We start from the raw sequence: 57,671 nt of genomic DNA on the forward strand, positions 1-57,671 counted from the left end.
CCGTTCAAGGCGCGGCTGAAGGAGTGCGCCGTCTCGGTGGGCAGCCAGGTCGAGGCGGGTGCGCCGCTGCTGCGCCTGGAGCCGCTCGCGGACGAGGCCGACGACACCACGGCCGACCCGACCGGCGAGGCCGTCGAACTGGACCTGCCCACCGCCGCCGAGGACGTTCCGGCGTCCGCGCGCAGCAGGCGCGGCCAGGAGGACCTACGTGGCCTGCTGCTCGGCTTCGACGTCGACCCGCACGACGACCGTCGGGTGCTCGACGGCTACCTCACCGCCCGCCGGGCCGCCACCGAGGCCGGTGCGCGGCCGCTGGCCGCGGAACTCGATCTCATCGAGGTGTTCGCGGACCTCGCCGAGCTGAGCCGTAACCGGCCGACGGGCGAGGACGGCGGCGCCGCGCACGTGCACAGCGCCCGGGAGTACTTCCACACCTACCTGCAGAGCCTCGACGTCGAACGGGCCGGGCTGCCGGACGCCTTCCAGACCAAGCTCGCCAAGGCGCTCGGCCACTACGGTGTGACCGACCTGGAGCGCTCCCCCGCACTCGAAGCCGCCGTCTTCCGGATCTTCCTCGCCCAGCAGCGGGCGTCCACCGACGCCACGGTCGTCGCGACGCTGCTCCGCGCCTGGCTGGAGGAAACCCCGCCGAACGAGGCGCTTCGCGAGCCCGTCGGCCTCGCGCTGGAACGGCTGATCGCCGCCACGCAGGTCCGCTTCCCCGCGATCGCCGACCTCGCCCGCGGCGTGGTGTTCGCCTGGTTCGCCCAGCCGTTGCTGCGCCGCAACCGCGCCCGCGTCTACGCCGGGGTCCGGGGGCACCTACGGCACCTGGACGCCCACCCGGACGCGCCGGACCGCGCCGAGCGCATCGCCGAGATGGTACGCAGCACCGAACCACTGGTCCGGCTGCTCGGCCAGCGGCTCGTCCGCGACCACCTCGACAACGCGGTCATGCTGGAGGTACTGACCCGGCGTTACTACGGCAACCGGGCGCTCACCAGTGTGCGTACCCAGGAGGTCGCGGGCTGCACGTTCGTGGTGGCCGAGCGCGCCGATTCGAGCGTCGTCTCCGCCGCGGTGCGCTTCGACGCGCTGGGCGGCGCGCTGCGCGGCCTGGCCGAACTGGCCACCGACGAGGACTCCGTCGACGCCGACATCTACCTCGGCTGGGAGAACCAGCCGGAGGACTTCGACGCGATGGCGGCGGCGCTGGCCGAGGTCGTCGCCGCGCACCCGCTGCCGCCGCAGGTCCGTCGGGTGACGACCACCGTCGCGGGTCGCGGCGGAGCGGTCATGCACCACCACTTCACCTTCCGCCCGTCGGACGACGCGATGGCCGAGGACCGGTTGATCCGGGGCCTGCACCCGTACATCGCGCAGCGCATGCAGTTGGAGCGGCTGCACAAGTTCGACCTGACCCGGCTGCCGTCGTCCGACGAGGAGGTCTACCTCTTCCAGTGCGTGGCCCGGGACAACCGGGCGGACGAACGCCTCGTCGCGTTCGCGCAGGTCCGTGACCTGACCGAGCTTCGCGAGCAGGACGGCCGCCTGGTGGCGCTGCCGACGGCCGAGGACGCCATCGCCGCGTGCCTCGACTCGATCCGCCGCGCCCAGTCGCTGCGACCGTCGAAGACCCGCTTCAACACCAACCGGATCGTGGTCTACGTGTGGCCGCCGAGCGAGCTGACCCGCGAGGAGATGGAGATGATCGCCGGGCGCGTCCGCCCGACGACCGTCGGCGCCGGCCTGGAGGAGATCCTGTTCGTCGCGCGGCAGCGTGACCGCCGGACCGGCGAGCTGAGCAAGATCGCCGTACGGATCTCGTTCGACGCCGCGGGTGGCGCGGAGCTGGCCGTCGGTGAGCCGCCGGTCGAGCCGATCGAGCCGCTCGACGAGTACCGGCTGAAGGTGCTGCGGGCGAGCAGCCGTAACACCGTGTACCCGTACGAGTTGACCGGTCGACTCGGTGACTTCGTCGAGCACGACCTCGACGACGAGCACGTGTTGGTGCCGGTGCACCGGCCGAAGGGGCGCAACAGCGCCGCCATCGTCGCCGGGGTGGTCACCACTGCGACCGAGCGGCACCCGCAGGGCGTCACCCGGGTGGTCCTGCTCGGCGACCCGACCAAGGCGCTGGGCGCCCTGTCCGAGCCGGAGTGCCGGCGCGTGATCGCCGCACTGGACCTCGCGGAGCGGATGAACGTGCCCCTGGAGTGGTGGGCGCTGTCCGCCGGGGCGCGCATCTCGATGACCACCGGTACGGAGAACATGGACTGGGTGGCCGCCGCGCTGAAGCGGATCGTCGAGTTCACCCAGGCCGGCGGTGAGATCAACATCGTGGTCGCGGGCATCAACGTCGGCGCACAGCCGTACTGGAACGCCGAGGCGACGATGCTCATGCACACCAAGGGCATCCTGGTGATGACGCCCGACTCGGCGATGGTGCTCACCGGCAAGCAGTCGCTCGACTTCTCCGGCGGCGTGTCCGCGGAGGACAACTTCGGCATCGGCGGCTACGACCGGGTGATGGGGCCGAACGGACAGGCGCAGTACTGGGCGCCGAACCTGACGGCCGCGCGGGACGTGGTGATGTCGCACTACGACCACACGTACGTCGCGCCCGGTGAGGACGCGCCCCGGCGGGCGGTCACCACCGACCCGACCGACCGCGACATCTCCGACTTCCCCCACGACGTGGCGGGCAGTGCCTTCCGCACCGTCGGGGAGATCTTCTCCGTCGAGCACAACCCGGACCGCAAGAAGCCGTTCGACATCCGTACGGTGATGCGCGCCCTCTCCGACCAGGACCACCCGGTGCTGGAGCGGTGGGCGGGCATGGCCGACGCGGACACCGCCGTCGTGCAGGACATCCACCTCGGTGGCATCCCGGTGTGCCTGCTCGGCATCGAGTCCCGGTCGGTGCCTCGGCACGGCTTCCCGCCCACCGACGGCCCGGACACCTACACGGCGGGCACGCTGTTCCCCCGCTCGTCGAAGAAGGCGGCGCGGGCGATCAACGCGGCCAGCGGCAACCGACCCCTCGTGGTGCTGGCGAACCTGTCCGGCTTCGACGGCTCACCGGAGTCGATGCGCAAGCTGCAACTGGAGTACGGCGCCGAGATCGGCCGGGCGATCGTCAACTTCCAGGGGCCGATCGTCTTCTGTGTGATCTCGCGCTACCACGGCGGCGCGTTCGTGGTGTTCTCGAAGGCACTGAACCCGAACATGACAGTGCTCGCCCTGGAGGGTTCGTTCGCGTCGGTGCTCGGTGGCGCACCCGCCGCAGCGGTGGTCTTCGCCGCCGACGTCAACGCCCGCACGGCGGCCGACCCCCGGGTGCGGGACCTGGAGGCGCGCGCCGGCGCCGTGGCCGGCACCGAACGCGCCGCGCTGACCGCGGAACTCGACGAGCTGCGCTCGTCGGTGCGCGCGGAGAAGCTCGGCGAGGTGGCCACGGAGTTCGACCGGGTGCACAACATCCAGCGCGCCGTCGAGGTCGGCTCGGTGGACGCCGTCATCCGCGCCGCCGAACTGCGTCCGCGCATCATCGAGGCCATCGAGGCCCGTCTGGGATGACGCCACGGGTGGCGCCGACCGGGGGGCCGGCCTGATCAGGCCGGTCCCCGGTCGAGCACCGCGAATCCGGTGACGCGGGCGTCGTCGGCGGGGTCCTGGACGTGCAGCCCGTCGCGCGAGTCGAAGGTGACCGGACCGGACGCGCTCTCGATCCGGTAGGTGCGGCGGCCCTCGCTGTCCCGTTGGTCGGTCTCCACGAAGCGGAAGAGTTGCCCCTCCGCCTCAGGGGCGCAGCCGGCGAGGCGGAGGGTCGGCGGCCCCGGCGCCGCGCACGCCGATGCGCCGAGCGTGAGTGCGGTGACGGTCGTGACGAGGCCGGTACGCAGCACGAGTTCCTCCAGAGTGATCGGTGGGAATGCTCTACCTGGGACACACCGCTGCGGTCCCGCCGATCGCACCCGGGTCAGGTGCAATCGGCGGCCGGCCCCGGGTGTGTCTGTGGTGGAGGATCCGCGACCACAGGAGGTGCCGTGCGAGGCGACCAGCCGGACGACCGTGCCGCCTTCGACCGGTTCTTCCAGACCTGCTACGGCCGGATCAGCGCGCAGATCCACGCGTACCTCGGCGACCGGGCCGAGGCCGAGGACGTGAGCCAGGAGGCGTTCCTGCGGGCCTGGCAGAAGTGGCGCGACATCTCCTCGTACGACGATCCGCTGGCGTGGGTGCGCCGGGTGGCCTGGAACCTCGCCACCAACCGGCTGCGCCGGCTCACCGTCGCGGCCCGCGCGTTACGCCGCCAGCCCGTCGTGCCGCCCGTGCCGGCGGTCCAGCCGGACCACGTGGCGCTCGTCGCCGCCCTGCGTACGCTGCCGGAGCGGCAGCGCCGGGTGATCGTGCTGCACTACATCGCCGACCTGCCGACCGCCGAGATAGCCGCCAGCCTGGGCGTACCGCAGGGCACGGTGGTGTCGTGGCTGCACCGCGGCCGGGCGAAACTGGCGGAGCATCTGAGCGAAACGTCGAGCGGAGAGGCGGTCACGTCGTGACACCCCCGGAGCCGGATCCCGGTCGAGACGCCGTCACCGGTTTCATGCTGCGGTCGTACGCCGAGAGCGGCCACCTGTCGTTCGCCGCGCCCTCGGCCGACGTGATCGTGCGCCGGGCCCGGCGTCGTACCAGGACGAAGGTCGCGCTGTCCTTCGCCGCGGTGGTGGCGGTCGCCGCCGGGAGCATCGCGACCATCACCCGACTCGGTCCCGATCCGGACCGGGACCCACCGATCATCGGGCCCACCCCGACGCCGTCGGTGAGCGTCTCCCCCACGCCGGCACCACCGCCCACACCGGCGACGACGTCGCCCTCGACACCACCACCCGACCGGCGGACCCCGTCGCGGTCGACGTCACCGACCGGCACACCGAGCGTGACCGGCAGCGCCCCGGCGCCGCTGAGCGTGCGCGGCGTCGACTGGGCGAACGCCACGATCACCATGACGGCGTCGACGGGCGACGAGTGCCTGACCGGCCGGATCCGGTTCGTCGACGGCAGGGGCGGCGGATCGGGCGACGCGCCGCACATCAGGATCTCGTCCTCGTACGACGAGGGCGCCGCGACGTTCGGCGACCTGAACGGCGACGGCCGCGACGAGGCGGTCGTGTACGGGTCCTGTCTGGCCGGTGCTGGCGACGAGGACGCCTCCGGTCAGGTCCTGGTCGTCACCGGGCGCAGCGGCCAACTGGTCGGCAGTTGGGTCGGGACGGTGGCCGAGGTGGTCGACGACGTGGAGGTCACCGGCGGACGGCTGGTCATCTCCTCGACGAAGAAGTACGCCGAGCCCGAGGTGCCGGTGGACCGCACCTATCGCTGGACGGGCACCCGCTACGCCCAGAGTTGAGCCCTCGGGCAAGGCCGGCGGGATCGAAACGGGGCGACGGCTGGGGGTCGTACCCGCCACAATGGGCGCCGTGCAGAGATCAACACAGCACCTGCTCGACGACCTCGACGACCTGGCGTACCCGCAGCGGATGGCGACGCTCGCGCGTCGAGTCGGTGACCTCAACGCTGCCGGCGACCTGCCACTGGTGCTGACGGATCTGCGCGCCGGCACGACGTACCACCGGTTTCTGGCGGTCACCGCCAGCCAGATCGTCGGTGACCACGCCGGGGTGCGGCTGGCGCTTGGCGACCCGCACCGCGTGATCCGATCCGTCGCGGTGAAGGCCGGCCTGCGCGCCGGGTGGCTCGCCGGCGCCGACCTGCTCGCGCTGGTGCTCGACGCGCCGGCCGACCTGCGCAGCCTGGTCTACCGCTCGCTGCGGCACCTGCGCCGCTCGGCGATCGCCGACGGACTGGTCGACGGCGTGTGGGATCGCTTCGGTGCGGCGGAGACGGCTGCCCTGCTGCCGGCCTGCGGTCCGGACACGGTCCGCCGGTTACTGCCGGCCGTCGAGCACACGGTGCAGGGGTGGGCGCCACTGGCCCGCCGCCACGGCGACGTGCTGCTCGACCACGCCGAGGCGGTGTTGTCCGGTCTCGGCCCACGCGAGCGCACCCGCTGGTGGACGACGCATGCCACGGGGGTTCTGCTGGCTGGTCGGGATCGGCCGCGACACGCGTTGACGCTGCTGGAACGCTACGCTCCGACCGATTGTCTCCCCGGCGACCTGACCGCCTACGGCCCGCTCGCCGCCGCGTCGCCGGATCGGGTCCTGGCGATGCTGGTCGCCCCCTCCCGGGCGGGCTGGGTGCCCTTCCAATGGCTACCTCCGGCGCTGCGGCGCCGGTTGGGTCGCCTGCCGAACGCCGAGCTGGTCGAGCTGGGTCGGCTGGTGCGGGGCCACAACAACCTGTTGGAGCGGCTGTTGGCGGCCGTCGCACCGGCTCGGCGAGGAGCCCTCTACGACACCGTGCACGCGGACGTGGAGACGGCCGCCGAGATCCCGGACCCGCGGCTGATCGAGGTGCTGCCCCGCGCCTGGCGAGGGCGGGAGGCCCGCCGGGTGCTGGCACTGGACCGGATCCGCCACGACGCGGCGGCGGTACGGTCGTGGAGTTCCTTTCTGCCCTGGCCGGAGGCGCTCGCGGCGCTCGGCCCGGCGCTGGGCGCGGGCGACGCGCACGACCGCGCCGTCGCCTACGAGCTGCTGCTGGCCGCCGCGCGACGCAGCGGAGACCCGAAGGCGGTGGCCGAGGCGGTGGCCCGGTTGGGGCAGCTGCGCAACGAGCAGGACCCGGTCCGCGCCGCGGCCCTGACCACTCTGGCCGAGGTGTCCCGACTGCTGCGCGCCGACTCGGTCGAGGCGCTGACCCAGCTCACTGTCGACGCGACGACCACGCGCGACGCGTCGAGCCGCACCCTCGCCACACTCGGCAGCCTCGCCGTGGCGGTGCTGGGCCAGCACCACGACGACCCAGCCCTGCTGGGATGGGCACTGAGCACCCTCGACCGACTCTTCGGCGGCCACCGGCTCCCCCCGCTACCCCGTTTCGACGAGACGCTGCGCCACGGTCAGGAGGAGATGGTCTTCGCCCGGCTGCGGCCGTGGATCGAGGCGGGCATGGCCCGCGGGCTGTGCACCGAACTGTTCGCGGTGACCCAGGCTCTCGGACGGCGGGCCTGGCGGCTGCCCCAGCTCCAGGAGCTGCTGCGCCGGGCGGGCACGCCGGGCACTGTCACCGTCGTCGTCCGCGAAGCCGTCGAGCTGTGGCTGGCCGACCCGACGACCCGGACGCGGCGGGTCGAGCAGGTGCTGGCCCGCGACCTGTCCACCATCACGTTTCCCACGGTGTGGCGGGCGGTCAGCACACGGCGTACCGACCTGCTCGACCGGGTGCTGCTCGGCCCACCGCCCAGCGGGGCGTTCCTGACCGCCGGCGCCCGCTGGATTCCCGGCCCACCCGAGCACTCTGAGCGGTGGCTGCCCCGGCAGCAGCAGGCCTACGTACGCCTGCTGGAGCAGGTCGCCGCCGATGCCGGCACGCCGCGGCACGGCCGCGCCGCCGCCATCCGGGCCGCCGCGCCGATCCCCGGCGCCGGGCGCGACCTGGTGCTGCGGTACGCCGAATCCGCTGACGTCACCCTGGCCGAGGCGGCCCTGGGCGCGCTGCCGTGGACCGACCGACCGAACGAGGCGCTGCCGCTGCTGCTGGCGCACGCCGACGACGATCGGGCCCGGGTCGCCCTGTACGCGGCCGGTCGCGCGGCCCGGTTCGTCCGGCCGACCGACCTCCTGACGCCCCTGTCGCGGGTGGCCCTGGGCCGCGGCAAGGTGACCAGCCGCAAGGCGTCGCTGCGTCTGCTCGGCCGGTTCGGCCCGCAGGCGGCGATGCCGGTGCTGCTCGCGGCGTGGCAGCAACCCGACCAGCACCGCGACGTGCGGGTGGCGGTCGTCGCCGCAGCCCGGCAGCGGCTACCAGCTCCGGAGAGCTGGGTGATCCTCGAAGAGGCGGCCACCGGCGGCCACGAGGTGGCGCAGGGCGCCCTGATGACCGCGCCGGAGCAGGTCGCCGGACCGGACCGCCCCCGCTACAGCGCCCTCGTGGCGCTTGCCTGCGCGAGCCCGGACCACGACGTCGCCCGCTGCGCCTGGCCCCGGATGGCGAAGTGGATGCCCTGGGCGCCGGATCTCAGTGACCTGGTCACGGCGACGCTCACCGACCTCGGCGACCACTCCGCCTGGCCGGCGGCGCGCCCGATCGTCGACGCGACGCTCGATCACCCGGATCGGCCCGAGCGGGACGTGCTCTCCACCGCTCTGCGGGCCCTGATCGGCATCGACGAGGCCGACCCGGACGACGGTGGGCCCTTCGCGGACCGCCCGGCCCGGCGGCGCATCAGTGCCATTGTGGAGCAGGCAGGGTCCTGGGCGCGGTCCACCGAGCCGCACCGGGACCGCGCGCCGGCCCAGGCGGCGGCCCGCGAACTGGGACAGCACCCGGCGTACGTCGCCGAGGCGGGCACGCTGTTGACCGCGTCGCTGCGGCTCAGCGGCACCACACCGGAGCAGCTCACCGCCGACGTGGTCGAGATCGCCGATCTGGTCACCGGACGGCCGGCGCTCGCCGCCCGGCTGGCCGACCTCCTCAGTCAGCGGACGGCGCGGTGGTCCCCGGTGGCACCCGATCCGGACCTCGTGTTCGCCACGGCCCGCACCCTCGCCGCGCACGGCGAGGCCACCACCGGCTTGTTCGCGGTCGCCCTGGTGCACGAGGGCAGGGCGCGCGGCTGGGCGGAGCCCTGGCGGGACCTGCTCCGGGCCCTGCGGGAACACCCGGTCGCCGACGTCCGCGACGGTGCCTTCGACATCTGCATGGCGGCAACCTGACCGTGCCCGCCGTCCGGCGGTCAGCCAGCCGCTGCCCGCCGGACGCACGGTGCGCCGACCGCTCCTCGATCCGCCCTCAGCCGGTTCGCCGGGAGCGGGTCGGCCCCCCGTCGGCCTGCCAAGCCGCGACGAGGTCCTCGCGAGCCCGGGCGACGCGGGAGCGGATGGTGCCGACGGGGCACTGGCAGACCTCCGCGGCCTCGGCATAGGACAGGCCGAGCACGTGCGTGGCCACGAACGCCTCGCGGCGCTCCCGGCTCAGGCCGGAGATCACCTGCTGGAGGGTGACACCCTCGTCGGCGCCGGCCGTGATCGCACCGGCGGCCTCGGCCGCCGCCTGCCAGTCCGGCACCGAGGCCAACCGTGGCCGGGCGACCGCCGTCCGGACGTGATCCACGGCAACGCGTCGCGCGATCGTGAACACCCAGGTACGCGCCGAGGAGCGGCCGGCGAAGCCGGGCAGGTTGCGAAATGCGCGCAGGAACGTCTCCTGGGTCAGGTCGTCGGCCTCACCCGGCCCGGCCAGGTGTGCCAGGAACCGCCAGACCTGGTCCTGCAGTGCCCGGACGAAGGCCGTGGCGGCCTGTCGGTCACCGCGGCCCGCCTCCTGCGCCCAGCGGGTCACCTGATCGTCGTCAGCGCCGCCGTTGCGCACAGACCACCGTCCTGGGTGCCACGGGCGCTCCTCCATGCCGAAAGCCGTCATCGGATCGCGCCGCTGAGCCGCGCACTCTGGTGGTCGGCGGCCGGTCCGGGAAAGTTCCCGGCACTCCCCGTTCGGCTGACACCGCCGCCCCCGCGGCGGGCGCGGGCCACGGCCGGCTGACGCCCGCCCCCGTCGGCCGCTCAGCCTCGGACCGGCTGGTCCCGGGTCTGCTCGGTGCTCTCCCGCCCGCGCGGCACCAGGTCGGGCATGCTCCAGGAACGCCAGAGCCGGCTGTACCCGCCGCCGGCCTCGAGCAACTCGGCGTGCGTACCCTGTTCGGCGATGCGGCCCTGGTCCAGGACGACGATGCGGTCCGCGGTGGCCGCCTGGCTGAGTCGGTGGGCGACGATGAGCGTGGTCCGGCCCTCGGTGGCCGCGACGGCGGCGCGGTCGAGGTCGCGTGCGCCCGCGCTGCCCGCCTCCGCGGTGGCCTCGTCGAGGATCGCGACGGCGGGGTCGGCGAGAACGAGGCGGGCCAACGCGAGCTGCTGGGCCTGAGCCGAGGTGAGGCGCCGTCCGCCCTCCCCCACCGCGGTGGCGAGGCCCTCCGGCAGGGTACGCAGCCAGTCGGTGACACCGACCCGGTCGAGTGCCGCGGTCAACTCCGCGTCGGTGGCGTCCGGATCGGCCAGGCGCAGGTCGTCGGCGAGCGGTCCCGCGAAGACGTGCACCTCCTGGCTGATCAGCGCGATCTCGCGGCGGAGGCGGTGCTCACCGAGGTCTGCCAGCGGCACGCCGCGGAGGCGCACCGCACCGTCGGTCGGCGCGATGATGCCGGCGATGATGCCGGCGAGCGTGCTCTTGCCCGCCCCGCTCGCGCCGACGAGGGCGACGCGCTCACCGGGTGTCAGCCGCAGGGTGATGTCGCGCAGTACGACGGGTCCGTCGTCGTACCGGTGCTGCTCGATGACCACCTCCAGCGCGGCCGGCTCGGGTCCGGCGCGCTCGGGGCGCTCGGGAGACGTGGTGGCCGGCAGGGTGGTGACGCCGACGAGGCGGGCGAGGCTCGCCCCGGCCTGCAGGACGGAGTCCGACTCGAACAGCAGCAGCCCGATGGGGTTGAAGAGGCGGTGGAAGTAGAGCGCCGCGGTGGTGGCGGCACCCACGGTGGCGAGGTCGTCGCGGACCAGGAGGAACCCGGCGAGCAGCACGGCGGCGAGCCCCACGAACTCCGACCGGTTGATGCGCAGCCCGAACCGCGTGAACAGTCCGAAGATCTCCAGCGACAGGTCACGGGCCACGGCGGAGCGGCCCGCGATCCGTGCGACGTGGGCGTCCTCCATCCGGTAGGCGCGCACGGTCGCCGAGCCGCGCAGCGCCTCGGCCGTCGCCTGTGCGCGCTCGCCCGTCGCCACCCGCTCCTGGGCGTAGTACGGGATCGACCGCTTCAGGTACCAGCGCAGCGCCACCGCGTACGCCGGGGCGGCGGCCAGCCCGGCGATGCCGAGTCGCCAGTCGAGGGCGAAGAGCCCCAACGCGGTCAGCACGACGGACAGCAGCGCGCCGAGGAAGGCGGGACCGCTGGTGGCGATCACGTTCGTCACGACGGCCACGTCGTCGCCGGCACGTGCCACCAGGTCCCCGGTCCCGGCCCGCTCCAGGGTGGCCGACGGCAGATGCAGGGCACGGTCGAGCACCCGTTCCCGCAGCCGGGCCAGCACGGTCTCGCCGAGTCGGGCGGCGACCGCCGCTCCGACCGCGGTGAGGAGCCCCGCGAGCACCGCCGCGCCCGCGATCACACCCGCCCAGGCGACGATCCGGGGTGTGTCGGACCCGGCGATGACGTCGTCGACGAGGCGACCGAGCACCCAGGGGGCGACGAGCCCGGTCGCGGCGGCGGCGACCAGCAACGTGCCGGCGGTGACGCTGAGCCCCGGCAGGCGGGCCACCTCGGTACGGAGGGCGACCCAGGTCTGCCGAGCGGTGGCCGTCGGCAGCAGTTGCCGGGTTTCGATTGACGCGTCGGTCACCGCAGGACCTCCTCGCGGTAGCGGGTGTCGGTGGCGAGCAACCTCTCGTGCGGACCCTCGGCGACGATCCGCCCCCGGTCGAGCACGGCGACCCGATGAGTGGCGCGCAGCAACGCCGGACTGGTGGTGATCAGCACCGTGCCGCGGTCCGCCGCGCCGCGAGCCGCGGCCAGGCCCTCGGCGAGCAGCCCCTCGGTCACCGCGTCGACGGCCGTGGTGGGGTTGTGCAGCACCAGCACCGGCGGGTCGGCGACGAGTGCCCGGGCCAGCCCGATCCGTTGCCGCTGCCCGCCGGACAGGTTCGCTCCCCGTTCGGTGAGCAGGCGGTCGAGCCCGTGCGGGTGCGCGGCGAGCACGTCCTCGGCGGCGGCGGCACGCACCGCCGACCGCAGGAGCGTGTCGTCGACGTGTGTCCCGGCGCTGAGGTTGGCGCGCAGGGTCCCCTCGAACAGTGCCACGTCGTGCTGCTCGACCAGGACGGCGGCGCGTACGGCGTCGATGTGCAGCTCGTCGGCGGGCACGCCGTCGACGCACAGCGAGCCCTGGTAGTCCGCGCGGGACACACCGCCGGACAGGAGCGTGACAAGCGCCTCGGCGTCGCCCGGATCGTAGGCGAGCACGCCGAGAACCTCACCGGCGCGGACGCGCAGGCTGACGTCGTGCAGGCCGGCGTAGCGGACCCCGTCGAGGGTCAGCCGCGACGGGCTCGGGGCCGGCGGCCCGCCGCTACCCGGGCGGGTGGCCGGCGCGGCACCGAGAACCCGGGCGACCCGACCGGCGGAGGCCCGGGCCATGGCGAACAACTGCACGCAGTACCCGAGCGTCTGCACCGGCTCGGCGATGAACTGGGCCAGCCCGACGACGGCGACGAGTTCGCCGATGGTGAGCCGGCCCTGGAGCGCGAGCCAGCCCGCGACACCGGCGACCGCCGCGAGGAAGAGACCGTTGACCATGGTGGTGAGCCCGAGGTGCAGTCCCTTGGTGGTCGCGGCACGCAGGGTGACGTCGAGCGCGTGGCGGCTGGCGCCCGCGTACCGGCGTGCGGCATGGTCCTGGGCGCCGATGCCGCGCAGCACGCGCAGGCCGGTGACGAGGTCGACGGCGAGCGCGGTGGTGGCGGCGAGGGCTTCCTGCTGCGCGGTGCTGCGCCGGGTGAGCAGCGGCGCCATCCGTTGCAGGGCGACGACCAGCAGGGGTACGCCGATGAGCACCCCGAGCCCGAGTGGGATGTCGACGACGAGCAGCGCGACGGCCGCGACCACGATGGCGGTGAACGCCGCGGCGGTGAGCCCGGCGACCCGGACGACAAGTGCGCTCAGCTCGGCATCGGAGGCCGTGACGGAGAGCAGCTCTCCGTCCCGCATGCCGGAACCGTGTCCGCGCGGGTCGAGGGCGCTGCGGACGATGTCGACCCGCGTGGCGTGCGCCTCGTGTTCGACCGCGGCGTACGCCAGCCGAGCGCCGGTGCGGTAGGCGAAGGCGAGGACGGTGAACAGGGCGGCCAGCCCGGCGAGCGAGAGCAGCAGCGCGCCGCCGTCCCCGGTGGCGACCGCACGATCGATGACGACACCGATGGCGACCGGGACGAGGGCCTCGGCGGCCTGGTGTGTGCACAGCAGCGCGACGCCGAGAACGACCCGACCGCGCTGTCGACGGAGCGCGCGACGGAGCACCACACCACCGGTGATCTCGGTGGCTGTCATCGGCGGCTGTCCCGCTGTGGGGTCGGTGCGGTCATGGGCAACTCCGGGACGGCGGATTAGGGCAGGCTAACCTAACACGTCGCCAACGTGGGCTTACCGGACGGTCAGCGGACCACCCCGATACCGGTGAATGACCTGTCGTACGCGGTGAACGACCGGTTGTCGTACGGCGCGTAGATCCAGGTCCGCAGCGAGTTGGCGGCGGTGTCGACCTCGACCAGGCGGACCGGGTTGGTGCTGTTGGAGTGGAACGTCTGGAGGAACGAGTAGATCTTGTTCCCGTTGACTCCGGTGTCGACCCGGTTGCCGGCGATGCCGGTGTGACCGGAGAAGACGAACCGGATGTTGGCGTACCGCTTGACCAGGTTGTCGAACAGATACTGCGGGCTGGTCTCGCCGTAGCCGGCGCTCTGCTCGATATTGCCGTTGCCGTCGATGTAGTCGTGGGTGACGACGATGACGTTGTGCCGGGGATTGGCGGCGACGACACTCCTGGCCCAGTTCACGGCCGCGACCCGCGGCCACAGCTCCAGGGTCAGCACCATCCACTGCACGCCGCCGGCCTCGAAGGTCGAGTAGGAGTTGTCGACCTTGCCAGCCTCGAACTGCCCCCGGACCGCCCGGTACTGGCTGACGGTGAAGTACCTGTTGAACACGGTGGTGTCGCGCAGCAACTCCCGGGTGCGGGCGGGGTCGCGGGCGGAGCCGCCGACGCCGGTGGCCTGGGTGTCGTGGTTGCCGAGTGCCAGCGCGTACGGGATGGCGGCGTTCTCGATCGGCCGCATCGCGGTGCGGGCGATGACGTACTGGGCGTGGTCCGGGGTGTCCCAGTTGACCACGTCACCGGAGGAGGTCACGAAGCGGAGGTCCAGCGCGGACCGGTTCTGCACCAGCCAGTTCGTGCGGTTGAGGAAGCGGGTGTCGCCACCGTTGAGCACCTCCTGCTGGGTGTCCGGCAGGACGGCGAAGCTGAACGTCGTGTCGGTGGCGCCGGCGGTCTCCATCCGCGCGTAGGCGATGTGGACGTTGCGGTCGCAGGCGTCGTCCCGGAAGTCGTTGACGAACTGGATCTGCACGGTGTGCTGGCCGGCGCCGACCGCCGCGCCGACCGGGTACGTGCCGTAACTCGTCGCGCTGACGATTGTGGTCTGGCCGACGCTGACGCCGTCGACGCTCACCCGTACGGTCGGCCAGCCCTGGCAGTTGTCACCGATGGCCCCGATCAGCACCCGCCCGGAGCCGTTGACGCTCGTGGTGGCGTGATGGGAATTGCTCCACAGCGACGCGTGCGTCCCGGAGGCGGGCACCGGGGTGCCGGTCGCCGGTCGGATCGCACCGCCCACGACGCTGAACTGGGAGGGCTCGGCGGCGTGTGCCGTACCGCCGACGAATGGTCCCCCCGCCACGGCGACCGCCACCGTCGCGGCCACCGCCACGAAGCTTGACCTGAATCTTCTGATCCGCACCGCTGATCCTCTCCTGCCGACATTCGCCCAAAAACTGGACATTCGCAGCCTAGAGAGGATCGGGACGACACATGTGAATGTTTGGAAACCATCCTGAGTACAGGTGCTGCACTCTCCGAGACCGGTGCGGCCCTACCGACGTGCCGCCCTACCGCGACGTGCCGCCGCGACGGCCCGCGCCGGTGGTGGAGGTCCGGTGCGCGATGCGGGGAGCCCGGACCGCCGAGGAGGTGCCGGACCCCGGGCGGAAGTCGCGGGCCGCGCTGGCCACCATCTCGTCGGGGTCGCGGGCGAGCGCCTGCCGGATGTGCGGCGGAACGAGCTCGCTCGTCGCCATGGCCAGGCGGACCTGGACCGAGCGGTCGTCGAGCAGCAGCGCCAGGTCCGCCTCACCCAGCTCGACCGCACGCACCAGCGCGGCGCGGACGTCGACCACCGGGTCCGCGGCGAGCGCGCTGCGCTGCGCGGCGGTGGTCCGCGGGTTGCGGGCAACCCCCTTGCGTACGCGTGCGGTGCGATCGGCCATCAGGGCGGTGATCACGTCGGGGTCGTGGGTGTGCGTGGCGAGGCGTTCCCGTACCTCGGGTGACACGTCGTCGATCAGCCGGGCGGCCAACTCCGGCTCCAGCTCACGACTCTCCGCGAGGAGACCGCGAAGCTCCTTGTCCGACGCCTCGGACATGAAGCGGCGGATCGACTCGTCACAGGCGGGGTTGCCGGCGACCGCCCAGCGGATCCACCGGTCGGCGTCCTTGACGAGACGCATGAGGTTGGCGATCGAGGCCGAGGGGTTCCTCGCCACGGCCTCCCGTACCTGACGGTCATGGTCTCGGGTCAGCGGCCGCAGGGCCTGTGCGGGCGCGTCGGCCCGAGCGGCGACCGCCTTACGGACCACGGCCGACGGATCGGACGCCAGGTCGATAAGCGTCATCTGTGGCGTGTTGGGGTCCTGCGCGAGGGCGAGCCGTGCGTCAGCGCTGCCACCGATCGGACGGTGGTCGGTGACGTCGGACCCGCTGTGACGGTCGGGCTCGCCGACGTCCTGCTGTTTCCCCATGGCGCAATCATGTCACGCGCCCCCGGACCCCTCAGGAGCCGACCGCGCCCGGTCCGGCGGGGGCGGGCGCGGAGGTGACCCGAGCGGGTAGCCGCAGGCCGGACATGCCGCCATCCACCGGGAGCGACGACCCGGTCACCGACCCGGTCGTCGGCGACGCCAGGTAGACGACGGCGGCGGCCACCTCGTCGGCGGTCACCAGCCGCCCCGTTGGCTGGCGGGACGCGAGGTGCCGTTTCTCCGCCGTCGGATCGGCCGCGCCGGCGAGCAGGCGGGCCACCCAGGGCGTGTCCACGGTGCCGGGGGCGACACAGTTGACCCGGACCCCCTCGGTCACCAGGTCGGCGGCCATGGCGAGGGTGAGGGCGTGCACGGCGCCCTTCGACGCCGAGTACAGGGCACGTTGGGGCAGGCCGACGGTCGCCGCGATCGAGGAGATGTTGACGATCGCCGCGGCCGACGACCGGCGCAGGTACGGCAGCGCGACGGCGCTCATCCGAGCCACGCCGGCGACGTTGACGTCGAGCACCCGGCTCCACAACTCGTCGTCGTTGTCCTCCACCGTGCCCACGGCGGAGATGGCGGCGTTGTTGACCAGGATGTCGATGCCGCCGAAGGTGTCGGCGACCGAGGCGACGGCCGCGTCGAGGGAGGACCGGTCGGCCACGTCCGCGCGGACGCCGTGGACGCGAGGGTCCCCGGGGAGACCCGACAGGTCCAGATCCAGTACGCCCACCCGGGCGCCGGCGGCCAGGAACGCCCGCACGCAGGCGTGGCCGATCCCCGAGCCACCTCCGGTCACCACCGCCACCAGACCGTCACACCGCATGCCGCTCTCCCCTCCCGAGTAGTCCTCCGCGTCGACAGGCACCGCCATCAGGCAGCTCTCAGCGTGCTGCGCTGCCGGCCGAGGCCCTCGATCTCGACCTCCATCACGTCGCCGTCGGCCAGGTACGGGAACCGGCCGGAGAGCGCCACGCCCTGCGGGGTGCCGGTGTTGATGACGTCGCCCGGGTCCAGGACCGTGTACTGGGACAGGTGCCAGATCAGGTACGCCACGTCGAAGATCATGTCCTTCGTGCTGGAGTCCTGGCGGGGCTCGCCGTTGACCCAGGAACGCAGCCGCAACGCCTGTGGGTCGATCTCGTCGGCGGTGACCAACCACGGGCCGAGCGGTTGGAACGTCTCGCAGGACTTGCCCTTCGACCACTGACCACCCGAGACGGCGAGCTGGAAGTCCCGCTCGGAGACGTCGTTGGACAGCACGTACCCGGCGATGTGCCCGAGAGCGTCGGCCGGCGAGGCGAGGTAGCGGGCCTGCCGGCCGATCACCACCGCCAACTCCACCTCCCAGTCGGTCTTCGTCGAGCCACGCGGAATCAGGACGTCGTCGTGGGGGCCGACGACCGTGTTGGGCGCCTTGTAGAAGATGATCGGGTCGGTGGGTGGCTCGGCGCCCGACTCGGCGGCGTGCGCGGCGTAGTTCTGGCCGACGCAGAGGACCACACCGGGACGGGCGATCGGCGCGCCGACCCGCTGACCGGAGACGTCGATCTCGGGCAGGTCGGTGGCCGCACGGACGCGCCGGACGCCGTCGCCGCCGAGGAACTCCGCGTCGATGTCGGCGGTCAGCGACGACAGGTCGACGTGCCGCCCGTCGACGTACAGGACGGGGCGTTCCCGCCCGACGGGCCCGACGCGCATGAATCTCACGAACCATCCTCCGGTGCCTGGTGGCGGCAGAGCCGTTTCCGATAGGATCTTGCTCGCCAGTGTGTACTCGCTCACACCAACACAGTCAAGGCGGGTCGACACCGCCATGCGGATAGCCCTCTTCATCACCTGCGTCAACGACATCGCCTATCCCGCCACCGGCATCGCGGTCACCCGCATCCTGCGCCGGCTCGGCCACACCGTCGACTTCCCGACGGGCCAGACCTGTTGCGGGCAGATGCACGCCAACACGGGCTACCGGGCCGAGGCGATGCCGATGGTCCGCAACTACGTCGACGTCTTCGACGCGTACGACGCCGTCGTCGTGCCGTCCGGGTCGTGCACCGCGATGATCCGCGACCAGTACCCGCGGCTGCACCCGCCCGCCACGTCGGTGGCCGACCGCACCTACGAGCTGTCCGAGCTGCTCGTCGACGTCCTCGGCGTCACCGACGTCGGTGCCGAGTTCCCGGAAACGGTGACCTACCACCCCACCTGCCACGGCCTGCGGCTGCTCCGGCTGGGTGACCGGCCCCTGCGACTGCTGCGCGAGGTACGCGGGATCCGGCTGGTCGAGCTGGCCGACGCCGAGGAGTGTTGCGGTTTCGGCGGCACCTTCGCCCTGAAGAACCCGGACGTCTCCACCGCGATGCTCACCGACAAGTGCGCCCGGGTCGGCGAGACCGGGGCACGGGTGCTCGCCGCCGCCGACAACTCCTGCCTGGCGCACATCGGTGGCGGCCTCGACCGCCATCGCTCCGGCGTACGGGCCCTGCACTACGCCGAGATCCTCGCCGCGACGGGAGCCACCTCGTGACCAGGCCGGTCGCACCGGCCACCGGAGGCGGGCGGATCCGCACGCCGCTGCCCTTCCCCACCGCGGCGAAGCCGGCCGTCGCCGACACGCAACTGCGGGCCAACCTGCACCGGGCCACCCGCACCATTCGCGGCAAGCGCGCCCGGGTCGTCGACGAGGTGCCCGACTGGGAGGCTCTGCGCGACGCCGGCGCCGCGATCAAGGCGGACGTCCAACGGCGGTTGCCGGAGCTGCTGGAGCAGTTCGAGGCGTCCGCCACCGCCGCCGGCGCCACCGTGCACTGGGCCCGGGACGCGGCCGAGGCCTGCCGGATCGTGGTCGAGCTGACCCGGGCCACCGGGGCCGACGAGGTCGTGAAGGTCAAGTCGATGGCCACCCAGGAGATCGAGCTCAACGAGGCCCTGGAGGCGGCCGGGATCGCCGCGTACGAGACCGACCTGGCGGAGCTGATCGTGCAGCTCGGCGAGGACACCCCCTCGCACATCCTGGTGCCGGCGATCCACTACAACCGGACACAGATCCGGGAGATCTTCCAGCGTCGCATGCCCGACGCGCCGGCCGACCTCAGCGACGAGCCGGCCGCCCTGGCCGAGGTGGCCCGCGCCCACCTGCGACGACGGTTCCTCTCGGCCCGGGTCGCCGTGTCCGGCGCCAACTTCGCCATCGCCGACACCGGCACGCTCGTGGTCGTGGAGTCCGAGGGCAACGGGCGGATGTGCCTCACCCTCCCGGAGACGCTGATCAGCGTCGTGGGCGTCGAGAAGCTGCTGCCGACCTTCACCGACCTGGAGGTCTTCCTGCAACTGCTGCCGCGGTCCTCGACCGGTGAGCGGATGAACCCGTACACCTCGATGTGGACGGGCGTCGCCCCCGGCGACGGCCCGCAGGCCGTGCACGTCGTCCTTGTCGACAATGGCCGGTCCGCGGTGCTCGCCGACCCGGTCGGGCGGCCGGCGCTGTCCTGCATCCGCTGCTCCGCGTGCCTCAACGTCTGCCCGGTGTACGAGCGGGCCGGCGGGCACGCGTACGGCTCGGTGTACCCGGGACCGATCGGCGCGATCCTGTCGCCCCAGTTGACCGGGGTGGCCGACAACGCGTCCCTGCCGTACGCGTCGACGCTCTGCGGCGCCTGTTACGACGTGTGCCCCGTGAAGATCAATATTCCGGAGATCCTGGTGCACCTCCGCCAGCAGGCCCCGCACCCTTTCGCGGAACGGGCCACCATGCGCGTCCTGTCCTGGGTGATGCGCAGCCCTCGACGCTGGGCCGCCGCCCTGCGGCTGGTCCGCACGGGTGCGGGTCCACTCGGCGCGTACCGCGAACGACGCACCGGCGCTCGGACGCTGCGCTGGCTGCCCTGGCCCGCCTCGGCGTGGACCCGGTCGCGGGACCTGCCGCTGCCCGCGCCGCAGACCTTCCGGGAGTGGTGGGAGCAGCAGTGACCGCGCGCGACGAGATCCTGGCGCGGCTCCGGACGGCCCTGGCCGACAACCCGCCACCGGTGCGGGTGCCCCGCCGATACCGCCGGGCCGACGACCGCCCCGACCTGGTCGAGGTTTTCGTCGACCGGCTGGAGGACTACCGGGCGACGGTCCACCGGGGCCTCGGCGCCCTGGCCGGGCTGCTGGCCGAGGTGGACCGCCTCGCCGTGCCCACCGATGTGCCCGCCGACTGGTTGGCCGGCTTCGCCGGGCAGGTGCACCGCGACACTCCCCCGCTGGCACCGGCCGAACTCGACGCCATGGACGCGGTCCTGACCGGTTGCGCCGTGGCGGTCGCCGACACGGGCACCATCATCCTCGACGCCGGCCCGACGCAGGGGCGGCGAGCGCTCACCCTGGTGCCCGACCGGCACATCTGCGTCGTCCGCGCCGACCAGGTCGTCGGCCTGCTGCCGGAGGCGCTGACCCGGCTCGACCCACGCGCGCCCCAGACCTGGATCTCGGGTCCGTCCGCGACCAGCGACATCGAGCTGAACCGGGTGGAGGGGGTGCACGGCCCTCGCCGACTGGAGGTCGTGCTGGTCGGTGTCGACGACGACCGCCCGGAGCACTGAGCGTCCTGCCGCGACCGCGGCACAGCGTGATGCCGCTGGCGGCGAGGACGAACGATCCGATCACCGCGGGTTCGGTCGTTCGCTAGTCGACCGCGCCGTTGAACCGGCCCCGGTCGGACGGCACCAAGGCCGAGCGAGACGCCAGGCCGCGCCGACACGCCACCGCACCCGTACGACCTCTGACCGCTGATCGTCGGCATGACGCGCATCCTTGGTAATTGCCAAAGATGTGCAACTGTGCCACCGTGATGATCAACGGTTGCGGCGCTGCGCCCACCCGACAAACGACTCCTCCCCACACCACAGGAGCCCTCCGTGACCCGGATGCGTCCGACCTTCCGACGCCTCGTGGCGTCGACCGCGGCGACGGGGATGCTCGTCCTCGCCGGCTGCTCGGCCCCGGCCACCCCCGACAGTGCCACCGGCGGCGCGACGCTTGTCGTCGCCACCTCGGACGAGCCGGACGCGTTGAACCCGGTGCTCAACTACGGTGTCGACGGCGCCTCGCTGATCTTCGACGGTCTCGTCACGCGGGACAACGACAACCGCCTCGTCGCCGGCCTGGCCACGGCGTTGCCGGAGCTGTCACCTGACGGGCGCACCGTGACCGCGAAACTCCGCGACGGCGTGCAGTTCCACGACGGCACCGCGCTGACCGCCCAGGACGTCGTCTTCACGTACCAGGCCGTCCTGGATCCGACCGTCGACTCGACGCTCCGCTCCGACCTGGACATGGTGGAGTCGGTGACCGCGCCCGACGCCGCCACCGTCGTGTTCCGGCTGCGCTACCCGTACGCGCCGTTCCTGCAACGGCTCACGCTCGGCATCGTGCCGGCCAAGCTGCTCGCCGGGCAGGACATCAACACCGCCGGGTTCAATCGCAAACCGGTCGGGACCGGACCGTACCGGGTCGAGTCCTGGACGCCGGGCGACCGCCTGGTGCTGACGGCCAACGAGCGCTACTTCGGTGGCCGGCCGAGGAACGACCGGGTGGTGGTCGCGTTCGTCGCCGACGACAACGTCCGCGCCCAGCGGATGCGGGCCGGCGAGTTCGACGCCGCCGAGCTGCCGCCGAAGCTCGCCTCCGGATTCGACGCCGACGCCACGTACCGGGTGCAGCGGGTGCCGACCGCCGACTACCGCGGCGTGATGCTGCCGACCGGCAACCCGGTCCTCGCCGACCCGGCGGTCCGCCGGGCGCTCAACCTGGCCGTCGACCGGGCCGCGATGGTGTCCGGGCTCCTCGGTGGCGCCGGCGAGCCGGCGTTCGGGCCGATCCCCCCGACCTCCGAGTTCGCCGACCCGTCCATCATCGGCAAGCCGACCGCCGACCCGACGGCGGCCGGAACGCTGCTCGACGCCGCCGGCTGGACCCCCGGCCCCGGCGGGGTACGCGTCAAGGACGGCCGACCGGCCCGGTTCACCCTGATGTACCCGGCGAGCGACACGCTGCGCAAGGACCTGGCCCTCGCCGTCACCGCCGACGCGAAGAAGATCGGCATCGAGGTGACCCCGGCGGGGCTGACCTGGGACGCCATCGACCCGCGAATGAAGTCCGACGCCCTGCTGATGGGGTACGGCACGCCGTACGACCCGGACTTCGTCTCGTACAAGCTGTTCGGCTCACGATTCGCGGGGCAGGGCTACTTCAACCCCGGCTCGTACCGCTCCGAGGTGACCGACCGCGCCCTGCAGGAGGGCCGCGACCAGATCGACCCCGCCCTCCGCAAGGCCGCGTACGCGCAGTTCCAGAAGCAGTTGGCCGGCGACGTACCGTGGCTGTTCCTCGCCTACCTGCGGCACACCTACGTGCTGAAGTCCTCGGTACGGGGCGTGGCGCCGCGGGTCGAGGCGCACGAGCACGGGGTGGCGAACAGCCTCTGGTGGAACATCGACACCTGGACCCGGTCGTGACCCGCTCCGGGCGCCTGGCCGGGGCCGGCCCGGTGGTCCGGCGCCGACTCCTCGTTGCCGTGCCGGTGCTCGCCGCGACAAGCATCGGGATGTTCGCCCTCGGCGCCGCGTCGCCGGTCGACCCCGCCAAGCAGTACGCGGGCGCGGCGGCCTTCACCGCCAGCGAGGAGAACCTGGCACAGCTACGCGCCAACTGGGGCGTCGACGACCCCCTGCCGGTGCAGTACCTGCGCTGGATCAGCAATCTGGTCCAGGGCGACCTCGGCTGGTCGACAAGTCGACACGAGCCCGTCGCGTCGGTGCTCGCCGCCCGGGCCGGCTGGACGCTGCTCCTGATCGGCGTGACCCTCGCCCTCGTCCTGGTCGCGAGTCTGCTGCTGGGTGCGCTGGCCGCGTACCGCAGGGGTGGGGTGTTCGACCGTGGGTTGCGGACGGCGGCCTACGCGGTCGAGTCGATGCCGGTGTTCTGGCTTGGTCTGGCCGCGATCGCCGTGTTCGCGCTGGCCCTGGGATGGTTGCCGGCGGGCGGGCTCACCGACGTCACCGCGACCAGCACCTCCTGGTCCGATGTGGCGCACCACCTGATCCTGCCGGTCGGGGTGTTGGCCGTGTCCCAGGCGCCGTGGTTCGTGCTGTTCGTTCGCGACGCGGTCGCGGAGAGCCTGCGCGACGACCACGTGCTCGCCGCGCGGGCACGCGGGTTGCCCGGTCGGACGGTGCTGTTCGGGCACGCGCTGCGGACCGCGCTGCTGCCGTTCCTCACCCTGGTCGGCACCCACCTGCCCGAGCTGGTCGGCGGGGCGGTGCTCGTCGAGACGGTCTTCTCGCTGCCGGGCCTCGGCGCCGTCACGGTCGCCGCCGCGCTGGGCAGCGACTTCCCGCTGCTGGCGGCGATCACGCTGGTCACCACCGCGGTGGTGCTGGCCGCGAACCTCGCGACCGACCTGGCCTACGCCGCCGCCGACCCGAGGGTACGACTCGATGGCTGACCTCGCTGCCCGACCGTCGCCACTCCGGATCGCCCGGTCCCGGCTGCGGCTGCTGCCCGGCCAGGCCGGTGTCGTCACTGCCGGCCTCGTGCTCGTCGTCGCCGTCGTCGGCTCGCTGCTCGCCCCGTTCGTCTGGCCGCTGGACCAGAGCGCGGTCGCGCTGGACCAGACCCGGTTGGCGCCGTCCTGGGCGCACCTCGCCGGCACCGACGACCTCGGCCGGGACGTGGCGCACCGCGCCGTCTACGGGCTGCGGGTGTCGCTGCTCGTCGGCGCGGTCGCCGCGCTCGTCGCCACAGTCCTCGGCGGTGTGATCGGTGGGATCGCCGGGACGCTTGGCGGCCGGGTGGACCGCATCCTGATGCGGATCGTGGACACCATCGCCGCGATGCCGCACCTGCTGCTGGGCATCTTCATCGTCGCCATGCTGCGGCCCAGCCTCGGTGCCGTGATCGCCTCAGTCGGGCTCACCCACTGGCTGTCCACCGCCCGTATCGTCCGATCCGAGTTGCTGAGCCTTCGGACCCGACCGTTCATCGACGCCGCCATCGGCGGCGGAGCCGGCCGGCTCCGGGTCCTCAGGCGACATCTGCTGCCGCACGTCCTGCCCCGGCTGGCCCTGGCGACCACGCTGATGATCCCGCACGCGGTGTGGCACGAGACCGCCCTGTCGTTCCTCGGCCTCGGCCTGCCGCCGCACCTCGCCTCGCTGGGCAACATGATCAACGACGGTCAGGGATCGCTGCTGACCGGCGCCTGGTGGGCCAGCCTGGCGCCGGGCGTGGTCATCGTCGTCGTCACCCTCGCCATCGCGGTCCTCGCCGCCCGCTGGCGCGACCGCCTCGATCCCCGGGTCAGAGCGGAGCTGCACCTGTGACCACCACCGAATCCGTTCCCGCCGAGGCGTCGCCCCGCGCCGCCGCGAGTCAACCGCTGCTCACCGTGGACGGCCTCGGCGTCGAGTTCCGGCTCCGCGACGCACGCGTACGGGCCGTCAGCGATCTCAGCCTCACCGTCCGGTCCGGCGAACTGCTGGCCATCGTGGGCGAGTCCGGCTGCGGCAAGTCCGTCCTGGCCCACGCCCTGCTCGGCCTCCTGCCGGGCAACGCCACGACCACCGGTCACGCCGTGCTGGACCACCCCGGCGCCGACCCGGTCGACCTGGTCACCTGCGGCCAACGTCACCTGGCCCGGCGGGTACGCGGGCGCCTGGTCGGGTTGGTCCCGCAGAGCCCGGCCACCGCCCTCAACCCGGTCCGCACCGGACGGCGACTGCTCGCCGAGACGCTGTGGGCGCACGGCCGCGACCGCGCCGACGTCGACCACCTCGCGGTCGACGTCGGGCTCGACCCGGCGGACCTGGACCGCTACCCGCACGAGCTGTCCGGCGGCATGGCACAGCGGCTGGTCACCGCGCTCGCGCTGGCACCCGACCCGTCGCTGCTCATCGCCGACGAGCCCACCACCGGGCTGGACCGGCCGCTTGTCGACCACACCCTCGACCTGCTGCGCCGCCGCTGCGACAACGGCGCGGCCGTCGTGCTCATCACGCACGACCTGGCCGCCGCGCGCCGGGTCGCCGACACAGTCGCCGTGATGTACGCCAGCCGCATCGTGGAACACCGGGACACCGACGGACTCTTCACCACCCCAACCCACCCGTACGCCTCGGCGCTGCTCGACGCCCTACCGGACCGGGCCTTCCGTCCGGTGCCGGGCGACCCGCCGATGCTCACCGCGCTGCCGATGGGGTGCGCTTTCGCGCCGCGCTGCCCACGCCGCACCGACACCTGCACGGACCGACCACTTCCGACACCCGTCACCGGTGGCGGCACGGTTGCCTGCCACCACCCGATCCCTATCGGAGCCACCACGTGACCAGCGCGCAGCACCTGCTCGCCGACGAGGTGACCGTCTCCTACGGCCGCCAGGTCGTCCTCGACGGCATCACCCTGCGAATCGACCGGGGAGAGACGGTCGGACTGCGCGGGCCGTCCGGCTGCGGAAAGTCGACACTGGTCCGAATCCTGGCCCTGCTGCACCGCCCCGATCACGGCCGGGTCAGCATCGACGGCACCTCGGTCGACGCCGTCCGGTACGCCGTGCCAGTCGCCCTACGGACCCGCGTCGCCGCCCTCTTCCAGAGCCCACGCGCCGCCGCCGACCCTCGGCTGAGCCTCACCGACCTGATCGCCGAACCGCTGCGCGCCACCCGGACGCCCGAGACCGTGGTCCGGGAACGGGTGATCGAACTCGCCGATCTCGTCGGCCTCACCGCGGATCTGCGCGGTCGGCGTCCCCACGCGGTGTCCGACGGGCAACTGCAACGCGCCTGCCTCGCCCGGGCCCTCGTACACCGCCCCGACTACTTGCTCTGCGACGAGGCCACCGCGATGCTCGACGCCTCCACCCAGGCGCACGTCGCAGCCGTCATCCGCGACTATCAGCGGACGCAGCGCGCCGGCGTCCTGGTCATCACGCACGACCAGACCCTCCTGGACCGCTGGAGCGACCGGATCGTCGACCTCGCCGCTGCAGCGAGGGCATGCGCCTGACCCTCGATCCGGACCGGACCGGACCGGGCGGGGCAGGGCAGCTCGGGCGTCGGTTGTTGTGTCCCGGTCGCTCAGGCGCGTGGTGTCACCCGACGTGGGGCGGAACCCGCCGAGCGCGGGAGTCGGGACGGCCAGCGAGGATGGCGGCGAGGATCTCCGCGCCGTCGACGACCCTCGGGCCGGGGCGGTTGAAGTAGGCAGGCCCGTCGACCACCCACACCTGCCCCTGACGCACCGCGGGCAGGTCCGCCCAGCCGGGTTGCGCGGCCGCCACCGACAGTTCGTCGAAGGTCCGCTCGGGCGTGAACCCACACGGCCCGAACACCACCACCTCGGGAGCCAGGTCGGCGACCACCGACCACCGCTGCGGGGTGCTGTGCGCCCCCGGCCCGAGCAGCAGAGACCGCCCACCCGCGTAGGCGATCTGCTCCGGCACCCAGTGCCCGCCGGGCATCAACGGGTCGAGCCACTCGACGAACAGCACCGTCGGCGCGCCGGTCACCAATCCCGGCAACGCGGCGAGGCGACGCCCGGCGTCGGCGCGGATCTCCGCCGCCCTGACCTCGGTGTCGGTCAGCGCGGCCACGGCGTCGACCGTGTCCAGGATCCCGTCGATGGTCCGCGCCTCCAGGGACACCACCCTGGTGTCGAGATCGATCAGGCGAACCGCGTCGTTGACCCGCTCGTAGGAGACCGCGCACACATCGCACAGATCCTGGGTCAGGATGAGATCCGGTTTCAGGGCCTCCAGCATGGCGACGTCGAGCTGGTACAGCGATGATCCCCGGTGCGCGTCACCGGCGATCGCCGCCGAGATCTCCCGGCTCGTCAGGGCCTCCGGCAGGGAGGTCGTCGTCACCGCCGGGATATCGGCCAGGGTCCCCGGCGGCCAGTCACACTCGTGGGTACGCCCGACCAGATGCCCGGTCAGGCCAAGCATGGCCACGATGTCCGTGGCTGCCGGCAGCAGGGAGACGATGCGCACACCCGCCTGCCTACCAGGCACCCCACCTGCCGCGTCCACGACGGGCGGTCAGGCCGAATCGGAGTACGCGAGGTGACTGCCGCAGTGCCGGCAGCGGAAGAGATAGGCGGTGACCGGACCGTCCCTGCTCAGCGCTCGCAGATACCAATCCTTGTCCTCGGCCGACCAGCACCGGGCCTGATCCTGATCCGGGCCTATGCCTGACCGACGGCCTGAGCGATGGCGAGAGTGTGCTGGTACTCGCGCCAGTGCGCCAGTTTGCCGTCCCGGGTCCGCAACACCCCGATGAACGGCGCCGAGGCGGTTGTCCCCGTCCCCGTATGAGTGCCGACCAGTTCGTACTCGACCACGATCACCTCGGGGTCAGCGGTCTCGTGCACGACCACGTCGCGGCAGTCGTCGAACCGGACCGGAAACGCCGCCTGGCTCCCCTGTGTGTACTCGAGCACCCGCTGCTTCCCCTCGGTACGTGTAGGGCGCCCGGGCGCGGCGAACGGTGTCTCGATCACCACCTCGTCGGCGAGCAGGTCGGCCGCGAAGGTGGGCTGGTTCGCGAGCCACTGGGCGCGCATGCTGTCGAAGATCGCTCTTGGTGTCATGGTCGTCCTCCCTGATAATGAGTCAGCACTCGACTTGTGCCGAGAATAGTGAGTGGAGGCTCATTTTGGTAGAGGGTCCGCCGTTGCGCATCGACGCGCAGCGCAACCGCGCACGCATCCTGGACGCCGCGGAGGCGGTCTTCGCCGAGTTCGGCCCCCGTGCCTCCACCGAGGAGGTGGCCCGGCGGGCCGGCGTCGCCATCGGTACGGTCTTCCGCCACTTCCCCACCAAGGACGACCTGCTCGCCGCGATCATGAAGCGACTGCTGGCACAGCTCGTCGAAGACGCCGCCCAGCGAGACCTGTTCGCCTTCTTTGCCCACCTGGTGGCGCAGGCCGCGGCGAAGAAGACAGTCGTCGACCTGCTCGCCGGGTCCGGGGTGAACATCCGGCTGCCCGACGCGGTCGGTCACCTCGAGGAAGCGGTGGCCCGGCTACTGGAACAGGCCCAGGCCGCCGGCACCGTCGCCGCCCCGGTACGGCTACCCGAAGTGATGGCACTCCTCGCCAGCGTTAGCCAAGGGGCCCTGCACGGCGGGTGGGACGAGCCTCTGCAGGCCCGTACGCTTGCGGTCATCTTCGCCGGCCTGAAGGGCACCTGACCGTCAGGCTGGTTGATCAGCAGTCGGCCTGAGCGCGTGGTCGGGCCGGACCGGCGTACGCCTCGGTCGCCTCGTGTCAGCCCACGGGCATTCCGTCCAGGATGCGCTGCATCTCTTCGACCGGTAGGGCCGGGTTGGCCGCGGCGGCCTCGGCCAGTTCAGGATCATCGAGAAGCGCGACGAGCCGCGGTGCCGGGAGGCGTGGGCTGCTGGCCATCGCCCCTCGCACGGAGGCGCTCGGGTCGGTGCTCAATCGATCGACGACTTCCGGGTTGGCGTGCGGGTCGAGGGCGACGAGCCGTCGTAGCGTCGGGTCGGGGTCGTCGGAGAAGCGGGCCAACCCGTTGGTGGGAAACTGCGGAAGCTCGCTCAACCGGTCCCGGCCGCAGCAGTGGTACTCAAGGACGCAGCGCAGCAGCAGCGCTGGCGGCGCGGCCGGGTGGTGCTGGGCGAGCAGGACCCGTACGCCCAGGTCGGGATCGTCGGCGAGGATGGTGACGATCTCCGGCGGCAACTCGGCGTTACGGGCCGCGCGGCGGCGTAGCAGCGGGTTGACCGAGCGTGCCCAGCGCAGCGCATCGGTGAGTTTCGGCGCGGCGCCGTCGGGATAGGGGATTTCGCGGCAACGCACGTCCGCGGAGCCAAAGTGGCCGTCGTCCGGGACAGTGGTCACATCGATGTCGATGCTGGCCCGCTGCGGTTCGCTGAGGCCCGGATGGGTGGAGACCACGGTTCGGACCTCGACCGCCGGGTCGGTGGAGAGCCTGACAAGCTGGTGGCCGCTCAGGTCCACGCGGCCGGCCACTCCCTGCCGGACCGACGGGTCGGGGTGGCGCAGCAGCGTCTCGACCACGTCCGGTGGGACGCTCGGGTTCTCGGCCATCACCCGCAGCGCGGCCGCGTCGCCGCTGGCGAGCACCTGATCGACAAGCGCCGGGGACAGTGGACGCTGAAGCACGTACCAGAATGCGTGACAGTGCTGGTCCGGCAGATCCGCAGGCCCCATCACCTGGTGGCGGCGCGCGTCGGACGCCACGGCCGCCGCCCGCACCTCGGGCACCTCGTCCTCCAGCAGCGCCCGGCGCGACCGCTCGTCCAGCCAGATCGCGGAGCCGGCGGCGTACCGGCGCACACCCGGCCGAGGGTGCGCCGCGGCCAGCCGGAACAGACGCCGGTCGTACCCCATCGCGTCGAACAACTCGTCGATCAACTCCTCGCGGCTGAACGGCACGTCGGAGGGGGGATCGTCGAGTTCGGTCAACAACCGGACCAGCACGTCGTCCGGCAGCGGTGCCTGACCGGGTCGGCCGAACGCGCGATGCCTCACCCGCCACGCCGGGTCGGCCAGCAGGTGGGCACGCGCCAGGGGGTCGACCTGCGGGTGGCTGGCGAGCGCGCCGCGGATCGTGGGTGAGGGATGACGCAGCATCGCGTCCCGCACCGGCGGCGGCAGCTCGCGGCGGCGGCGCAGCCCCTCGCACGCCTGCTCCGGCCACAGCTCGACCAGCCGCAGCAGCACGTCGATCGGCGCTGCCGGGTTCCTCGCCAGGCCGACCAACAGCAACGAGGGAGACGAAAAGCGCGCCATCCACGCATCCCCGACCATCAACCGCACCCTACGCCCACGTCGCTCATCGCGGCATCCGCACAGGAGCAGAGCGAGTGCCGCCCGATCGTCACTCACCCGCGCTATGGCAGAGGTTCGGCGAGGAGCTTCGCGGTAGTTTGGCGACGTGACTCAGGTGGCGGTGAAGATCACTGAGCGGTCCGCTGTGGCGGCTCGGTCATAGAACGCCCGCACATCAACGAAGTTGCTCCAGGTGTACTCGAAATCGTCGTCGTCCTGGGCACCGTCGTAGTCGCTGCCATCGATCACATCGAAGCGGCTGCGTAGCCAGACTCGGTCGACAGTTCGCAGGGCCTCGGCCACATCCCGTACCTCGGCGGCGCTGACGTACACGACGTAATAGTCATCGTGGAGGTGCCGGCCACCGAGCACCGCGTGGGACATCGGATACGGGCCGCCGTCCGGGTCGAGCGTGCCATCGGTCAGGCAGCGATGGATGGCGTCCCAGGCCTTGTCGGTGTCAACCCTGAAGGCGTCGCCGTCCCAAGACTCCTCGATCTCCTCAAGGAACTCGCCCACCTTGTCGTCATCGGCCGCCAGCAGCGAGCGCTCCTGCTCGGACGTAATGGCGAAGTGCACCCCCAACATGCCGGCGATCGTACGGGAGGGGTGCGACGTTGACTCGGAGCCAGGAAGGCGCAACGCTGTGGAAGCGCTCCCATCGTCGAGCTCCTATGCGAAAGGAATGCTCGTGCGTCCCACCACCACCGTTCTACTCCCGGTCGTGCTCGCCACGGCCCTCGGCGGTCTGGCCCTGCCGGAGCCCGCCCTGGCCGCGACCGGCCCGGCACTCACCGTCGACACCACCGCCGCCCGCCACCAGATCAGCCCGTACGTCTACGGCATGAACTTCGCCGACGAGGCCCTCGCCCGCGACCTGCGGCTGCCGGTGCACCGCTACGGCGGCAACGCCACCACCCGCTACAACTTCCGTGCCGACACCACCAACCGCGCCGCGGACTGGTACTTCGAGAACATCCCCAACGACAACCCCAGTCCGGACGACCTCCCGGAGGGCTCGGAGACCGACCGGTTCGTGCAGCAGAACAAGGCCACCGGCGCGGCCACGGTCATGACCATGCCGATGCTCGGCTGGATCGCCAAGGACCGGTCGCGGGCGTGTGGCTTCAGCGTCGCCAAGTACGGCCCGCAGCAGTCCACCGACACCTGGGCACCGGACTGCGGCAACGGCATCAAGCCGGACGGGTCACCGATCACCGGCACCGATCCGGAGGACACCAGCGTCGCCGTTGGTGCGGAGTACGCCACCGACTTCGTCAACCACCTCAAGGAGCAGTTCGGCGCTGCCGCCGACGGCGGGGTCCAGTTCTACAATCTGGACAACGAGCCGGACCTGTGGCACTCCACCCACCGGGACGTCCGCCCGACCGGGCTGGGCTACGACGAGCTACGCGACCGCACCTACGAGTACGCCGCCGCGATCAAGGCTGCCGACCCCGGCGCGAAGACACTCGGTCCCGTCGGCTGGGGCCTGAACTCGATCCTCTTCTCGGGCCTCGACCAGGACACCTGCTCGCGTACCGGCTGCTGGTCGAACCCGCCGGACAAGGCCGCGCACGGCGGCCAGGACCTCGGCCCGTGGTACCTGGACCGAATGCGAGAGTACGAGCAGCAGCACGGCACACGCATCCTCGACTACTTCGACGTCCACCTCTACCCGCAGCAGGCCGGCGTGTTGGGCGAGGCGGCCGGCGACGCCAACACCCAGGCGCTGCGGCTGCGCTCGACCCGCCAGCTCTGGGACCCGACCTACGTGGACGAGAGCTGGATCAACAGTCCGGTCCGGTACATCCCCCGCCTGCGCGAGCTGGTCGACCAGCACTACCCGGGCACGAAGGTCGCGATGACCGAGTACAACTGGGGCGCCTTCGGGTCGCTCAACGGCGCGCTCGCCCAGGCTGACGTTCTCGGCATCTTCGGCCGCGAAGGGCTCGACCTGGCCACCCTCTGGACCGCACCCACGGCCGACCAGCCGGTGGCCAACGCCTTCCGCGTCTACCGCAACTACGACGGCAAGGGCGGCGCGTTCGGCGACACCTCCGTCCGGGCGACAAGCGCCGACCAGGGCAAGCTGGCCGTGTACGCCGCCGAGCGCAGCGCCGACAAGGCGCTCACCCTGGTCGTCGTCAACAAGACCGGCGACGACCTGACCAGCCCGGTCGCCCTCACCGGCGCCTCCGCCAGCACCGCCCAGGTCTACCGTTACAGCGGGGCGAACCTCGCCGGCGTCGTCCGGGAGGCCGACCTGCCGGTGACTTCCAGCGGCCTCACGGCCACGTTCCCGGCCAACTCGATCACCCACCTGGTGCTGCCGCGCGGCACCACGCCCGGCGACACCCAGGCGCCTACCGTCCCGGGTAAGCCGACCGCCGGCACGATCACCGGCGACAGCGTCGCGCTGTCCTGGACGCCGTCCACCGACGACACCGCCGTCACCGGCTACGACGTGCACCGGGTCGACACCACCGGCCCCGTGAAGGTGGGCAGCGCCACCGGCACCACGTACACCGTGACCGGGCTGACGCCGGACACCCCGTACACCTTCGTGGTGACCGCCCGCGACGCGGCGGGCAACGTCTCGGCGGCCTCGCCCGGCCTGACCGTGCGGACCGCGCCCACCGCCCCTACCGGCGGTTGCACGGTCGGCTACACGGCGAACAGTTGGCCGGGCGGCTTCACCGCGTCCGTGACGGTCAAGAACACCGGCACCACCGCGATCGACGGCTGGAAGCTCGGCTTCGACTTCCCCACCACCGGCCAGAAGGTCGATCAGGGCTGGTCGGCCACCTGGAAACAGAACGGCACGAGCGTCACCGCGGACAGCATGAGTTGGAACGGCAAGCTCGCCCCCGGCGCGTCCACAAGCATTGGCTTCAACGGCACGTGGAGCGGCACCAACCCGGCGCCGACCGCCTTCAGCCTCAACGGTCAACGCTGCGGGTGACCTGAGAGACCGCGATGCGGAGCACGCCAGCGGGGTCCGGGGCGCAGCGGCGCCTCGGACCCTCGCTCTCGAGCGGCGCTCCTCGCCAGTCCGGCGACAGCGGGGAGCGGGATGGCACCACAGTGGCGGAACTGGTGGAGCCGCCAGGCAGACCAGCGCGGCGCCCATGAAGATCAGCAGGAAGAGCGGGTGCTGGATCCGTGCGTTGATCAGGTTCATCGCGGCCGCGCCCTGTCCGGTGGGCATCCGCTGCAGCGAGCCCATGATTGCTTTACCAAAGGCGTAGAACACGCCGCCCAGCAGCGCCGCACCAGTCAGCTTGCGAGGGTGAGGATCTTGATGATGTTCATGCAGACCATGCCCCGTTGTCCGCGACAGTACGCGCCCAGTCACTGAAATCGCGGGGTGCCCGGCCGAGGACCTGATGAACGCCGTCGGAGGTGTACTCGGAGCGGTGTTCACGGATCACCGCGAACAGGTCGCGGAGGGATTCGGCGTCCTCCTGGGGTGCGCCGTACCCGACGAGCTCGGCGACGAACTGCTCCGGTTCGAGGTCGACATACCCGATGGGCCGTCCGATGGCGTCCGACAGCTCGGCCGCGACCTGGCTCAGGGTGAGGGTGCGCGGTCCGGAAAGTGAATACGCCTGGCCGACGTGCCTGGTGTCAAGCAGGGCGGCCGTCATCACCTCGGCGACGTCGTTCACGTCGATCCAGGGTTCGGCGCCGTCGCCCGCCGGTAGCCGGATCTGGCCGGCCCGGACGTAGTCGTAGAGGAAGTCCTCGCTGAAATTCTGCGCGAACCACGACGGCCGTACGATGCTCCAGTCGACGCCGCTGCCCTTCACGGTGTTCTCGAGGTCGAGGCTGCCCTGGTAGACCGCGAACTCACGGCCCGGACTGCCGACACCACGGCCGGAGAGCAGGACCACTTTGCGCAGGCCCTCGGCTGCGGCCTGCGTGATGAACTTGCCAGCTTGCGCGAGGCCCATCGGCCCGACCGGCGGCGCCAGGTACGCCGTGTCGATGCCGGCAACCGCGGCCGACCAGGTGTTGTCGTCGTACCAGTCGAAACACTGTTCGCTCGAACGCGAGGCCAGCCGGACCGGGATCTGCTGGGCAGTGAGCTGCTCTGCCACTCGGCGACCGGTCTTGCCCTGCCCGCCGAGGATGAGGATCGGTGTGTTTGTCATGGCTCAATTTCACCGCGAACCGATGAGACAAAACATGGTTGTTCCGCGCGACTTCATGTTTGTGCGTCTCACCCTTTAGGTAGAGTTTAGACATGGATGTGCTCGACGACCTGCTGGCCGGCACCCGCGCACGAGGCGGGGTCTTCAACCTGACCATCATGGACACGCCTTGGTCGCTCGAGATCCGTGAGGAGGCACCGCTGACCCTCGCGACCTTGGTGCGCGGATCCGCCTGGGTGGTGCGCGATGGCATCGAGCCGTCCCGGATGCAAGAGGGTGACGTCGCCATCTTCAACGGCCCCGCGCCGTACGTCGTGGGCGACCAGCTCGGCACCGCCCCACAGCTTCGGATCCATCCCGGCGGCATCTGCGAACCGTTGCCGGGCGCACCTATCGACTACAGCACCCGACTCGGCGTGCGGACCTATGGTGGTCACCCCGACGGCGAGGCGATGGTGGTCAGCGGCACCTATCAGCTGGAAGGTGATGTCAGCCGGCGACTGCTCGCGGCCCTGCCTTCGGTCCTCGTCGTTCCGGCGGCTGAGGTCGCCGGACATGTGATGTCGATGGTGCTCGGCGAGATCCAGCGCGACGAGCCGGGCCAGCAGAGCGTCCTCGACCGCTGGCTGGACCTGGCACTGATCACCACAATACGTGCGTGGTTCGCCCGGCCGGACTCCCACACCCCAGGGTGGTACCGGGCGCAGAGCGACCAGGTCGTCGGCCTCGCACTCAGGCTGATGCACGAGGATCCGGCGTACCCATGGAGCGTTGTCGAGTTGGCGAAGCGGACCGGCGTTTCCCGCGCGAGCCTGGCCCGGCGGTTCAGCCCACTGGTGGGCGAGGCGCCGATGGCGTACCTCACCGGCTGGCGGATCGCCTTGGCCGCAGACATGCTGCGCGAAACGACCGACACGGTCGAGGCGATCGCACGCCGGGTCGGCTACGCGAACGCCTTCGCCCTCTCGGTCGCCTTCAAACGAGTCCGTGGCACCAGCCCCAGCGCACACCGCCGCCGCAGTGCGGTACCGCCGTCGCACCGCTGGAGCCATCGGCAATCTCCCGCAGGCGGTGTCGTATGCGCCGATTAGCGTCGCGCGTGTTGACAGGCGACGGGAGGGCGAGTCATGACGGGGTGGGATGGCGTGCAGTTGCGGGACGGCGGCGACGAGGATGAGGTGCGGGCTCGTCTGGCGGCGGGAGCCGACCCCTGCATGCCACTCGGGCTTGACACGGCCCTGCACGTCGCTGCGGAACGCTGCTCGCCCGCAGTCGTGGCGGCGATGGCTGCGGCAGCGAGCGATGTCGACTGCCTGTCCGACGACCGGTCCCCGCTGTGGTTGGCGGTTCACTCGCGGCGGCACGACAACGCCCGGGTGCTGGCGGCCGCTGGTGCGGACCCGTGGCAGCCGATGATGGCCGGTTGGTCACCCGGCCGGCTGAGCCTCGCCAGCCGCGAACCCGACCTGTTCGGCGCCGCACCGGCCGGTGTCGAGCTGAGCCCGGCCGAGCGGGAAGCCGTCGAGTTGGCCGGTGAACTGGGCGACCGTTTGCAGGTCGACCACTACGACGGGACCGGGCTTCTCTGCGTCGCGGGGATCGACGCGATCGAGGCGATCCGCCGGCTCGACGGCACCCCGATGACCGAGGACGACCTACTCGCCCACTACGACGTCGACGTCGACGAGGATCCCGAACCAGGCGACGAGCACGACTGGTTCTGGCTCTCGGAGACGAGCGATCTGCTGCTCGTCGGCGTCACCGACGTGCCCGGCGGCTGCGTGATCACCCAGCCGTGGGGATACCAGCCTCGGACACCCCTGACCGGTCGGCTGCTGTCCATCGGCACCATCGCCTACGCCCTGTACGCGAACCCGAAAAGCGGCAACCAGGGCAGCATTTACCGCGATGGGGAGACGATCGGCTGGGACCTGCACCCCGGCGGTGCCCCCAGGAGCACAGACACCAGCCAGATGGTCCTGCTCAGCTACCTCTACCAGTCGCAGGCCCCCGCATACGCGTGCGCGTTCGTCGGCCTGCGTCCTGTCGACGCCCGATGCATCACCGGCCCCGCCGACCACTGGGTCCTGCTGCCCGAGCGGGACTATTGGGCCAGTAAGAAAGTCTGATGACGGGCGCTCGGAGCGGGCTAGATGCGAGGTCTGACGGCCTGTTGGCGCGCCTGTTGACTCGGTTCGGTTGGCAGCGTTGCCCGTACTGCTGACGTCAGACCAGCCGCTGGATCCGCACCTTCGGGTGCACGTTTCTCAGGTGTCCCTGCTTATGTTGGCGGACCTGTTCGTCCCAGACCTCTTGGTCGTAGTCCGGATCTGGCGGGATCCACTTGTGCGAGCCGTCGCTGTAGTGGAACTTCTCGTCACCGCGTCGCAGGATGCTCACCGAATCCAGCCGAGGAAGCGTCGGTGCAGCAGCCCCGCCGGCACCCAGGTCAGATCCTCGGAGGCCCGCAGCAGGTGGGCACCCAGGTAGAGAGCCAGGGAGATCCGAGCGTCGCCGAACTCGGCGCGTAGCTCGCGCTGCCGCGTGCGGCAGGGCCAGGGCGCATCGCAGCCGCCGCAACTCCAGATCGGCAGCACCGGGCCGTGCGTGGTCATGAGCAGCCGCCAAGCTGCATCCGCTGCTCCGCCTCGTTGCTCACTGCTCCTCCTCGGCGGGCCAGTGCCCCCGGTTGATCGGGATGCGGTGTCGGCTACGACAGGGCAGCTCCGCCCCACAGCGGCAGATCCAGCTCCATTTCCGCCACGACCACGCCGGGCGGTGTCGCCGTGCCAGGGTCATCGCGGCGGCGATCAGGTACTGGTCGTAGCAAACTCGTCGCCGTGGTGGTGTCCTGTCTCGCATCACTTACTCCCTCCACCAGGCAGCACTCCATGGCCGACCCCGAACCACGGGACCGGATCTGGAACGTTCGGTAACTACGACGCTACGATCACGACGACGGCGGCTGGACTCACCCGCAGTACGAGTGAGCAGGCCAGATGAGCTGCCGGAGGATTGGTTTCACGGCGAAACGTCGACCACGGGTCAACGTAGGGATGATGGATGACAGGTCGCGGACGATCAGCACCACATCGCGGCGAGGTGACCGGCTACCTGTTCAAGGTGATCCGGGAGTCCATCCCGCTCACGCAGGAGCAGCTCGCCGTCGACCTCAACGTCGACCGGGTAACGGTGCAGAGCTGGGAGTCCGGGCGTCGGCCATTCACCGCGGTACCGCTCGGGCAGGCGATCGCCGTCCGACGCCGGCTCGGGCGGCTTGGCGCGAACACCGTTCTGCTCGCAGCACTCGACGACGCCGCCGAGGCGGATCTCATCGTCGCCGCCGTCCTCAACGAACACGTCGACCGCTGCGACCTCGCCGAACATCCGCTGGGCTGGTCTGTGCTCACCCACCGTCTGGCCGACTTGATCCTCTGGGCCGTCCTCGGGCAGACACCGACCTTCGCCAAAGGTCTATCCATCGCCCATACCCGGCGGGGTCCAGTCGCGTCCGGGCCGACCCTGCCCGTCGACGAGCAGCGTGCGTTTTTCGCTCACCTACACGTGCTCGCCGATCGCGCCGCAGCCGGACGGCATCGGAACGTGCTGCTGCACCGGCAAGCCTGCTTCCTCGCCGGCATGGACCCCACCAAGGCGGCAGCAGGTTGGCTCACCCAGACCACCGCCCGAGCTCGCCGCATGACCACCTTCCGCACCTGGTCACCGCTGTGGCCCGACGCCCGCTCCGTCGTCACGTCCCTCGCCAACCAGGGGGACCCGGAACCGTTACGGGACTTCATCGCTCACGCACACCCCGACGATGCCTGCGAGCGAGCGGCCCTCAACTACTCGGCCTACTGGGTGGGCGAGATCCCGTACCGCCACCGCGACGACTCCTTCATGCCCGAAGCGCTCGCTGACTGGCATGGCTCAATCCTTCTTCGACACCTGGTCCATCGCCTGGATCCAGGGCATCCCTTCGTCGACCTCAACATCCACAACGTCTGGGCCTTGCTGGCCGCACGACGCGGTCTCGCTGTCGACAACCCCGCCGTGACTCGGGCGTTCCTCGACCGGAGTGTCCCGCTCTTGGACAGTGATCGAATCTCCGCACAGTCACGGCAGGAACTAACCTCTATCGTCTATCGCCTGCGGGCGGACGGACTCACCGGCACAGGGACGGGCAGATGACCGACGACCACGACGCCGCCGGAGCAGTCAGCTTCATCTTCGAGGCCGGCGTCCTCAAACGCGCCGCCCGTACCGGCTGGTGGTTCGCTGGCGTCAAGCACCCCGAATCCATTGCCGAGCACTCGTTCCGGACCTCGCTCATCGGAATGATGCTCGCCGCCATGGAGGGCGCGGACCCGGCGCGGGTGTCGATGCTGTGCGTTCTACACGACACTCAGGAAACCCGGATCACCGACATCCCGCACATCGCCAAGCGCTACCTCACCGCCGTACCCAACACCGCCGTCACCGCCGACCAGGTTGCGGCCTGCCCACCGGCCGTCGCCGACGTCATCACCGCTGCCGTCGCCGAGTACGAAGCCGGCGAGACGCCGGAAGCCGTCGTCGCCCGCGACGCCGACAAGCTGGAATGCCTCGTCCAAGCCGTCGAGTACCGCCATCAGGGCATCGACAACGTCCAGCGCTGGATCGACAGCTCACGAGCAGCACTCAAGACCGCCAGCGCCCACCGCCTCGCCGACGCCGCCCTCAGCGGACAACCCCTCGCCTGGCTCACTCCCCCGCCGCAGGAGTAGGCCTTCGGCGGGATCCCGCCGCCTCAGCTCAGCGCGCCTCGACTGGTTTGCGGTAACGGGGTTGCCAAGCCGTCACCCGGTATCCCGCCTTCTCGTACAACCGAACGCTGTTGTTCGGATTCTCCGCGATCGTGCTGAGGCGGGCCGTCGAGACTCCCGCCTCCGCCAAAATACGGAGCGTGCGCCCCATCACCGCAAGACCGACGCCTCGCCGGCGGCACGCGGTGCCTACGGCAACCCACGGCGTCAGCGCGGTGCCGTCGGTCTGCAACTCGTTCACCACAACCGCGGCGATGTCGTCCCCCGCCCAGACGACACACCAGATGTCGATGTCCTGGACGTCGCGGAGGTACTCCTCGTAGGTCCTGGGCCGGTGGCCGTTACGTGATCCCGCGAAGCACTCCTCGATCACCTGGTGGATCTGGGGATGGTGGGCAGCCTCGACCGGACGCTGGATGAGCCCTTCGGGCAGCCGAATGTCGCCGTCCGGTAAACCGCTGAGGTCGTGGGTCATGTCAACGACCGTGAACGCGATTCGGTAACCGTGAGCTGTCAGCAGTGCCAGCTTGCCCGGCTGGTGCTCGCCCACGTTCGCGCCGAAGACGCTCCAGCCGCCGCCCGGCCTGCTGCCGTCGAACTCGACGGCCTGTGCCTCCTGCCACCGCAGCATGGCGCTGCCGATGCCCCGTCTGCGCCACGCTGGGCTCACGCATCCACTCAGCAGGTAGACCCGGGTATCGGCCGCCTCGGACCACCAGTCCATCCAGGTGAAGCCCACGGTTCGCCCCGAGTCGGCCTGGGCGATCAGACAGAACGGGTGTACGCCGTTGGGGTCCTCGCTGGTATCGGGACCGGGCAGCCAGAGATCGCCGTCGGCCCGGTGCGCCTCGGCACGGACGGCCTGGACGCCGGCAATGTCACTGGCACCCACATAGAGCCGCATCGTGACGCCGGCCTCCGCCAATGAGCCGAACTGCTCCTCACAAAAATTGAGAGTGGGCGATTCTGACTTGCCGCCCTGGTGGGTCACAGGCCGGTTCGCCCGTCGATGCACTCGCGCAGGAGGTCGGCGTGGCCAGCGTGCCGCGCATACTCTTCGATCACGTGGACAAGCACGTCGCGCGTGGCGTGGCTGCCACCGTCGACCGACACCTCGCGGCCCAGGTCGGCCTCCTCGAGGGCGTCGAGCCATTCGTCCGCCTTGGCGATCTCGGCCTTCCAGGTTGCAAAGGCGTCCTTCACCACCGCTGGGTCGGGGACCGCGCCCCCGAAGTCCCAATCCGGGTGGTCCTCGTGCTGGTAAAGGCACGGTGTGTCGGTTCGCCCTTGCAGCACACGCTGGAACCATTGGTTCTCCATCTGCGCCAGATGGCGGACCAGGCCGAGCAAGCTCAGGCTGCTGGGCGGTACCGAGCGTCGGCCGAGCTGCTCGGCGTCCAGTCCGTCGCACTTCATCTCTATGGTCAGACGGTAGTTGCCGAGATACTCCCGGTAGGTTGCCTTCTCGCCGACGGGCTGACCGAAGATCCTGGGGTCATCCTGGGGGGCGGTCCACAGTTTGCTCACGGCGCTACCAAATCGCGGGCGGATCGCACCAGTCAAGTGAGTTGCGGGTGCACCAACTTCGACGGCGGCACATCGCTGGCGAAGCTCGACTCGTCGTCCCGAAGGAACCACCGGTCCTCGGCGAGCGGGGTGACCAGAAGGATCGAGCTGCCTCAAAGTCCACCGGAGTTCACGTACGTCCGAGCACAGTCGTCCTGGTCGTCACTCAGACGAACGTCGGATCTTGCGCATGAGCATGGCCCAGACTCCGTACCCGGAGCCGACATTTCCCGTGACTGCGCCGGCAGCAGAGCCCATGAAGAGGGCGTTGGCGCAGTCCGGGCAGACCTTGCGGCCGGTGATCGTCTCTTGAAACGGCTCTTTCACCCGTCGTCTGCAGTCCGGGCACTCACGGCTTGACAGGCCCATTGGCTCTCCCCGGTCGGTTATCCAGCAGGGTATCCGGCTGCCACTACCCAATCGGTCGTCACGAGCGCCCTGACGCCTGCGAGGCGCCAGGGTGCGGCAGCAGTGCGACGAGGCCGGGGTAGGTATGCGCGTGTGATCCGGGCAGGCCCCGGCGTGCCGGCAACGCCGCCCGAGGGGTCGCAGAGGGCTCCAGGGTCAAAGGGCGGCCCGCAGCGACGCGCCCTGCGGATCGGACGGGCGGTCCCCGCATCTCAACCGGCGACGTCCACGACCACCTTGCCGTTCGCGGTGCCGCTGGCGACCAGGCGATGGGCGTCCAGGACCGTGTCGAGCGTGAACGCGCGTGGGTCCAGTCGCGGGCGCAACGCGCCGGCATCGGCCAGCGCCGCGACCTCGCGCAGAATGTCGCCCTGGTGTTCGCGGCCCTGCCCGGTCAGCAGCGGCAGCAGGGTGAACACCCCGGAGTACGTCGCTCCCCGGAACGACAGCGGGGCGAGCGAGTGCGACCCCCAACCCAACGCGCTGACCACGTGGCCGTGATAGGTGCGCACCGCCGCGAACGACGCGTCGAGGGTCGCGCCGCCCACGTTGTCGGCGATGATGTCGAACCCGACACCGTCGGTGTACCTCTGCACGTACTCCTCGACGCTTGTCGAGGTGTAGTCGATGGGCACCGCACCCAGGCTCTCGATCAGACGCATGCTCGCCGGCCCGCCCGTGGCGTACGCCTCGGCGCCGCGCGCCTGAGCGAGTTGGACGCTCACGTACCCGACGCCACCGGCGCCTCCGTGCACCAGCACCTTCTGCCCGGCCCGCACTCCGGCCCGGTCGACAAGCCCCTCCCAGGAGGTGATCGCCGCCAGGGGTAAGGCGGCGGCCTCCCGCATCGAGAGGGTGTTCGGCTTGCGGGCCAGTAGTCGGGTGTCCACGGCGGCGTACTCGGCAAGCGAACCCTGGAGGTCGCCCACGCCCCCGCACAGCCCGTACACCTCGTCTCCCGGCGCGAAGTCGGTCACGTCCGCACCGACCGCCGCGACGACGCCGGCGAGGTCGAGGCCGAGCACCGCGGGGAGCCGGATACGCGCGTGCGCGGCCTTTCCCGCCTGGATCTTCGTGTCGAGCGGGTTGACCCCGCTGGCGACGATCCGCACCAGCACCTGCCCGCGCTCGGGGGTGGGTTGGTCGATCTCCTCGATCGTCAGCGGAACGTCGAACTCCCGCAGCACCGCAGCGCGCATCGCCATCCACACTCTCCGTGATCGGGGCCTCTCGTGGACGCTATCCGACCGGATCGACGGTGGGGCGGGTTCCTCGGACCGGCCACCGCCACAACGGGCGGACCGCGTCAGGCGTCGTCGGCGCCGTCGAGCAGCGCGCGCCGCAGCGCCAGCCGGTGCTCCCGGCGGATCTCCGCCTCCCGGTACCGTCGCCGGTCCCCGTCGGTCTCCGGCAGCAGCGGCGGCACGGTACGCGGCTGCCCGTCGTCGTCGATGGCGACCATGACCAGGTGGGCGGTGGCCACGTCGGTGGGCGGCACCGCCCGGTCCCACCGGTCGGCGGTCACCTTGACGGCGACCTCCATCGAGCTGCGGCCGGCCCAGGTGATCCGGGCGTCGACGTGTACGACGTCACCGACCCGTACCGCGCGGAGGAACGCCGTCTCGTCGATGGCGGCGGTCACCGCCGGCCCGTCGGAGTGCCGGGCGGCGACCACACCGGCGACGGAGTCGATGAGGTTGAGGATCCGGCCGCCGTGCACCGTACCCATCAGGTTGGTGTGGTGCTGGTCCATGATCTGCGACAGGGTCAGGTGCGACGCCGACGGCGCTCGGCCGGCGATCGTGGTGGTGTCGTGCACAGCGGTAGTCCGTCCCTCGGGAACCCACACCGCCGGGTCGCGGACACCTGCTGACGGGGACCTGGCCGTACGCCACACGCCCGGCCCGTCACCCGCTCAGCCCACCCGCGAGGCCGACGGCAGCGCACACGGTTGTGTACGCGGCGCCGGCAGGTCTTCGGACTCGCGGGCCTGACCGGTCGGGCCGGTCCCCTACTGGCCGTCGCTTCCCAGGCCGTTGTGCCCAGTGCTGATGACGGCGGTCGTTCCCACTCACCGCTGCGGGGCAGCCCCGGATTTCCACCGGGTTCCCTCTTGCGACGCCCAGCCGGTCACGACGGGGCGAACCAGCGCCGTCGGCAGCATAGCTGGCCAGGGAATGTGTCCACCCGGGGCGTCCCGCTGCGGCGGCCCGCGACCTCGCCGTCAACTTTTGTCGTCGGAGGAAGAAGATCGCCACCTCTTGAAAAAAGTCTCGCGAGGGTGAGGATATCCAGATGCGTCGTCTCCCCCAGACTTGCGGGCGGGTGGTCTCGGGCCTCCTCGCGTTCCTCCTCGCCTCGGCGGTCGCCCTGCTCGCGTCCGCCCAACCCGCCGCAGCTCACGGGACCCTCGCCGAGTCCACACCGGCGGGCGGCGCCACCGTGCGCGAGCCGTTCACGGAGGTGCGGCTCTTCTTCACCGAGAAGGCCGCCGCCAACGCGTTCTTCACGGTCACCGCCCCGGACGGCACCCGGGTCGACGACGGCTGGTCACAGGGGGAGCCGAAGCCGCTGGCTAAGCCGGTACGGGAGTACTTCCTGGTCAACGGGCAGTTCGAGCCACGGGAGTACACGACGGGGTTCCCGGCGGTGGTGACCGTCGCCCACCTGCCCGCCAAGGGCCAGTATTCGGTGAGCTACCTGTCGGTCGCCTCGGACGGCGACACCGTGCGGGGCACCCTGACCTTCCGCTACGACGGGCGGGTGGCGGCAGCGCCGAAGGGGTGGAGCCCGCCGTCGACCCAGCCGGACCCGGCGCTGGTGGCCGCCACCGAGCAGCACAACACGTCCGGGCAGGCCTCGGCGGTGCCGACCACCGCGGATGACGCGTCGACCCCGCCGGCCGCGGCGGCCCCGTCGACCGGGTCGACCGAGGACAGCGGTTCCGGAGCGCTGGCCTGGGCCGGCTGGGCGGTGGCGGTCGCGGCGGCCGGGGCGGTGGTCGCGTACATCGTCTGGCGTCGCCGATCGGCTTCCACCGGCAGACCCACCGGCCGGGGCCGTACCTCGCCGGCGACCTCCGGTCGACGCGGCGGTGGTGCCCGGTCCACGAACAAGGCCGGCACCGGCCGGACCGTCGGGGCCAAGGCCGTCGGCGGCAAGGCTGCCGGCGGCAAGGCCAGCGGGGGCAAGACCGCCGGGGGCAAGACCGCCGGGGACAAGGCTCTCGGTGGCATGGCCGGCGTCGTCGCGCCGGCCACGGGCGACAAGCGACGGCCCACCACCGTGCCGGCGGCACGCAAGGGCAACACGGTCGTCACGGCCCGCACGGGCGTCGCGGTGGATCCGACGCCGACCGATCAGACCGTCGCCGGTACGGACGGCGAGCCGACGGTCGAGCCCGGAGCACGGCCCGACCCGGACCTCGCCGCCGCGACGCCCGGGTCCCGGCTGAGCAACACCCACCTGGCCCTGCTCGTCGGCGGGCTGGTGATCGCTCTGCTGGCCGGCTTCGGGCTGGCCCGCATCGGGACCGGCGACGAGAACCCGGCGAGCCGCGACGCCCGACAGCCCGCGGGCGGTCCGCCCGCCGCGGGGCAGGTGGGCTCCGCGAACGACGGGCACCAACACCCGGCGGGCACCGGGCCGCACACGCATCGCGGTGACGGCGCGACGGGCGAGACGCTGGCGACCGGGACGACGGTCAGCGCCGGCGGGTACACCCTGCAACCACTGGAGCGGTCCCAACCGCCCGGGGTACGCACGGACTACCGGTTCCGCATCGTCGGGACCGATCGGCAACCGGCGACCCGCTTCGCGGTCGTCCACGACAAGCCGTTGCACCTGATCGTGGTCGGCCGCGACCTGTCCGGGTACCAGCACCTGCACCCGACGATGGCGGCCGACGGCACCTGGAGCGTCCCCCTGACACTGGCCCGGCCCGGCGGCTATCGCGTCTACGCCGACTTCTCCGTCACCGCGACCAACGACACGCAGATCCCGCTCGTGCTGGGCGTCGACCACACCGTGCCCGGCGCGCACACCCCGACCGCGTTGCCGCCGGTGCAGGCCCAGGCGACGGCCGGGCCGTACGCGGTGTCGATGACCGGAACCCCGACGGTGGGGGTGACGGCGCCGATGCACTTCAAGGTCAGCGCCGGCCCGACCGTGCCCGTGCAGCTGGAGCCGTACCTGGGCGCGTACGGGCACCTGGTCGTCGTCCGCGAGGGCGACCTCGGGTACGTGCACGTCCACCCCGAGCCGGAGTTGGTCGACGGGTCGGTCAAGTTCTGGCTGACCGCCCCGAGCTCGGGCCGGTACCGGGCGTTCTTCGACTTCCAGGTCGCCGGCAAGGTCCACACCGCCGAGTTCACGATCAACGTGCCCTGAGCCGGAACTTTCTCCCCGCTGCGGCCGACCATCCCGCCAGCAGCAATCATCGGAGGAAGAACACATGCGCAGCACCAACCCGCTCGGTCCACGCCGCTTGGCCACCGTCCTCGCCGCCGCCATCCTGGCGGTGGGCGCTGCTGGTTGCGGCTCGTCCGACTCTCCGTCGGCGGCGCAGCCCGCGCCGTCCGCGTCGGCCTCGGCCAACCCGGACGCCGGTGTGCTCGGCATTCGTGACCCGTGGGTCAAGGCGGCCGACAAGGGGATGACGGCGGCCTTCGGGACCCTGGTCAACGACGGCGACAGCGATGTCACGCTGAGCAGCGCCACGACCGAGGTGTCGCCGATGGAGCTGCACGAGATGGCCATGAAGGACGGCAAGATGGTCATGCGGCAGAAGCAGGGCGGCATCGTGATCAAGTCCAGGGGCACGCACGCGTTGGAGCCCGGCGGCGATCACCTGATGCTGATGAACCTCACCAAGCCGGTCCAGGCCGGTGACGAGTTGACCTTTACCCTGACCTTCGCCGACGGCCGGACCCAGCAGTTCCGCGCGGTGGCCAAGCCGTTCACCGGCGCGCAGGAGAGCTACGCCCCCGGGCACGGCGAGCCCATGCCCGGCATGAGCGCTACGCCGGGGATGAGCATGAGCCCGGCATCGTGACCGAGACGTCACCCGTCCGGCCGGTGAGCAGGCGTGGCCTGCTCACCGGCGGGGCTCTCGCCGTCGGCGGTGCCGTGGCCGGCGGGGCCGCGATCGCCGTGACCCGTGCTGGGCAGAACGGGCAAACTCCGGCGACCGCTGCCGACACGACGCTGGCGGCGACCGTCGGCGGCCTGGTCGAGCCGTTCCACGGTGCCCGGCAGGCCGGGGTCGCCACCGAACCGCAGGCGCACGCGGCATTCGTCGCGTTCACCCTGCGACCCGGCACCGACCGGGCCGCGCTGGGGCGGATGTTGCGGCTGCTCACCGACGACGCCGCCCGGCTCACCCGGGGCCAACCCGCGCTTGCCGACACCGAGGCCGAACTCGGGCTGCTGCCGGCACGGCTGACGGTGACGTTCGGCTTCGGACCCGGCCTGTACCGGGCCGCCGGTGTCGACGATCGGCGACCGGCCTCGGTCACCGACCTGCCCTCGTTCCGCGTCGATCGACTCCAGCCGGCCTGGTCCGGCGGCGACCTGCTGGTGCAGATCTGCGCGGATGACGCGGTCACCGTCGCCCACGCCCAACGAGTCCTGCTCAAGGACAGCCGGCCGTTCGCCGTCGTCCGCTGGGTCCAGCAGGGCTTCCGGCGCAGCCCCGGAGTCGAACCGGGCGGCCACACGCAGCGCAACCTGTTCGGCCATCTCGACGGCACGGCGAACCCCCGGCCCGGCACCCCGCTGGACACCGCGCTGTGGGTGACGGACGGCCCGGCGTGGCTTCGCGACAGCACCACCCTCGTGGTGCGGCGCATCAGCATGAACATGGAGACCTGGGACCTGCTCGGCCGCACCGACCGCGAACTCGCCATCGGACGGCGGCTCGACACCGGTGCGCCCCTCACCGGCACCGCCGAGCATGACGAGCCCGACTTCGCCGCCACCGGCCCCGACGGGCTCACCGTCATCCCCGACTTCTCCCACCTCACCCGGGCCCGGGTCACCGACGACCGGCTGAAGATCCTGCGCCGGCCCTACAACTACGACGGTGTGCCGACCGCCGAGGGCCACGCCGACAGCGGGTTGATCTTCACCTCGTACCAGGCCGACATCGCCCGGCAGTACCTGCCCATCCAACGCCGACTGGCCGACCGGGACCTGCTCAACGAATGGACCACCCCGATCGGCTCCGCTGTCTTCGCCATCCCACCCGGGTGTACGCCGGACGGCTGGATCGGCGAGCAGGTGCTCGGATGACCCCGCCAACCGGAGACGTCACCACCGTGCCGCCACCCCGCCCCACCGCCGTCCGGCTCGGCGCGGCGGCTCTAGCTGTCCTCGTGGCGCTGCTCATCCCGGCCACCCCGGCCCGGGCGCACAACTCGCTCAAGTCGTCGACGCCGGCTCGGGACGCGACCCTGTCGAGCGCGCCGACCGAGGTCGTCCTCGAATTCATGCAGCGGCTCGACCCCACGTTCACCACGATCGTGCTCACCGACGCCGCCAAGCGGAAGCTCACCATCGGCGAGCCGGTGGTCACCGGGGCGACGAGCACGGTCCAGATCACCGACGCACTGCCCAACGGCAGGTACACGGTCGCCTACCGGGTCGTCTCCGCCGACGGGCACCCCGTTCAGGGGTCGTACCCGTTCACCGTTGCCGACCCCGCGTCCAGCGCCGCGCCGGTCGCCGACGCCGGTACGTCGGCCGGCACCGCGTCCGCCGCCGCCGGGGCGAAGGACACCGCCGCCGGGGCGAAGGACACCGCCGGCGGCCCGGGTGCCGCGGTGCTCGTCGCGGGTGCCGCGCTCGCCGTCCTCGTCGTGGTGGCGGCCGGGCTGCTGTGGCGGCGGGCCGCCCGTCGCTGACCGACACCTGAGATCTTGGAAGGAAACCGCCCCTCAAGGGGCACTTTTCTTCCAAGATCTCGATCGATCGAGAGGCCAATCGACACTCCACATCGCCGGGAACCGGCGACGCCGGCGAGCCGACTACCAGACCGAGCCGACGCGACACACCACCGGGCGACCAGACCAGTACGGGAGACGCCTTCGGGTGCTTCCCGACTCTTCCGATCGGATCACCATGTCTCTTACCGAGTTGTCCGGCACGCCGACGCCAGAACCCTCCGCACCCGAGAAACCCGCCCGGCCGGCGCGGCGTCCGTCGCCGTTCGGCGCGCTGCTGCTGCGGTTGCACTTCTACGCCGGTATCCTCGTCGCCCCGTTCCTGGTGGTCGCCGCGTTGACCGGGCTCGCCTACACCACGACTCCGCAGCTCGACTCGATCCTCTACGGCGACCAGTTGACCGCCGCCCCGGTGGGTGACCGTCAGCTCCCGTTGGCCGAGCAGGTCGGTGCCGCGCGGAACGCGCACCCCACCGGCAGCATCACCGCCGTGCAGCCCGGCGACGGCGACCGGACCACAACTGTGGTGTTCTCCCTGCCGGAGCTCGGCGAGAAGCAGCACACCGTCTACATCAACCCGTACACCGGCGAGTCCCAGGGGCAGCTCACCACCTGGTTCGGCTCGACGCCGGCCGCGACGTGGCTGGACGACCTGCACCGCCACCTGCACCTGGGCACGGTGGGCGAGAACTACTCCGAGCTGGCCGCGAGCTGGCTGTGGGTGATGGCGCTCGGCGGGGTCATCCTCTGGTGGCGTCGACGCAGCGCCGCCCGAGCCAGCGTCCGGCACCTGCTCGTGCCGGACCTGTCCACGGGCAGGGGCGTTCGCCGCACCCGAAGTTGGCATGCCACCACGGGCGTCTGGCTCACCGTCGGGCTGCTCTTCCTGTCGGCCACCGGCCTGACCTGGTCCCGCTACGCCGGCGCGAACTTCGCCTCCGGCCTCGACGCGCTCAATGCCCGTACGCCGGAGATCTCCACCAGCCTCACCGCGGTCCCCGCCGAGCCGGGCGGCGGTCACCACCACGGTGACGCCGGGGAGGGCGGGACGGTCGAGTCGGCGGCCTTCGACCGGGTGCTGACAGTCGCCCGCGACGCGCGACTCTCCGGGCCGGTCGAGATCATCCCGGCGGCGGAGCCGGGCGTCGCCTGGACCGTCACGCAGATCGACAACACCTGGCCGGTCGCCAAGGACCGCATCGCCGTCGACCCGGCCACCAGCACGGTCACCGCGCGCAGCGACTTCGCCGACTGGCCCCTGCTGGCCCAACTGAGCGGGCTCGGCATCCAGGCCCACATGGGCCTGCTCTTCGGCCTGGTCAACCAGATCCTGCTGGCCGCGCTCGCCCTCGGGCTGCTCTGCGTCATCGTCTGGGGCTACCGCATGTGGTGGCAACGTCGACCCACCCGCACCGACCGACGCGCCCTAGCCGGCACGCCGCCGGCCCGTGGCGGCGTACGCGGACTGCCGCTGTGGGCACTGCTGATCGGCGTACCGGTGGTCGTGGCGGTCGGCTGGGCGCTACCCCTGTTCGGGCTCACCCTGCTCGCGTTCCTCGTCGTCGACGTCGTCGCCGGCGCGGTGTCCCGACGCCGACGACCTGCCCAGGCGCCCACCTCGCCGGCACCCGTCGGGAGCTGATCAGCGAGGGCCGGTCCCCGTGGTCAGAGCACCACCTGTTTGGTGGTCGGCAACGCGTCGACGATCGACTTCTGCACGTTTATCGTGTCCGCGATGATCTCGTGGGGTGTGTTGGCCATCCACTGCATCACCGAGATGTCCTCGAAGCGCGGGTGCCGGAACATCTCCAGGAACACCAGCGGTTCGTCACCGGTGTTCTCGATGTAGTGCCCGTAGGCGAACGGCACGTAGCCCACGTCGCCGGCCTGGAAGTCGAACGTCCGGGCGGCGGCCTGGGACGCGAAGACGCCCATCCGACCGGTGCCGGAGATGTAGTACTGCCACTCGTCGGTGGTGGGATGCCAGTGCAGCTCGCGCATCCCCCCGGGCTCGACCTCGACGAGAGCTGCGGCGGTGGTCACCGACGCGGCGAAGTTGGTCGAGTCGGTGACCCGCACCGTCCCGCCACGGAAGCGTTGCGGGGTCTGCGCGGTCATCCGGTGTTTGAAACTACGCGGGATGTCGCCGGTCGGGCTGACCACCCGGTCCTGTTGCAGGGGCGGCGGGACGTCGCCCTGGAAGATGTACTTCTCCCGCTCGGGCAGGTTCTCCATCTGTTCCGTCGTCCAGCCGAAGTTCTTGGCCAGGACGTGCCGGGGCGTGTGGGCGAAGAAGTCGCTGAGCAGGAAGGTGTTGTTCTCCGAGAAGGCCCCGTCGTTGAAGACGAGCAGGAATTGGGCGCCGTCGTCCAGCGCCTGGATGTTGTGCGGTACGCCCTGCGGAAAGAACCACAGGTCGCCCTCCTTCACGTCCTCGATGAAGTTGCGTCCCTCGTGGTCGACCGCGCTGATCCGGCAACTGCCGCTGAGCATGTAGGCCCATTCGGACTGCTGGTGCCAGTGGATCTCCCGGTACGCACCCGGCTCCAATCCGAACTGAACGCCAGCCAACTGGGTGGCGATCGGCAGGTCGCGGGTGGTGACCTCGCGGGTCCAGCCGCCCTTCTCCACCCGGGTGTGTGCCTGGGAGAACGAGAACTTGAGGTTGGGCACCAGCCGACTGTCGGTCGTCGGTGGCACCAGGAGATCGGGGTTCTGCCGCTCAAGCTCGACGTTGCGCCCCGCGAAGGGCGGAGCCCCCTGGTCGCCGCGGCGCGGCTGAGGATCGCTGTTCGGCATGATCGCTGTCTCCTTGGGTCGGTTGGGCCGGCTCGGGCGGGGACACGGATCTGCCACGCGGGCGTGGCCGGGACGGCATCCCCAACAGGGTGCGTATCGCGGGCCATCCGTACTGGACCGCGATCGCGGCGGGTACGACCATCGCGGTCGCCACCACCACCAGGCGGGTCCACGGCGGAGCGTGGCCGCCCGCCCCGGTGCTGGCGAACACGACGAGAGCCAGCAGGACGCCCCGGAGCCGGTTCACGCCGGGCAGGCTGGTCCGATCCGGGTGCTCTCCCCGGTCGTCGGCTGTCGAGGAGCAGGCGGGCCGACCCGTCGCGCTGCTCGGCAGCCAACGATCAAGGGGCGACGACGTCGTGTGGGCCATGCTTCGATGATCGGGGCCGAGTCGACGCCGTCGCATCACGTGATCGCGCCATTACGTTCCGTCATTTCCGGGACGTCGTGGGCCTTACGCCGCAATCCCGCCGCTTCGTCGATCTGGTCGCCCGCCTCTGCCGCCGTGGATAGGCTCGGTCGCAGGACGGCCTTTCGACGCGCCGGGTAACCACCGGGGAGAACGCCATTGTCCGAATCATCCTTCAACGCCACGGCGATCCCGGCTGACGCCGACGCCGACGCCGAGCAACGACAACGGTGGCTGTTCGCCGCGGCTGATCAGCTCCGGCTCGCCGGCCGCGGTGAGGCGGCCCTGCGCGTCCTGGCGGTCGAGATCGCCGCGAATGGCCGCGGTGCGCGACACCGCGCCCTGCTGCTGAGCCGCCTGGCACAGATCGCGGCGCTGGAACCACCGTCGGTCGCCCTCGCGGGCCTGCGGGAGTCGCTCAACCAGCGACTGGACGCCCCGAGCCGAGCCACGCTGCTCGCCGTCATCGCCACCATCGCCGCCCGCACCGGCCATCCGGACGCCGACGCCCTGCTGCGCGACGCGGGCACCGCGCACGCCACATCGGGTGACCGGTCATCCGCCCGCCACCTCGCCCTCGGCCGGGCCGCCCGCGCGCTGTCGCACGGAGATCTACCCGGCGCGCACGCCGTCCTGACGGCACTGGACCCCGACGCCAGGACGGCCCGACGGGACGCCACCTCGGTCCGTACCGAAGCGATCCTGGTGCAGCTCGGTCTGGGCCGGCACCAGGACGCCCGGACGGCGACCGGTCAGGCCTTCGACGACACGACCTCGACCGGTACGCCGCTGAGCGGCACCCTGACCGCCCTGGACTGCCTGCGCATGGTCGCGGTGGGCGAACTGCCCGAGGCCGCCGCCCTCGCGGCCGCCAGGCTCGGATCCGCCTCGGTGGACATCAGCCAGGAGACACGTGCCCTACTGGTCACGGTCATCGCGGAGGTGCACTACCGCCGGGGCGAGCACCACGCGGCGCGCGTCGCCCTGCGTGCCTGCCTCACTCGGAGACCGTGGCCGGACAGTACGGTGTGGACGCCCGCCCTCTGCGTCGCCGTCCGCGATCCCGCCCTCAGCGAGCCGGCGAACCTCCTCGGCAGCATCGTCGCCGACCTGCACCGGTCGGTGCGGTCGCTCCTGCCGGTGCCGCAGTTCGGCCCCCGTCTGGTCCGCGCGGCGGTGGCCGCTGGCGACACGCAGGCCGCCCGCCGGGTCACCGAACTTGTCGCACTGGTGGCCACCCGGACTCCGGTCCCGCTGTGGCAGGCACTGGCGGACCAGACCAGGGGGCTGCTAGATCGCGACCCCGGCGCACTGCGGTCCGCGGTCGACGGGCTGCGCACCACCACCGCGTGGCCGGCTCTGGCCGACGCGTTGCTCGATCTCGCCAACAGCCCCCGGCTGCGCCCGGCGCAGGCATGGGAGGCCGCGCACGAGGCGGCGGCCCTCTACGCGCGCATCGGCGCGCCGGGCGATCAGGCGACCGCCGACCGGCGGTGCGCCGAACTCGCGGCCACCCCGCGCCGCCGGTCGTCGATCGATGAGCCGCCGCGTACGGGCATCGAGGCGCTCACGCCCGCCGAGGAGCGGGTGGCCGAGATGCTCGCCGGCGGCGCCACCAAGAAGGAGGCGGCCGGGCATCTCTTCGTCTCCTTCCACACGGTGGACACCCAACTGCGGTCCATCTACCACAAGCTGGGTATCCACAACCGGATGCAGCTCGTGCGGGCCTGGGACCGGCACAAGTCGATAATCAGCTCATGATCGAACCAACCGACCTCACCCCCCTCGCCGAGGGCGTGGAGTGCGAATTCATGGACTCCTACGAGTCGCGGGCACCCGAGCCCGCGTACACCGATCTCGGGATCGCGACCACGCGCATCGGCGGCGGTGTCGCCCTCGCGATGCGCAACGACCCCTCCGGTGGGTACTGGAGCAAGGCGCTCGGCTTCGGCATCACCGAGCCGTTCACCGCGCGAACCCTGGATGGCGTCCTGGACTTCTACCGGGAGCAGGGCGTCGCTCAGGCCGTCCTCCAGCTCGTCCCGTCGGTGCTGCCCGCGGGCTTCGACGAGATCGCCGCGGCGCGCGGGCTCGAAGCGGGAAGCACCTGGATCAAGCTCGCCGCCCGGCCCGGTGACGTCGCTGCGGCCCCGACCCGCCTGCGCGTCGGCCCGGTGCCGACGGCCGAGGCGGAGCGCTGGGCGAACGTGCTGCTCGCCGGCTTCGGCATGCCGGCCGGCGGGCTCACCGACATGCTGGCGGCGACCGTGGGCGAACCGGGTTGGAGACCGTACGCGGCGTGGGACGACGCGGAGCTGGTGGCGGGCGGCAACCTGTTCCTGCACGACGGGGTCGCCTCGCTCAACGCCGCCGCGACGGCACCCGGTCACCGCGGCCTCGGCGCGCAGTCGGCGTTGATCGCCGCCCGCGCCCGAGCCGCCGCCGAGGCCGGATGCCGGTGGCTGTTCGCCGAGACCGGGAAACCCGCACCCGGTACGCAGAACCCGTCGCTGAACAACCTGCGCCGGGCCGGGCTGGTGCCGCTCTACGAGCGTCGCAACTGGGTCTGGCGGTCAACTCCCTGACGTGGCCGTCACGTCTCACTCGGGTGGCTTGGCCCCCGACTGCTCGCTCACCAGGTACGCCGCGTACCAGTCGGGCCAGTTGTCGTCATGCTCGCCCGTCCGTTTCTCGTGCTCACCGTGTGCGGCGGCCGCACGCCGGAGCGCGCTCGCCAGGTCGCTGGTGGAGCTGAACGACGTGCTGCCTCCCTCGATGCGCCCGGGAAGCCTGGTCGTGATCTCCTGGAGCAGCCAGGTGTTGCCGTCCGGGTCGCGCAGCGTTGCGCGCGAGAAGTAGCTGCGCCGCTGCGGGTCCGGCCCGTCGACCGGGCCGTCCGGGCTGACGTGGAAGACGTCGACGACCTCGACACCGGCCGCGACGAGGGCGTCGTGGGCCGCCTCGATGTCGGACACGATCAGGTACGCCATGGCCGAGCCGGGCGTCGCCGACGTGAGCCCGGGCCCGAACTGCACCGAGCAGTCGGAGCCGTGCGGCGTGAGCTGGACGATGCCGGGTGGCGTCTGGTCGAGGCGCCATCCCAGCCGCAGGTAGAACGCCTTCGCCCGGTCGATGTCCGACACCGGGATGACGATCACCTCCAGCTTCACGTCGACGCTCTCGATGCTCGCGTCACCCTGGGCGCTCTTCGGGCTCATCACCGCCCCCTCCCGCTCCGCCGATCATTGAAACCGCGTGCCGGATGCCGCCTTCCCGACATCGGCCGGACGACACCCTGGTGGCCCGGCGCACCCCGAGGAGCGCGGGTTCCGGTGTGCGCGCCGCCGACTCAGCCCTCGGCGTCGTGGCCGGTCGTCGGCAGGCTCGGCCCCCTACAACTCGGGGTGACCGAAGAGTCCCGGCAGGCCCCCGGTGTGCAGGAAGACGACCTTGTCGCCGTGCGGGAAACTGCCGGCCAGCAGCCCCGCCATCGCCCGGCCGGTGTACGTCGGATCCAGGAAGACGCCCTCCTCGCGCGCGGTCGTCTCCAGCGCCGCCCGGGCGCCGTCGGTCAACGTGCGATACCCGGCGCCCACCTGGGAGCCGTCGATCCGCAGCGAGTCCGGCTCGACCTCGCCGTCGAGCAGCCGGGCGACCGTCGTGCGAGGGTCCGGCAGGGCACCGACATCCACACCGATCACCCGCGCGGCACCCAACTCCCGCACCAGCCCGGCCATCGTGCCACCGGAACCGAGCGCCACCACGACGTCGGTCCCGTCGATGTCCGGCACCTGCGCCCGCAACTCCCGGCCGCCGTTCACATAACCCTGGACCGACGCGGGCGAGGTGCCGCCGAACGGGATCACCCAGGCCGATCGCCTCTCCGCCTCGGCCGACACCACCTCGGCGAGCGGGCCGTCCCCGCCCCAGACGACCTCCGCACCGGCGAGCCCGTCGAGGAGCAGGTTGCCACGCCGCTTCGCCGCGGGCGGGCCGGCGAGCACCAGCACACACGCGAGACCGAGCCGCGCGGCGGCGGCAGCGGTGAGCCGGGCGTGGTTGCTCTGCGGCGCACCCGAGGTGATCACCGTGGTGGCACCGGCGGCGATCGCCTGGGCGCAGGTGTACTCCAGCTTGCGGATCTTGTTGCCGCCTCCGCCGAGGCCGTTGAGGTCGTCGCGCTTGAACCAGAGCTCGGCCAGCCCCAGCCGCGCCGCGAGTCGGGGCGCGGGCTCCAACGGTGTCGGCCACGTGCCGAGGGAAACGGGAGTGATCACTCGTGCAGCTAAGCACGCCGCCGCTCGGCGGCGTCAGGAGCCGGCGATTGCCTCGTCCTCGGTGTTTCCTGCCGGTGGAATGGGAAAGTTCCGGTTGAAGACGTTGTCCGGATCGTAGGTGGCCTTGATGGCGCGCAGCCGGCCGAGCGCGGGCTCGGGCCACGCATCCGACAGGCGAGCCGGGTCGGTGTCGGTTTCGAAGCTGAGATACAGGCCGTTGAGGTGCGGGTACAGCTCGCTCCACAGCTTGTCGAGGTGGATTCTGCGGTCCGGCACGGTGGCGGCGAGCACGGAGAAGTTCTGCGTCCGGTGCGGGTAGGCGGTCGCGTCACCGGCGACGTCGTTGACCGCCGCGCCGACGGAGCGGACCTGCATGATCATTACGTCGCCGGAACCGATCATGGTCGCCAGGAGATCCGCCGCCTCCGGTGTGACGTGGTCCAGCAGACCGCCGCGGGTGTCGTTCAGCCCCTGACCCCGGTGCCGGTTGCGCGGAGGGTGCCAGGAACGTCCCAAAGCGGATCTCGTGCCCATAATCCGGCATCTCGTCACATTCCCCGTAGTCGTGTTGCCAGAATATGATCTGTTTTTCAGATCGTATTCCAGACAACACACTTCACCACGGGCTCATTCCCTACCCAAGATCGGCGACCGTGCCACGGTGGATGGACCGCCGTCAGGCCGTACGGTGGGGTGATGGCCCGCGGTGAGACGTAACGGAGGCCAGTGATGCGGTACCACCTGCTTGGGCCGGTCGAGGTTCGCTCCTCCGCCGGGGAGCTGTTGACGCTCGGCACGCCGATGCAGGTACGCCTGCTGGCCGTCCTGTTGTCGCAGGCGGGCAGGGCGTGGACCATCGACCAGCTCGTCGACGAGCTGTGGCAGGGACGGCCGCCGAAGACGGCAGCGGGCAACGTGAAGACCTACGTCTGGGCGCTACGCCGGGCGCTGCGGTCCCCCGGCGCGCCGGAGCCCACCATCCTCGCCGGGGCCACCGGTTATCGTCTCGTCCTCGATGGCCAGACGGTGGACAGTGTCGCCTTCGACGACCTGGCCCAGCGCGGCTATCACGCGTTGCGACAGGACCGCTGCGCGGATGCCCTGCGGGCGTTCGAGGCGGCGCTGGCGCTGTGGCGGGGCGAGCCGTTCGCGGGCCTGCCCGGCGCGGGGGTGTTGCTCTCCGTCCGGACCAGGCTCCGGGAGCAGCGGTCGAGTCTGCTGGAGGAGGTCGCGGACCTCCACCTCCGCGCCGGGCGGCACAACGAGCTGATCGAGCCGCTCCGGACCCAGATCGACGGGGATCCACTCCGTGAACGCCCCTGGGGACAGCTCATGGTGGCCCTGGCCCGGGCCGGACGGCGGGCGGACGCGCTGGCGACGTACCGGCAGGTGCGTCGGGTCCTGGCCGAGGAGGTGGGTGTCGAGCCCGGCGCCGACCTGCAACGGCTGCACACCAGCATCCTGCGGGCCGACCGGGAGGTGTCGACATCCGGGGCACGGCCGGCGGAGGGGCAGCCAGCACGGATCGTTCCGCGGCAGTTGCCCGCCGCACCGACGTTGTTCACCGGCCGGACCAGCGAGCTGGCCCGACTCACGACGCTGCTGCTCGACGACACCGACCCGGCCGGCACCGTCGTCGTCACCGGCACCGGCGGCGTCGGAAAGACCTGGCTGGCGTTGCGCTGGGCACACGACAGCCTGCACCACTATCCGGACGGGCAGCTCCACGTCGACCTGGGCGGTTTCGGCACGGCGACACGCGAGGCCGCACCGTCCGCCGTCGTCGTGCGATCGCTGCTGCCCGCCCTGGGCGTCAAGCCCCTGGAGATCCCCGCCGAACCGGCGGCCCAGTTCGCCCTGTACCGGAGCCTGACCGCGGACCGACGGCTGCTCGTGCTGCTCGACAACGCGCGCGACGCCGAACAGGTCCGGCCGCTGCTGCCCGGGTCCCGCCGATGTGGCGTGATCGTGACGAGTCGCCACACGCTGCCGGGCCTGGTCGCCGCCGAGGGCGCCCACACCGTCGCACTGGATCTGCCCACCGCCGCCGAAGCACGCCAGTTGCTCGTGCGCCGGCTCGGTGCGCGGGCCGCCGCCCAGCCGGCCGCGGTGGACGAGCTGGTCAGCCGTACCGCGCGGTTGCCCCTCGCGCTGTCCATCGTGGCGGCGCGGGCCGCCGCCCGACCCGCGTTCCCACTCCAGGCCATCGCGGACGATCTGGCCGTACCCAGGGGCGGGCTCGCGGCCCTGGCCACCGACGACGCCGCCACCGATCTGCGGACGGTGCTCTCCTGGTCGTACCGTCTGCTCAGTCCGGACGCGGCCCGACTGTTCCGGCAGATCAGCCTGCACCCGACGGCCGACCTCAGCGCGGCGGCGGCGGCCGGCCTCGCCGGGGCACCGCCACACCAGATCCGGCCGGCCCTCGACGAGTTGACCCGGGCGAACCTGCTGACCGAGCAGTCCCCCAGCCGCTTCCGCTGTCACGACCTGCTCCGGGCCTACGGAGAGGAACTGACGGACACCCAGGACTCCGCGCCCGCCCGGAGAGCCGCCCGCAAGCGCGTGTTCGACCACTATCTGCGGGCCGTCCGTGCCGCGGCGAGGCTCGTCGACGCCGGCCACCAGCCGACCGATCCGCTGCCCCCGCCCACCGACGCGGCACCGCCGACGTTCGCCGACCACCGGGCCGCACTGGCCTGGTTCA

General features: G+C 71.7%; 51 protein-coding genes and 1 riboswitch (2 of these 52 running past the window's edge). Of the genes, 26 read left to right on the forward strand and 25 right to left on the reverse strand.

Going from position 1 to position 57,671, the window contains the following annotated elements; translation table 11 throughout:
* Positions 1 to 3,579: the 3' portion of a carboxyl transferase domain-containing protein gene (locus AB0C25_RS03710; protein ID WP_357369252.1), read on the forward strand. Its footprint begins 1,884 nt before the window's first position; only the last 3,579 of its 5,463 coding nucleotides appear in the window; its start codon lies off the left edge, out of view; its stop codon occupies positions 3,577 to 3,579.
* Between the two features lie 35 nt (positions 3,580 to 3,614).
* Here the strand turns inward: AB0C25_RS03710 and AB0C25_RS03715 are convergent, their stop codons facing one another.
* Positions 3,615 to 3,908, reverse strand: a complete 294-nt coding sequence (locus AB0C25_RS03715; protein ID WP_357369254.1) for a hypothetical protein — start codon at positions 3,906 to 3,908, stop codon at positions 3,615 to 3,617.
* A gap of 141 nt (positions 3,909 to 4,049) precedes the next feature.
* Here AB0C25_RS03715 and AB0C25_RS03720 point away from each other — a divergent pair, with 141 nt between their 5' ends.
* The 3 genes from AB0C25_RS03720 (at position 4,050) to AB0C25_RS03730 (ending at position 8,843) form a co-directional block, all read left to right on the forward strand.
* The gene (locus tag AB0C25_RS03720) at positions 4,050 to 4,565 is read left to right on the forward strand and encodes a SigE family RNA polymerase sigma factor (protein WP_357369257.1); all 516 of its coding nucleotides are present in this window, start codon (positions 4,050 to 4,052) and stop codon (positions 4,563 to 4,565) included.
* Entirely contained in the window at positions 4,562 to 5,413 is an 852-nt protein-coding gene (locus AB0C25_RS03725; protein WP_357369259.1) for a VCBS repeat-containing protein, read from the forward strand. Before AB0C25_RS03720 ends, AB0C25_RS03725 begins: the two co-directional genes overlap by 4 nt.
* 70 nt (positions 5,414 to 5,483) lie before the next feature.
* On the forward strand, positions 5,484 to 8,843 hold the full coding sequence (locus AB0C25_RS03730) for a hypothetical protein (RefSeq protein ID WP_357369261.1): 3,360 nt from the start codon (positions 5,484 to 5,486) through the stop codon (positions 8,841 to 8,843).
* 76 nt (positions 8,844 to 8,919) lie between these two features.
* Here AB0C25_RS03730 and AB0C25_RS03735 read toward each other — a convergent pair whose 3' ends face one another.
* The 7 genes from AB0C25_RS03735 to AB0C25_RS03765 all read right to left on the reverse strand — a co-directional run bounded on the left by AB0C25_RS03735 (position 8,920) and on the right by AB0C25_RS03765 (position 17,458).
* Positions 8,920 to 9,498 carry a sigma-70 family RNA polymerase sigma factor gene (locus AB0C25_RS03735; RefSeq protein ID WP_357369263.1) on the reverse strand — a complete coding sequence of 193 codons (579 nt, stop codon included), beginning with the start codon at positions 9,496 to 9,498 and terminating at the stop codon, positions 8,920 to 8,922.
* Positions 9,499 to 9,689: 191 nt separating this feature from the next.
* Positions 9,690 to 11,519 carry an ABC transporter ATP-binding protein gene (locus tag AB0C25_RS03740; RefSeq protein WP_357369265.1) on the reverse strand — a complete coding sequence of 610 codons (1,830 nt, stop codon included), beginning with the start codon at positions 11,517 to 11,519 and terminating at the stop codon, positions 9,690 to 9,692.
* The gene (locus tag AB0C25_RS03745) at positions 11,516 to 13,222 is read right to left on the reverse strand and encodes an ABC transporter ATP-binding protein (RefSeq protein ID WP_357369267.1); all 1,707 of its coding nucleotides are present in this window, start codon (positions 13,220 to 13,222) and stop codon (positions 11,516 to 11,518) included. Before AB0C25_RS03745 ends, AB0C25_RS03740 begins: the two co-directional genes overlap by 4 nt.
* Positions 13,223 to 13,326: 104 nt before the next feature.
* A complete protein-coding gene (locus AB0C25_RS03750; protein ID WP_357369268.1) occupies positions 13,327 to 14,688 on the reverse strand; it encodes a carbohydrate-binding domain-containing protein in 1,362 nt (453 codons plus the stop codon).
* Positions 14,689 to 14,836: 148 nt separating this feature from the next.
* Positions 14,837 to 15,745 (reverse strand): hypothetical protein, encoded by a 909-nt coding sequence (locus tag AB0C25_RS03755; protein ID WP_357369270.1) that lies wholly within the window; start codon positions 15,743 to 15,745, stop codon positions 14,837 to 14,839.
* Positions 15,746 to 15,776: 31 nt separating this feature from the next.
* Positions 15,777 to 16,622, reverse strand: coding sequence for an SDR family oxidoreductase (locus AB0C25_RS03760; protein WP_357369272.1), 846 nt, complete (start codon positions 16,620 to 16,622; stop codon positions 15,777 to 15,779).
* On the reverse strand, positions 16,622 to 17,458 hold the full coding sequence (locus AB0C25_RS03765; protein WP_357369274.1) for a fumarylacetoacetate hydrolase family protein: 837 nt from the start codon (positions 17,456 to 17,458) through the stop codon (positions 16,622 to 16,624). The genes AB0C25_RS03760 and AB0C25_RS03765 overlap by 1 nt, the downstream gene beginning before the upstream one ends.
* Before the next feature lie 106 nt (positions 17,459 to 17,564).
* Here AB0C25_RS03765 and AB0C25_RS03770 point away from each other — a divergent pair, with 106 nt between their 5' ends.
* The 8 genes from AB0C25_RS03770 to AB0C25_RS03805 all read left to right on the forward strand — a co-directional run bounded on the left by AB0C25_RS03770 (position 17,565) and on the right by AB0C25_RS03805 (position 25,789).
* Positions 17,565 to 18,275, forward strand: coding sequence for a (Fe-S)-binding protein (locus tag AB0C25_RS03770; RefSeq protein WP_357369276.1), 711 nt, complete (start codon positions 17,565 to 17,567; stop codon positions 18,273 to 18,275).
* Positions 18,272 to 19,717 (forward strand): lactate utilization protein B, encoded by a 1,446-nt coding sequence (locus tag AB0C25_RS03775; protein WP_357369278.1) that lies wholly within the window; start codon positions 18,272 to 18,274, stop codon positions 19,715 to 19,717. The genes AB0C25_RS03770 and AB0C25_RS03775 overlap by 4 nt, the downstream gene beginning before the upstream one ends.
* The gene (locus tag AB0C25_RS03780) at positions 19,714 to 20,331 is read left to right on the forward strand and encodes an LUD domain-containing protein (protein WP_357369280.1); all 618 of its coding nucleotides are present in this window, start codon (positions 19,714 to 19,716) and stop codon (positions 20,329 to 20,331) included. The genes AB0C25_RS03775 and AB0C25_RS03780 overlap by 4 nt, the downstream gene beginning before the upstream one ends.
* A gap of 324 nt (positions 20,332 to 20,655) precedes the next feature.
* A complete protein-coding gene (locus AB0C25_RS03785; RefSeq protein WP_357370112.1) occupies positions 20,656 to 22,245 on the forward strand; it encodes an ABC transporter substrate-binding protein in 1,590 nt (529 codons plus the stop codon).
* A complete protein-coding gene (locus AB0C25_RS03790) occupies positions 22,242 to 23,234 on the forward strand; it encodes an ABC transporter permease (RefSeq protein WP_357369282.1) in 993 nt (330 codons plus the stop codon). Before AB0C25_RS03785 ends, AB0C25_RS03790 begins: the two co-directional genes overlap by 4 nt.
* Positions 23,227 to 24,111 (forward strand): ABC transporter permease, encoded by an 885-nt coding sequence (locus tag AB0C25_RS03795; protein ID WP_357369285.1) that lies wholly within the window; start codon positions 23,227 to 23,229, stop codon positions 24,109 to 24,111. Before AB0C25_RS03790 ends, AB0C25_RS03795 begins: the two co-directional genes overlap by 8 nt.
* Positions 24,108 to 25,112, forward strand: coding sequence for an ABC transporter ATP-binding protein (locus tag AB0C25_RS03800; RefSeq protein WP_357369286.1), 1,005 nt, complete (start codon positions 24,108 to 24,110; stop codon positions 25,110 to 25,112). The genes AB0C25_RS03795 and AB0C25_RS03800 overlap by 4 nt, the downstream gene beginning before the upstream one ends.
* The gene (locus AB0C25_RS03805) at positions 25,109 to 25,789 is read left to right on the forward strand and encodes an ATP-binding cassette domain-containing protein (RefSeq protein ID WP_357369288.1); all 681 of its coding nucleotides are present in this window, start codon (positions 25,109 to 25,111) and stop codon (positions 25,787 to 25,789) included. Before AB0C25_RS03800 ends, AB0C25_RS03805 begins: the two co-directional genes overlap by 4 nt.
* A gap of 85 nt (positions 25,790 to 25,874) precedes the next feature.
* Here the strand turns inward: AB0C25_RS03805 and AB0C25_RS03810 are convergent, their stop codons facing one another.
* From AB0C25_RS03810 to AB0C25_RS03820, 3 genes are read right to left on the reverse strand one after another with little or no spacing between them, the layout of a single operon-like run.
* The gene (locus AB0C25_RS03810; RefSeq protein ID WP_357369290.1) at positions 25,875 to 26,774 is read right to left on the reverse strand and encodes an ABC transporter substrate-binding protein; all 900 of its coding nucleotides are present in this window, start codon (positions 26,772 to 26,774) and stop codon (positions 25,875 to 25,877) included.
* A 48-nt stretch (positions 26,775 to 26,822) separates the two neighbouring features.
* The gene (locus tag AB0C25_RS03815) at positions 26,823 to 27,023 is read right to left on the reverse strand and encodes a CbrC family protein (RefSeq protein WP_357370114.1); all 201 of its coding nucleotides are present in this window, start codon (positions 27,021 to 27,023) and stop codon (positions 26,823 to 26,825) included.
* Complete coding sequence (locus AB0C25_RS03820) at positions 26,969 to 27,373, reverse strand: nuclear transport factor 2 family protein (RefSeq protein ID WP_357369292.1); 405 nt, start codon at positions 27,371 to 27,373, stop codon at positions 26,969 to 26,971. Before AB0C25_RS03820 ends, AB0C25_RS03815 begins: the two co-directional genes overlap by 55 nt.
* A gap of 83 nt (positions 27,374 to 27,456) precedes the next feature.
* On the opposite strand from AB0C25_RS03820, the gene AB0C25_RS03825 reads away from it, so the two are divergent.
* Complete coding sequence (locus tag AB0C25_RS03825) at positions 27,457 to 27,975, forward strand: helix-turn-helix domain-containing protein (RefSeq protein ID WP_357369294.1); 519 nt, start codon at positions 27,457 to 27,459, stop codon at positions 27,973 to 27,975.
* Between the two features lie 76 nt (positions 27,976 to 28,051).
* Here the strand turns inward: AB0C25_RS03825 and AB0C25_RS03830 are convergent, their stop codons facing one another.
* Together AB0C25_RS03830 and AB0C25_RS03835 are read right to left on the reverse strand one after the other, a co-directional pair.
* Positions 28,052 to 29,563: a hypothetical protein gene (locus tag AB0C25_RS03830; protein ID WP_357369296.1), complete on the reverse strand. Its 1,512-nt coding sequence runs from the start codon at positions 29,561 to 29,563 to the stop codon at positions 28,052 to 28,054.
* A 150-nt stretch (positions 29,564 to 29,713) separates the two neighbouring features.
* Positions 29,714 to 30,190, reverse strand: a complete 477-nt coding sequence (locus AB0C25_RS03835; protein ID WP_357369298.1) for a YfbM family protein — start codon at positions 30,188 to 30,190, stop codon at positions 29,714 to 29,716.
* Positions 30,191 to 30,287: 97 nt separating this feature from the next.
* Here AB0C25_RS03835 and AB0C25_RS03840 point away from each other — a divergent pair, with 97 nt between their 5' ends.
* Positions 30,288 to 32,567: a glycoside hydrolase family 44 protein gene (locus tag AB0C25_RS03840; protein ID WP_357369300.1), complete on the forward strand. Its 2,280-nt coding sequence runs from the start codon at positions 30,288 to 30,290 to the stop codon at positions 32,565 to 32,567.
* Between the two features lie 346 nt (positions 32,568 to 32,913).
* On the opposite strand, the gene AB0C25_RS03845 is transcribed toward AB0C25_RS03840, so the two are convergent.
* Complete coding sequence (locus AB0C25_RS03845; protein WP_357369302.1) at positions 32,914 to 33,759, reverse strand: NAD(P)H-binding protein; 846 nt, start codon at positions 33,757 to 33,759, stop codon at positions 32,914 to 32,916.
* Between the two features lie 92 nt (positions 33,760 to 33,851).
* Here AB0C25_RS03845 and AB0C25_RS03850 point away from each other — a divergent pair, with 92 nt between their 5' ends.
* Entirely contained in the window at positions 33,852 to 34,850 is a 999-nt protein-coding gene (locus tag AB0C25_RS03850) for an AraC family transcriptional regulator (protein WP_357369304.1), read from the forward strand.
* A 36-nt stretch (positions 34,851 to 34,886) separates the two neighbouring features.
* Positions 34,887 to 35,888, forward strand: coding sequence for a hypothetical protein (locus AB0C25_RS03855; protein WP_357369306.1), 1,002 nt, complete (start codon positions 34,887 to 34,889; stop codon positions 35,886 to 35,888).
* Between the two features lie 97 nt (positions 35,889 to 35,985).
* Here AB0C25_RS03855 and AB0C25_RS03860 read toward each other — a convergent pair whose 3' ends face one another.
* Genes AB0C25_RS03860 through AB0C25_RS03870 form a run of 3 tightly spaced genes read right to left on the reverse strand, consistent with a single transcriptional unit; the run spans position 35,986 to position 36,621 of the window.
* Complete coding sequence (locus tag AB0C25_RS03860) at positions 35,986 to 36,159, reverse strand: hypothetical protein (protein WP_357369308.1); 174 nt, start codon at positions 36,157 to 36,159, stop codon at positions 35,986 to 35,988.
* Positions 36,156 to 36,374, reverse strand: coding sequence for a hypothetical protein (locus tag AB0C25_RS03865; RefSeq protein WP_357369309.1), 219 nt, complete (start codon positions 36,372 to 36,374; stop codon positions 36,156 to 36,158). Before AB0C25_RS03865 ends, AB0C25_RS03860 begins: the two co-directional genes overlap by 4 nt.
* A 40-nt stretch (positions 36,375 to 36,414) precedes the next feature.
* Positions 36,415 to 36,621 (reverse strand): hypothetical protein, encoded by a 207-nt coding sequence (locus tag AB0C25_RS03870; RefSeq protein ID WP_357369311.1) that lies wholly within the window; start codon positions 36,619 to 36,621, stop codon positions 36,415 to 36,417.
* A gap of 201 nt (positions 36,622 to 36,822) precedes the next feature.
* On the opposite strand from AB0C25_RS03870, the gene AB0C25_RS03875 reads away from it, so the two are divergent.
* Positions 36,823 to 37,950 (forward strand): transcriptional regulator, encoded by a 1,128-nt coding sequence (locus tag AB0C25_RS03875; RefSeq protein ID WP_357369313.1) that lies wholly within the window; start codon positions 36,823 to 36,825, stop codon positions 37,948 to 37,950.
* The gene (locus AB0C25_RS03880) at positions 37,947 to 38,525 is read left to right on the forward strand and encodes an HD domain-containing protein (protein ID WP_357369315.1); all 579 of its coding nucleotides are present in this window, start codon (positions 37,947 to 37,949) and stop codon (positions 38,523 to 38,525) included. The genes AB0C25_RS03875 and AB0C25_RS03880 overlap by 4 nt, the downstream gene beginning before the upstream one ends.
* Before the next feature lie 28 nt (positions 38,526 to 38,553).
* Here AB0C25_RS03880 and AB0C25_RS03885 read toward each other — a convergent pair whose 3' ends face one another.
* The 4 genes from AB0C25_RS03885 to AB0C25_RS03900 form a co-directional block, all read right to left on the reverse strand.
* A complete protein-coding gene (locus AB0C25_RS03885; protein WP_357369317.1) occupies positions 38,554 to 39,555 on the reverse strand; it encodes a GNAT family N-acetyltransferase in 1,002 nt (333 codons plus the stop codon).
* Positions 39,552 to 40,091 (reverse strand): DinB family protein, encoded by a 540-nt coding sequence (locus AB0C25_RS03890; RefSeq protein WP_357369319.1) that lies wholly within the window; start codon positions 40,089 to 40,091, stop codon positions 39,552 to 39,554. Before AB0C25_RS03890 ends, AB0C25_RS03885 begins: the two co-directional genes overlap by 4 nt.
* Positions 40,092 to 40,750: 659 nt before the next feature.
* The gene (locus AB0C25_RS03895; protein WP_357369320.1) at positions 40,751 to 41,743 is read right to left on the reverse strand and encodes a zinc-dependent alcohol dehydrogenase family protein; all 993 of its coding nucleotides are present in this window, start codon (positions 41,741 to 41,743) and stop codon (positions 40,751 to 40,753) included.
* Positions 41,744 to 41,844: 101 nt separating this feature from the next.
* Complete coding sequence (locus tag AB0C25_RS03900; RefSeq protein WP_357369322.1) at positions 41,845 to 42,357, reverse strand: acyl-CoA thioesterase; 513 nt, start codon at positions 42,355 to 42,357, stop codon at positions 41,845 to 41,847.
* Positions 42,358 to 42,487: 130 nt separating this feature from the next.
* A riboswitch (cobalamin riboswitch) is annotated at positions 42,488 to 42,703 on the reverse strand.
* A 130-nt stretch (positions 42,704 to 42,833) separates the two neighbouring features.
* Between AB0C25_RS03900 and AB0C25_RS03905 the strand changes: the two genes are divergently transcribed.
* From AB0C25_RS03905 to AB0C25_RS03925, 5 genes are all read left to right on the forward strand, one after another.
* On the forward strand, positions 42,834 to 44,927 hold the full coding sequence (locus tag AB0C25_RS03905; protein WP_357369324.1) for a copper resistance protein CopC: 2,094 nt from the start codon (positions 42,834 to 42,836) through the stop codon (positions 44,925 to 44,927).
* Between the two features lie 64 nt (positions 44,928 to 44,991).
* A complete protein-coding gene (locus AB0C25_RS03910) occupies positions 44,992 to 45,591 on the forward strand; it encodes a copper chaperone PCu(A)C (RefSeq protein WP_357369326.1) in 600 nt (199 codons plus the stop codon).
* A complete protein-coding gene (locus AB0C25_RS03915; RefSeq protein WP_357369328.1) occupies positions 45,588 to 46,829 on the forward strand; it encodes a Dyp-type peroxidase in 1,242 nt (413 codons plus the stop codon). Before AB0C25_RS03910 ends, AB0C25_RS03915 begins: the two co-directional genes overlap by 4 nt.
* Entirely contained in the window at positions 46,826 to 47,440 is a 615-nt protein-coding gene (locus tag AB0C25_RS03920) for a copper resistance CopC family protein (RefSeq protein WP_357369330.1), read from the forward strand. The genes AB0C25_RS03915 and AB0C25_RS03920 overlap by 4 nt, the downstream gene beginning before the upstream one ends.
* A gap of 217 nt (positions 47,441 to 47,657) precedes the next feature.
* Positions 47,658 to 49,121, forward strand: a complete 1,464-nt coding sequence (locus tag AB0C25_RS03925) for a PepSY domain-containing protein (protein WP_357369332.1) — start codon at positions 47,658 to 47,660, stop codon at positions 49,119 to 49,121.
* A gap of 23 nt (positions 49,122 to 49,144) precedes the next feature.
* On the opposite strand, the gene AB0C25_RS03930 is transcribed toward AB0C25_RS03925, so the two are convergent.
* Positions 49,145 to 50,278: a cupin domain-containing protein gene (locus AB0C25_RS03930; RefSeq protein ID WP_357369334.1), complete on the reverse strand. Its 1,134-nt coding sequence runs from the start codon at positions 50,276 to 50,278 to the stop codon at positions 49,145 to 49,147.
* Between the two features lie 568 nt (positions 50,279 to 50,846).
* Here AB0C25_RS03930 and AB0C25_RS03935 point away from each other — a divergent pair.
* Positions 50,847 to 52,448: a helix-turn-helix transcriptional regulator gene (locus tag AB0C25_RS03935; protein WP_357369336.1), complete on the forward strand. Its 1,602-nt coding sequence runs from the start codon at positions 50,847 to 50,849 to the stop codon at positions 52,446 to 52,448.
* The gene (locus tag AB0C25_RS03940) at positions 52,445 to 53,272 is read left to right on the forward strand and encodes a GNAT family N-acetyltransferase (protein ID WP_357369338.1); all 828 of its coding nucleotides are present in this window, start codon (positions 52,445 to 52,447) and stop codon (positions 53,270 to 53,272) included. Before AB0C25_RS03935 ends, AB0C25_RS03940 begins: the two co-directional genes overlap by 4 nt.
* A 15-nt stretch (positions 53,273 to 53,287) precedes the next feature.
* Here AB0C25_RS03940 and AB0C25_RS03945 read toward each other — a convergent pair whose 3' ends face one another.
* The 3 genes from AB0C25_RS03945 to AB0C25_RS03955 all read right to left on the reverse strand — a co-directional run bounded on the left by AB0C25_RS03945 (position 53,288) and on the right by AB0C25_RS03955 (position 55,498).
* Complete coding sequence (locus AB0C25_RS03945; protein WP_357369340.1) at positions 53,288 to 53,905, reverse strand: VOC family protein; 618 nt, start codon at positions 53,903 to 53,905, stop codon at positions 53,288 to 53,290.
* Between the two features lie 174 nt (positions 53,906 to 54,079).
* Complete coding sequence (locus AB0C25_RS03950; protein ID WP_357369342.1) at positions 54,080 to 54,964, reverse strand: pyridoxal-phosphate dependent enzyme; 885 nt, start codon at positions 54,962 to 54,964, stop codon at positions 54,080 to 54,082.
* A gap of 33 nt (positions 54,965 to 54,997) precedes the next feature.
* Positions 54,998 to 55,498: a BBE domain-containing protein gene (locus AB0C25_RS03955; RefSeq protein WP_357369344.1), complete on the reverse strand. Its 501-nt coding sequence runs from the start codon at positions 55,496 to 55,498 to the stop codon at positions 54,998 to 55,000.
* A gap of 195 nt (positions 55,499 to 55,693) precedes the next feature.
* Between AB0C25_RS03955 and AB0C25_RS03960 the strand changes: the two genes are divergently transcribed.
* Positions 55,694 to 57,671, forward strand: the 5' portion of a protein-coding gene (locus AB0C25_RS03960; protein WP_357369346.1) for a BTAD domain-containing putative transcriptional regulator. 821 nt of this gene lie beyond the right edge of the window; only the first 1,978 of its 2,799 coding nucleotides appear in the window; the start codon lies at positions 55,694 to 55,696; its stop codon lies off the right edge, out of view.

The sequence above is a fragment of the Micromonospora sp. NPDC048839 genome (genome assembly GCF_040649915.1).
Taxonomy (GTDB): domain Bacteria; phylum Actinomycetota; class Actinomycetes; order Mycobacteriales; family Micromonosporaceae; genus Micromonospora.

Bases quoted from the DNA above. Each gene is read 5' to 3' on its own strand.
- AB0C25_RS03745 (WP_357369267.1), bottom strand. From the start codon at position 13,222: ATGACAGCCACCGAGATCACCGGTGGTGTGGTGCTCCGTCGCGCGCTC.
- AB0C25_RS03755 (WP_357369270.1), bottom strand. From the start codon at position 15,745: ATGGGGAAACAGCAGGACGTCGGCGAGCCCGACCGTCACAGCGGGTCC.
- AB0C25_RS03760 (WP_357369272.1), bottom strand. From the start codon at position 16,622: ATGGCGGTGCCTGTCGACGCGGAGGACTACTCGGGAGGGGAGAGCGGC.
- AB0C25_RS03770 (WP_357369276.1), top strand. From the start codon at position 17,565: ATGCGGATAGCCCTCTTCATCACCTGCGTCAACGACATCGCCTATCCC.
- AB0C25_RS03785 (WP_357370112.1), top strand. From the start codon at position 20,656: ATGCGTCCGACCTTCCGACGCCTCGTGGCGTCGACCGCGGCGACGGGG.
- AB0C25_RS03795 (WP_357369285.1), top strand. From the start codon at position 23,227: ATGGCTGACCTCGCTGCCCGACCGTCGCCACTCCGGATCGCCCGGTCC.
- AB0C25_RS03820 (WP_357369292.1), bottom strand. From the start codon at position 27,373: ATGACACCAAGAGCGATCTTCGACAGCATGCGCGCCCAGTGGCTCGCG.
- AB0C25_RS03830 (WP_357369296.1), bottom strand. From the start codon at position 29,563: ATGGCGCGCTTTTCGTCTCCCTCGTTGCTGTTGGTCGGCCTGGCGAGG.
- AB0C25_RS03835 (WP_357369298.1), bottom strand. From the start codon at position 30,190: ATGTTGGGGGTGCACTTCGCCATTACGTCCGAGCAGGAGCGCTCGCTG.
- AB0C25_RS03840 (WP_357369300.1), top strand. From the start codon at position 30,288: ATGCTCGTGCGTCCCACCACCACCGTTCTACTCCCGGTCGTGCTCGCC.
- AB0C25_RS03845 (WP_357369302.1), bottom strand. From the start codon at position 33,759: ATGACAAACACACCGATCCTCATCCTCGGCGGGCAGGGCAAGACCGGT.
- AB0C25_RS03850 (WP_357369304.1), top strand. From the start codon at position 33,852: ATGGATGTGCTCGACGACCTGCTGGCCGGCACCCGCGCACGAGGCGGG.
- AB0C25_RS03855 (WP_357369306.1), top strand. From the start codon at position 34,887: ATGACGGGGTGGGATGGCGTGCAGTTGCGGGACGGCGGCGACGAGGAT.
- AB0C25_RS03865 (WP_357369309.1), bottom strand. From the start codon at position 36,374: ATGACCACGCACGGCCCGGTGCTGCCGATCTGGAGTTGCGGCGGCTGC.
- AB0C25_RS03870 (WP_357369311.1), bottom strand. From the start codon at position 36,621: ATGCGAGACAGGACACCACCACGGCGACGAGTTTGCTACGACCAGTAC.
- AB0C25_RS03875 (WP_357369313.1), top strand. From the start codon at position 36,823: ATGACAGGTCGCGGACGATCAGCACCACATCGCGGCGAGGTGACCGGC.
- AB0C25_RS03880 (WP_357369315.1), top strand. From the start codon at position 37,947: ATGACCGACGACCACGACGCCGCCGGAGCAGTCAGCTTCATCTTCGAG.
- AB0C25_RS03895 (WP_357369320.1), bottom strand. From the start codon at position 41,743: ATGGCGATGCGCGCTGCGGTGCTGCGGGAGTTCGACGTTCCGCTGACG.
- AB0C25_RS03905 (WP_357369324.1), top strand. From the start codon at position 42,834: ATGCGTCGTCTCCCCCAGACTTGCGGGCGGGTGGTCTCGGGCCTCCTC.
- AB0C25_RS03910 (WP_357369326.1), top strand. From the start codon at position 44,992: ATGCGCAGCACCAACCCGCTCGGTCCACGCCGCTTGGCCACCGTCCTC.
- AB0C25_RS03920 (WP_357369330.1), top strand. From the start codon at position 46,826: ATGACCCCGCCAACCGGAGACGTCACCACCGTGCCGCCACCCCGCCCC.
- AB0C25_RS03925 (WP_357369332.1), top strand. From the start codon at position 47,658: ATGTCTCTTACCGAGTTGTCCGGCACGCCGACGCCAGAACCCTCCGCA.
- AB0C25_RS03930 (WP_357369334.1), bottom strand. From the start codon at position 50,278: ATGCCGAACAGCGATCCTCAGCCGCGCCGCGGCGACCAGGGGGCTCCG.
- AB0C25_RS03940 (WP_357369338.1), top strand. From the start codon at position 52,445: ATGATCGAACCAACCGACCTCACCCCCCTCGCCGAGGGCGTGGAGTGC.
- AB0C25_RS03945 (WP_357369340.1), bottom strand. From the start codon at position 53,905: ATGAGCCCGAAGAGCGCCCAGGGTGACGCGAGCATCGAGAGCGTCGAC.
- AB0C25_RS03955 (WP_357369344.1), bottom strand. From the start codon at position 55,498: ATGGGCACGAGATCCGCTTTGGGACGTTCCTGGCACCCTCCGCGCAAC.